52 protein-coding genes and 1 rRNA gene are annotated in these 55,609 nt (G+C 70.4%); 20 read left to right on the forward strand and 33 right to left on the reverse strand.

What is annotated here, in order from left to right:
• Positions 1-91, forward strand: a 5S ribosomal RNA gene (gene rrf / locus ACIPTO_RS05725); the annotation flags it as partial.
• Between the two features lie 71 nt (positions 92-162).
• Positions 163-708: a GNAT family N-acetyltransferase gene (locus ACIPTO_RS05730; protein ID WP_401189726.1), complete on the forward strand. Its 546-nt coding sequence runs from the start codon at positions 163-165 to the stop codon at positions 706-708.
• 25 nt (positions 709-733) lie between these two features.
• On the opposite strand, the gene ACIPTO_RS05735 is transcribed toward ACIPTO_RS05730, so the two are convergent.
• The 9 genes from ACIPTO_RS05735 to ACIPTO_RS05775 form a co-directional block, all read right to left on the reverse strand.
• A complete protein-coding gene (locus tag ACIPTO_RS05735; RefSeq protein WP_366323699.1) occupies positions 734-2,218 on the reverse strand; it encodes a type IV secretory system conjugative DNA transfer family protein in 1,485 nt (494 codons plus the stop codon).
• A 16-nt stretch (positions 2,219-2,234) separates the two neighbouring features.
• Entirely contained in the window at positions 2,235-3,668 is a 1,434-nt protein-coding gene (locus ACIPTO_RS05740; RefSeq protein WP_366323701.1) for an ATP-binding protein, read from the reverse strand.
• 7 nt (positions 3,669-3,675) lie between these two features.
• Positions 3,676-5,235, reverse strand: a complete 1,560-nt coding sequence (locus tag ACIPTO_RS05745; protein ID WP_366323703.1) for an SCO6880 family protein — start codon at positions 5,233-5,235, stop codon at positions 3,676-3,678.
• On the reverse strand, positions 5,232-6,557 hold the full coding sequence (locus ACIPTO_RS05750; protein ID WP_366323705.1) for a hypothetical protein: 1,326 nt from the start codon (positions 6,555-6,557) through the stop codon (positions 5,232-5,234). The genes ACIPTO_RS05745 and ACIPTO_RS05750 overlap by 4 nt, the downstream gene beginning before the upstream one ends.
• Positions 6,547-7,386, reverse strand: a complete 840-nt coding sequence (locus ACIPTO_RS05755; protein WP_401189729.1) for a hypothetical protein — start codon at positions 7,384-7,386, stop codon at positions 6,547-6,549. The genes ACIPTO_RS05750 and ACIPTO_RS05755 overlap by 11 nt, the downstream gene beginning before the upstream one ends.
• 168 nt (positions 7,387-7,554) lie before the next feature.
• Positions 7,555-7,863 (reverse strand): hypothetical protein, encoded by a 309-nt coding sequence (locus ACIPTO_RS05760; RefSeq protein ID WP_014673544.1) that lies wholly within the window; start codon positions 7,861-7,863, stop codon positions 7,555-7,557.
• A 370-nt stretch (positions 7,864-8,233) separates the two neighbouring features.
• Positions 8,234-9,550 (reverse strand): S53 family peptidase, encoded by a 1,317-nt coding sequence (locus tag ACIPTO_RS05765; protein ID WP_366323709.1) that lies wholly within the window; start codon positions 9,548-9,550, stop codon positions 8,234-8,236.
• Positions 9,551-9,941: 391 nt separating this feature from the next.
• Positions 9,942-11,303 (reverse strand): peptidase S8, encoded by a 1,362-nt coding sequence (locus ACIPTO_RS05770; protein ID WP_401189731.1) that lies wholly within the window; start codon positions 11,301-11,303, stop codon positions 9,942-9,944.
• A gap of 369 nt (positions 11,304-11,672) precedes the next feature.
• Positions 11,673-12,287 carry a TetR/AcrR family transcriptional regulator gene (locus tag ACIPTO_RS05775; protein ID WP_401189732.1) on the reverse strand — a complete coding sequence of 205 codons (615 nt, stop codon included), beginning with the start codon at positions 12,285-12,287 and terminating at the stop codon, positions 11,673-11,675.
• Between the two features lie 90 nt (positions 12,288-12,377).
• Here ACIPTO_RS05775 and ACIPTO_RS05780 point away from each other — a divergent pair, with 90 nt between their 5' ends.
• Positions 12,378-13,322 (forward strand): oxidoreductase, encoded by a 945-nt coding sequence (locus ACIPTO_RS05780; protein WP_401189734.1) that lies wholly within the window; start codon positions 12,378-12,380, stop codon positions 13,320-13,322.
• Here the strand turns inward: ACIPTO_RS05780 and ACIPTO_RS05785 are convergent.
• A complete protein-coding gene (locus ACIPTO_RS05785) occupies positions 13,319-13,702 on the reverse strand; it encodes a VOC family protein (protein WP_401189735.1) in 384 nt (127 codons plus the stop codon). The genes ACIPTO_RS05780 and ACIPTO_RS05785 overlap by 4 nt on opposite strands.
• Positions 13,703-13,978: 276 nt before the next feature.
• Here ACIPTO_RS05785 and ACIPTO_RS05790 point away from each other — a divergent pair, with 276 nt between their 5' ends.
• The 3 genes from ACIPTO_RS05790 (at position 13,979) to ACIPTO_RS05800 (ending at position 16,842) form a co-directional block, all read left to right on the forward strand.
• Positions 13,979-14,767 carry a trypsin-like peptidase domain-containing protein gene (locus ACIPTO_RS05790; RefSeq protein ID WP_366323717.1) on the forward strand — a complete coding sequence of 263 codons (789 nt, stop codon included), beginning with the start codon at positions 13,979-13,981 and terminating at the stop codon, positions 14,765-14,767.
• Positions 14,768-15,035: 268 nt separating this feature from the next.
• Complete coding sequence (locus ACIPTO_RS05795) at positions 15,036-15,980, forward strand: NlpC/P60 family protein (RefSeq protein ID WP_401190807.1); 945 nt, start codon at positions 15,036-15,038, stop codon at positions 15,978-15,980.
• 166 nt (positions 15,981-16,146) lie between these two features.
• Positions 16,147-16,842 (forward strand): phosphatase PAP2 family protein, encoded by a 696-nt coding sequence (locus ACIPTO_RS05800; protein ID WP_401189737.1) that lies wholly within the window; start codon positions 16,147-16,149, stop codon positions 16,840-16,842.
• A gap of 45 nt (positions 16,843-16,887) precedes the next feature.
• Here the strand turns inward: ACIPTO_RS05800 and ACIPTO_RS05805 are convergent, their stop codons facing one another.
• The gene (locus ACIPTO_RS05805; RefSeq protein WP_401189739.1) at positions 16,888-18,459 is read right to left on the reverse strand and encodes an FAD-binding oxidoreductase; all 1,572 of its coding nucleotides are present in this window, start codon (positions 18,457-18,459) and stop codon (positions 16,888-16,890) included.
• 65 nt (positions 18,460-18,524) lie between these two features.
• Positions 18,525-18,704, reverse strand: a complete 180-nt coding sequence (locus ACIPTO_RS05810) for a hypothetical protein (protein WP_366323725.1) — start codon at positions 18,702-18,704, stop codon at positions 18,525-18,527.
• A gap of 149 nt (positions 18,705-18,853) precedes the next feature.
• On the opposite strand from ACIPTO_RS05810, the gene ACIPTO_RS05815 reads away from it, so the two are divergent.
• Both ACIPTO_RS05815 and ACIPTO_RS05820 read left to right on the forward strand, forming a co-directional pair.
• On the forward strand, positions 18,854-19,729 hold the full coding sequence (locus ACIPTO_RS05815) for a hypothetical protein (protein WP_401189740.1): 876 nt from the start codon (positions 18,854-18,856) through the stop codon (positions 19,727-19,729).
• A 107-nt stretch (positions 19,730-19,836) separates the two neighbouring features.
• Positions 19,837-20,019, forward strand: a complete 183-nt coding sequence (locus ACIPTO_RS05820) for a hypothetical protein (protein WP_366323729.1) — start codon at positions 19,837-19,839, stop codon at positions 20,017-20,019.
• Positions 20,020-20,073: 54 nt separating this feature from the next.
• Here ACIPTO_RS05820 and ACIPTO_RS05825 read toward each other — a convergent pair whose 3' ends face one another.
• Positions 20,074-20,439: a metal-sensitive transcriptional regulator gene (locus tag ACIPTO_RS05825; RefSeq protein ID WP_366324062.1), complete on the reverse strand. Its 366-nt coding sequence runs from the start codon at positions 20,437-20,439 to the stop codon at positions 20,074-20,076.
• Positions 20,440-20,636: 197 nt separating this feature from the next.
• On the opposite strand from ACIPTO_RS05825, the gene ACIPTO_RS05830 reads away from it, so the two are divergent.
• Both ACIPTO_RS05830 and ACIPTO_RS05835 read left to right on the forward strand, forming a co-directional pair.
• Entirely contained in the window at positions 20,637-21,257 is a 621-nt protein-coding gene (locus ACIPTO_RS05830; RefSeq protein ID WP_266770821.1) for a DUF47 domain-containing protein, read from the forward strand.
• Between the two features lie 7 nt (positions 21,258-21,264).
• Positions 21,265-22,263, forward strand: coding sequence for an inorganic phosphate transporter (locus ACIPTO_RS05835; RefSeq protein ID WP_366323731.1), 999 nt, complete (start codon positions 21,265-21,267; stop codon positions 22,261-22,263).
• A gap of 223 nt (positions 22,264-22,486) precedes the next feature.
• Here the strand turns inward: ACIPTO_RS05835 and pstB are convergent, their stop codons facing one another.
• The 11 genes from pstB to ACIPTO_RS05890 form a co-directional block, all read right to left on the reverse strand.
• The gene (gene pstB / locus ACIPTO_RS05840; RefSeq protein ID WP_328830174.1) at positions 22,487-23,263 is read right to left on the reverse strand and encodes a phosphate ABC transporter ATP-binding protein PstB; all 777 of its coding nucleotides are present in this window, start codon (positions 23,261-23,263) and stop codon (positions 22,487-22,489) included.
• A gap of 71 nt (positions 23,264-23,334) precedes the next feature.
• A complete protein-coding gene (gene pstA / locus ACIPTO_RS05845; protein WP_366323734.1) occupies positions 23,335-24,396 on the reverse strand; it encodes a phosphate ABC transporter permease PstA in 1,062 nt (353 codons plus the stop codon).
• Positions 24,393-25,403, reverse strand: coding sequence for a phosphate ABC transporter permease subunit PstC (pstC, locus tag ACIPTO_RS05850; RefSeq protein ID WP_366323736.1), 1,011 nt, complete (start codon positions 25,401-25,403; stop codon positions 24,393-24,395). The genes pstA and pstC overlap by 4 nt, the downstream gene beginning before the upstream one ends.
• Positions 25,404-25,511: 108 nt before the next feature.
• The gene (pstS, locus tag ACIPTO_RS05855; protein ID WP_366323738.1) at positions 25,512-26,645 is read right to left on the reverse strand and encodes a phosphate ABC transporter substrate-binding protein PstS; all 1,134 of its coding nucleotides are present in this window, start codon (positions 26,643-26,645) and stop codon (positions 25,512-25,514) included.
• Positions 26,646-26,972: 327 nt separating this feature from the next.
• Positions 26,973-27,413 (reverse strand): NUDIX hydrolase, encoded by a 441-nt coding sequence (locus ACIPTO_RS05860; RefSeq protein WP_366323740.1) that lies wholly within the window; start codon positions 27,411-27,413, stop codon positions 26,973-26,975.
• Positions 27,414-27,524: 111 nt separating this feature from the next.
• Positions 27,525-28,676, reverse strand: coding sequence for a CHAD domain-containing protein (locus ACIPTO_RS05865; protein WP_401189744.1), 1,152 nt, complete (start codon positions 28,674-28,676; stop codon positions 27,525-27,527).
• Entirely contained in the window at positions 28,657-31,026 is a 2,370-nt protein-coding gene (locus ACIPTO_RS05870) for an RNA degradosome polyphosphate kinase (protein WP_366323744.1), read from the reverse strand. Before ACIPTO_RS05870 ends, ACIPTO_RS05865 begins: the two co-directional genes overlap by 20 nt.
• 139 nt (positions 31,027-31,165) lie before the next feature.
• Positions 31,166-32,116, reverse strand: coding sequence for a hypothetical protein (locus tag ACIPTO_RS05875; RefSeq protein WP_401189746.1), 951 nt, complete (start codon positions 32,114-32,116; stop codon positions 31,166-31,168).
• The gene (locus tag ACIPTO_RS05880; protein ID WP_401189747.1) at positions 32,113-33,129 is read right to left on the reverse strand and encodes an ABC transporter permease; all 1,017 of its coding nucleotides are present in this window, start codon (positions 33,127-33,129) and stop codon (positions 32,113-32,115) included. The genes ACIPTO_RS05875 and ACIPTO_RS05880 overlap by 4 nt, the downstream gene beginning before the upstream one ends.
• Positions 33,126-34,013: an ABC transporter ATP-binding protein gene (locus ACIPTO_RS05885; RefSeq protein ID WP_401189749.1), complete on the reverse strand. Its 888-nt coding sequence runs from the start codon at positions 34,011-34,013 to the stop codon at positions 33,126-33,128. Before ACIPTO_RS05885 ends, ACIPTO_RS05880 begins: the two co-directional genes overlap by 4 nt.
• Positions 34,010-34,396, reverse strand: coding sequence for a GntR family transcriptional regulator (locus ACIPTO_RS05890; protein WP_266770841.1), 387 nt, complete (start codon positions 34,394-34,396; stop codon positions 34,010-34,012). The genes ACIPTO_RS05885 and ACIPTO_RS05890 overlap by 4 nt, the downstream gene beginning before the upstream one ends.
• Positions 34,397-34,528: 132 nt before the next feature.
• Here ACIPTO_RS05890 and ACIPTO_RS05895 point away from each other — a divergent pair, with 132 nt between their 5' ends.
• The 5 genes from ACIPTO_RS05895 to ACIPTO_RS05915 all read left to right on the forward strand — a co-directional run bounded on the left by ACIPTO_RS05895 (position 34,529) and on the right by ACIPTO_RS05915 (position 39,188).
• Positions 34,529-35,080, forward strand: a complete 552-nt coding sequence (locus tag ACIPTO_RS05895) for an RNA polymerase sigma factor (RefSeq protein WP_366323753.1) — start codon at positions 34,529-34,531, stop codon at positions 35,078-35,080.
• Entirely contained in the window at positions 35,077-35,913 is an 837-nt protein-coding gene (locus tag ACIPTO_RS05900; RefSeq protein WP_401189751.1) for a zf-HC2 domain-containing protein, read from the forward strand. Before ACIPTO_RS05895 ends, ACIPTO_RS05900 begins: the two co-directional genes overlap by 4 nt.
• A gap of 121 nt (positions 35,914-36,034) precedes the next feature.
• On the forward strand, positions 36,035-36,895 hold the full coding sequence (locus ACIPTO_RS05905) for an ABC transporter ATP-binding protein (RefSeq protein WP_401189753.1): 861 nt from the start codon (positions 36,035-36,037) through the stop codon (positions 36,893-36,895).
• Entirely contained in the window at positions 36,892-38,418 is a 1,527-nt protein-coding gene (locus tag ACIPTO_RS05910) for an ABC transporter permease (protein WP_401189755.1), read from the forward strand. Before ACIPTO_RS05905 ends, ACIPTO_RS05910 begins: the two co-directional genes overlap by 4 nt.
• Positions 38,419-38,495: 77 nt before the next feature.
• Entirely contained in the window at positions 38,496-39,188 is a 693-nt protein-coding gene (locus ACIPTO_RS05915) for an ABC transporter (RefSeq protein WP_401189757.1), read from the forward strand.
• A 108-nt stretch (positions 39,189-39,296) separates the two neighbouring features.
• On the opposite strand, the gene mshD is transcribed toward ACIPTO_RS05915, so the two are convergent.
• Positions 39,297-40,226, reverse strand: a complete 930-nt coding sequence (gene mshD / locus ACIPTO_RS05920; protein ID WP_366323763.1) for a mycothiol synthase — start codon at positions 40,224-40,226, stop codon at positions 39,297-39,299.
• Between the two features lie 145 nt (positions 40,227-40,371).
• Between mshD and ACIPTO_RS05925 the strand changes: the two genes are divergently transcribed.
• The 3 genes from ACIPTO_RS05925 (at position 40,372) to ACIPTO_RS05935 (ending at position 44,890) form a co-directional block, all read left to right on the forward strand.
• Complete coding sequence (locus tag ACIPTO_RS05925) at positions 40,372-42,189, forward strand: bifunctional metallophosphatase/5'-nucleotidase (RefSeq protein ID WP_401189759.1); 1,818 nt, start codon at positions 40,372-40,374, stop codon at positions 42,187-42,189.
• A gap of 656 nt (positions 42,190-42,845) precedes the next feature.
• Positions 42,846-42,983 carry a hypothetical protein gene (locus tag ACIPTO_RS05930; RefSeq protein WP_366323767.1) on the forward strand — a complete coding sequence of 46 codons (138 nt, stop codon included), beginning with the start codon at positions 42,846-42,848 and terminating at the stop codon, positions 42,981-42,983.
• Positions 42,984-43,084: 101 nt separating this feature from the next.
• Complete coding sequence (locus ACIPTO_RS05935) at positions 43,085-44,890, forward strand: ABC transporter ATP-binding protein (protein WP_401189761.1); 1,806 nt, start codon at positions 43,085-43,087, stop codon at positions 44,888-44,890.
• Positions 44,891-44,911: 21 nt separating this feature from the next.
• Here the strand turns inward: ACIPTO_RS05935 and ACIPTO_RS05940 are convergent, their stop codons facing one another.
• Positions 44,912-45,640 (reverse strand): response regulator transcription factor, encoded by a 729-nt coding sequence (locus ACIPTO_RS05940; protein ID WP_401189763.1) that lies wholly within the window; start codon positions 45,638-45,640, stop codon positions 44,912-44,914.
• 82 nt (positions 45,641-45,722) lie between these two features.
• Positions 45,723-46,262, reverse strand: a complete 540-nt coding sequence (locus ACIPTO_RS05945; protein ID WP_401189765.1) for a CGNR zinc finger domain-containing protein — start codon at positions 46,260-46,262, stop codon at positions 45,723-45,725.
• A gap of 76 nt (positions 46,263-46,338) precedes the next feature.
• On the opposite strand from ACIPTO_RS05945, the gene ACIPTO_RS05950 reads away from it, so the two are divergent.
• Complete coding sequence (locus tag ACIPTO_RS05950; RefSeq protein WP_401189767.1) at positions 46,339-47,493, forward strand: epoxide hydrolase family protein; 1,155 nt, start codon at positions 46,339-46,341, stop codon at positions 47,491-47,493.
• Between the two features lie 10 nt (positions 47,494-47,503).
• On the opposite strand, the gene ACIPTO_RS05955 is transcribed toward ACIPTO_RS05950, so the two are convergent.
• From ACIPTO_RS05955 to ACIPTO_RS05970, 4 genes are all read right to left on the reverse strand, one after another.
• Positions 47,504-48,940, reverse strand: a complete 1,437-nt coding sequence (locus tag ACIPTO_RS05955; RefSeq protein WP_401190809.1) for a sensor histidine kinase — start codon at positions 48,938-48,940, stop codon at positions 47,504-47,506.
• Positions 48,941-48,990: 50 nt separating this feature from the next.
• Positions 48,991-49,728: a response regulator transcription factor gene (locus tag ACIPTO_RS05960; RefSeq protein WP_366323779.1), complete on the reverse strand. Its 738-nt coding sequence runs from the start codon at positions 49,726-49,728 to the stop codon at positions 48,991-48,993.
• Positions 49,729-49,874: 146 nt separating this feature from the next.
• Complete coding sequence (locus ACIPTO_RS05965; RefSeq protein ID WP_366323781.1) at positions 49,875-50,081, reverse strand: hypothetical protein; 207 nt, start codon at positions 50,079-50,081, stop codon at positions 49,875-49,877.
• A gap of 35 nt (positions 50,082-50,116) precedes the next feature.
• On the reverse strand, positions 50,117-51,370 hold the full coding sequence (locus tag ACIPTO_RS05970) for a S1C family serine protease (protein WP_401189769.1): 1,254 nt from the start codon (positions 51,368-51,370) through the stop codon (positions 50,117-50,119).
• Positions 51,371-51,712: 342 nt separating this feature from the next.
• On the opposite strand from ACIPTO_RS05970, the gene ACIPTO_RS05975 reads away from it, so the two are divergent.
• On the forward strand, positions 51,713-53,464 hold the full coding sequence (locus ACIPTO_RS05975; protein ID WP_401189771.1) for a trypsin-like serine protease: 1,752 nt from the start codon (positions 51,713-51,715) through the stop codon (positions 53,462-53,464).
• A gap of 28 nt (positions 53,465-53,492) precedes the next feature.
• Here ACIPTO_RS05975 and ACIPTO_RS05980 read toward each other — a convergent pair whose 3' ends face one another.
• Both ACIPTO_RS05980 and ACIPTO_RS05985 read right to left on the reverse strand, forming a co-directional pair.
• Positions 53,493-54,518 carry a LacI family DNA-binding transcriptional regulator gene (locus tag ACIPTO_RS05980; RefSeq protein WP_078652459.1) on the reverse strand — a complete coding sequence of 342 codons (1,026 nt, stop codon included), beginning with the start codon at positions 54,516-54,518 and terminating at the stop codon, positions 53,493-53,495.
• Positions 54,519-54,677: 159 nt separating this feature from the next.
• Positions 54,678-55,496, reverse strand: coding sequence for a response regulator transcription factor (locus ACIPTO_RS05985; RefSeq protein WP_366323788.1), 819 nt, complete (start codon positions 55,494-55,496; stop codon positions 54,678-54,680).
• Positions 55,497-55,609 lie beyond the last annotated feature (113 nt).

Consider the following 55,609-nt stretch of genomic DNA (forward strand, 5'->3'; position numbering starts at 1 on the left):
GCCCGGTTACATTCCGAACCCGGAAGCTAAGCCTTACAGCGCCGATGGTACTGCAGGGGGGACCCTGTGGGAGAGTAGGACGCCGCCGAACAAATTGTGTGAGAACCCCTGTACCGTTTATTCGGTACAGGGGTTTTCTGCGTTTCGGCTACCGTGGCTGGCATGAACTACAAGATCCGGTCGATACGCGCCGACGAGTGGGCCTCGGCGAGGGAGCTGCGGCTCGTCGCTCTGCAGGACCCCGTCGCGCACCTGGCCTTCCTGGAGACCTACGACGCCGCGCTGGCCCGGCCGGACTCCTTCTACCAGGAGCGGGCCGTAGGGGCCGCTGAAGGCGCTGACGGGGCTCAGCAGGTCATTGCCGAGGGGCCGGACGGCGAGTGGGTCGGGACGGTGACCGTGCTGCTTGAGGAAGCCGGGACCGTCGACTGGGCCGGCTTCACGGTCGAGCAGAAGCAGGGGCATCTCGTCGGGGTGTTCGTGCGGCCCGAGGTGCGGGGCATCGGTCTCACCGAGGTGCTCTTCGACGCCGCCCTCGATTGGGCCTGGGGGCGCGGGGTCGAGCGGGTGCGGCTCATCGTGCACGAGGACAACGAGCGGGCCCGGCGGTTCTACGGCAAGGTCGGCTTCGTGGCCACGGGCGTCACCGTGCCGATGGCCGGCAGGCCGGACGAGCGGGAGCTGGAGATGGTGGTCGAGCGGCCGTAGGCGCGCGGTGCCGTACGTGCTGTGGCTACACCGGTAGTTCGTGGTGGGGCCAGCGGGCTCTGGCCTGTTCTCTGGAGCGGAGGAGGGCCAGGGTCGGCAGGCCTCGGTCGGCTCCGGTGGCCAGGAGGTCCGGGAGCTGGGGGAGTGGGGCGACCGCCGCGATGTCGTCCAGGACAAGCGTCATTGGTGGGTCGAGGCGACCGGCCGATGACCGTTCGGCCATGTGCCGGCCGCGCTCGACCACGCTTGATGCGAGGGCGGTGAGGAGAGGCATCGCGCCCGGGCTGGTCCGGGGGTCCTCGATGGATTCACCGACCAGATAAAGCGTGCCCCCTTCGTTCGCAAAGGAATCCAAGGAGAGCGCGTCAGTTCTGTTGGGTGTGCATGCCTCGCGGATGTTGACCGTGGAGAGGGCGGACAGGGCGCGGCTCGTCAACTCCTGCGCGATGTCCCGGCGTTCGGGGTGTGACGTGAGGGCCGCTTCGAGTTCTCCCGCGGCGCCGGGGGCTGCCTTCGGGTTCGTGCGGAGGGTTCGTACCGCGTCCTGGACCTGGGTGCCCTGGGACCAGCGGTGGACGTGGCGGATGGTGCGGCCGTCGATGGCGGCGGCGTGCAGGTAGCTGCGGAGGAGTGTCTCGGCGGTGTCCGCCACCGCCTGGTCGATCCTGGCGGTGGGCCTGACCGGGGCGAGGAGGGCGGCGGCCCGGTGCACCGCGGTCTGCTTGTCCTCGCAGCCGGCTGTGGGGGACCAGTGGAGGCGGGCCGGGGTGTCGCAGAGGTGGGTGGGGTCGTAGAGGAGGACCGGACCCAGTTTGGCTCTGGCGTCCTTGGTGTCCTGCCAGATCGTCTTGTTCGACGTGACCACCAGGGCGGGGCCTGCTGCGTCCTGTACGGCCTGGGTGGCTGTGGACCGGCGGCTTTCCGCCGTCGCCAGGAAGATTCGTTCCCACCGGGCCATCGGTTCACCGTTGGCCAGAGACGTTGTCGAGGCGACGACGGGTGCGGGTGCCGCCTGTTCCAGGACGGCCGTGGGCTGCAACTGCGGTTGAGGTTCCGGGTGTTGAGGTGCCACTTCCTGCGGCTCCGGGCGCTGTATCGGTACCTCGTGGGGTTCCGGTGGCGGCGGGGCGGCCAGGGTCTTCGCCCGCGTTCTCGCGCGTACCGCTCGCCAGCGTGCCAGCGTGCCCATCACGAAGACCGTCAGGACGACCAGGATCATCAGCTGGCCGATGAACAGGCCCCAGAAGAGGCCGTAGCCGGAGAACTCGGCGGGTGGGGACTGGGGCCAGGCGCCGGTGATGTCGTGGGGCTGGGCGATGAGGTGGCGCATGGCCATGGGGGTGCGGGTGAAGGTGACGCCGGTCGGCCAGGTGCCCTTGGAGAACAGGGCGGCCAGGCCGGTCGCGGACCACACCAGCAGTGTCATGCCGATGAGGAACGCGAGCAGGCCCACCAACAGGCCGTCGGGGATGCCCCCTTGGCGCTCGCGTCCACCGTCGTCCGGTCTCATGTCATGCCACCGCCGTTCACGCCACCGTGGACTCGGAGGAGCCGTCGAGATCGTTCAGGTGCTGTTCCATGAAGGCGGCCGCGCGTTCCTCCGCCTCCAACTCGGCGGCGCGCAGGGCGTCGTCGGTCAGTTCCTGGTCGTGGTCGCGGGAGGACTGGGTCATCGCGCGGTCGGTGAAGACCAGGGGGCGTTCCGTCTCGGTGATCAGGTGTTTGACCACCTGGACATTGCCGTTGACGTCCCAGACCGCGATGCCGGGGGTGAGGGTGGGGATGATCTCCACCGCCCAGCGTGGCAGCCCCAACACCCTTCCTGTGGCGCGTGCTTCGTCGGCTTTCTGGGCGTAGATCGTTCGGGTCGACGCCATTTTGAGGATCGCCGCCGCTTCCTTCGCGGCTGCCCCGTCGACGACGTCCGAGAGGTGGTGGACCACCGCCACGAACGACAGGCCCAGTCGGCGGCCGAACTTCAGCAGGCGCTGGAAGAGCTGGGCCACGAAGGGGCTGTTGATGATGTGCCAGGCCTCCTCGACCAGGAAGATGCGCTTCTTCCGGTCGGGGCGGATCCAGGTGTGTTCCAGCCAGACGCCGACGATCGCCATCAGGATGGGCATGGCGATGGAGTTGCGGTCGATGTGGGACAGGTCGAAGACGATCAGGGGGGCGTCGAGGTCGATGCCCACCGTGGTCGGGCCGTCGAACATGCCGCGGAGGTCGCCGTCGACCAAGCGGTCGATGACGAGCGCCACGTCCAGACCCCAGGCGCGTACGTCGTCTATGGCGACGTTCATCGCCTCGGCCGACTCCGGTTCCGGGTGCCGGAGTTGCTCGACGATGTCCATCAGGACGGGCTGGCGTTCGACGATCGTCTCGTTGACGTAGGCATGCGCCACCTTCAGCGCGAAGCCGGAGCGTTCGTCGAGGCCGTGGCCCATCGCCACCTCGATGATCGTGCGGAGCAGGGCGAGTTGGCCCGTGGTGGTGATCGCCGGGTCCAGGGGATTGAGGCGGATTCCCATGTCCAGGGCGGCCGTCGGGTCCAGGCGGATGGGGGTTATCCCCAACTCCTCCGCGATCAGGTTCCATTCGCCCACGCCGTCCTCGCCCTGCGCGTCCAGGACGACCACTTGGCGGTCGCGGAAGCGCAGCTGGCGCAGGACGTACGTCTTCTCCAGGGCCGACTTGCCGTTGCCGGACTCCCCGAGCACCAGCCAGTGCGGGGCGGGGAGTTGCTGGCCGTAGAGCTGGAAGGGGTCGTAGATGTAGCCCTTGCCGGAGTAGACCTCGCGGCCGATGATGACGCCCGAGTCGCCCAACCCGGGGGCGGCCGTGGGCAGATAGACCGCCTGGGCCTGGCCGGTCGAGGTGCGGACCGGGAGTCGGGTGGACTCGATCTTCCCGAAGAGGAAGGACGTGAAGGCGTCGGTGAGGACGGACAGCGGATCCCGCATCTGACCCCTACCTCCGGATGCCGGTGGCGAACGGCAGTGTGTTCACAAACGCGCGGTGGTGCTCGCGGTCGCACCACTCCAGCTTCAGATACGACTTGCCGGCGGACGCCCTTATCGTGCGCTTGTCGCGCGCGAGGGCCTCGGGGTTGCGGGAGGAGACGGTGATGTAGCCGACGAGGTTCACCCCGGCCGCGCCGCTCGCGAGGTCCTCGCCGCGCTGGTCCATCCGGCCGTGCGCGGCGACGTCGCGGGGGTCGACGGTGCGGTTCATCTTGGCGGCGCGGGAGGCGTCGGCCTCGTCGTTGGTCTTCTCGGTCAGCATGCGCTCGATGGCGACCTCGGTGGGTTCGAGGTCCATCGTGACGGCGACCGTGCGGATCACGTCCGGGGTGTGGACGAGGAGCGGGGCGAGGAAGTTGACGCCCACGGGAGTCATCGGCCACTCCTTCACCCAGGCCGTGGCGTGGCACCACGGGTCGCGGGTCGACGACTCGCGGGTCTTCGCCTGGAGGAACGTCGGTTCCATGGCGTCGAGTTCGGCCGGCCAGGCGTTGCGCTTCGTCATCGCCTGGAGATGGTCGATGGGGTGGTCCGGGTCGTACATGGAGTGGATCAGCGAGGCGAGCCGGCCCTGGCCGAGCGGCTGCCGTACGCGGATGTCCGCCTCCTGCAACCGCGAGCAGATGTCGGTGAGTTCACGTGCCATGACGACGGCGAGACCGGCGTCGCGGTCCAGCTTGCGGCCCGCGTGGGGGCGGGACGCGCGGGCCATCGCGTGGGCCTCGGCGGAGAGTTCGCGGGTGAAGTGCATGCAGGCGACGAGGTAGGCGCGGTGCTGCTCGCTGCTGGTGGACACCATCGACTGCAGCTGGTCGTACGACTGCTGGAGCCATGTCAGGGACTTCTCGTCGCCGCGCTGGGCGACGTCCTTGGCGTGTGCGTCCGGGTCGGCGGGCAGGGTGCGGGCGAGCATCTGGAGGCGGGTGACGAAGCCGTCGCCGTTGGCCACGTGCTTGAGGAGGGTGCCGAAGCGGTCGACGAGGGCCTCCTGGTCCTCGCTGTCGCGCAGGCCGACGCCCGGGCCCTCGATCTCGATCGCCGCGGTGACCGTACGGCGGTCCGCGTGCAGCAGTACGGCGATCTCGTCCGGGCCGAACGGGGCGGCCAGCCAGTTGATGCGGCCGATCCCGGGCGGCGGGCCGATCTCCACCTCGCGCCCGTCGAGGTGCACGCCGGCCTCCATGACGGAGGAACGGTAGGTCGTGCCCTGGCGCAGGGTGCGCTTGTAACTGCGGTTGATCTCGAACCACTTGTAGAACGTACGGCGCTTGTACGGCACGTAGACCGCCATCAGCGCCAGCATCGGGAAGCCGGTCAGCAGCACGATGCGCAGGGACAGGACCGGGACGAGGAGCCCGCACATCATGCCGAGGAACGCGCCCACGATGATGAGCGCGATCTCGCCGGTCTCACGATTCTTGCCGACGATCGCGTTCGGCCGGGCACGGCCGATGAGATAAGTCCGGCGAGGCGTGATCGGATGGGACAGATGGGACTCTGTCGTCAACGCCCTTCACCTCCCGTGCGGTTGTTGCGGGCGTTGCTTGCGTGCGGGGTGTTCGCCGGGCTCTGGCGGGGCGCGGGCGCGGCGGAGGGGACGGCTCCGCCGCCGCCGGAGGGGCGGCTGCTGTGCGCGGCCACGCCGCCGGAGACCGGGTTGGACGGGCGGGCGCCGGACGAGGACTGGCCGCCGCCTCCGCCGTCGTTGGTGCGGGCGCTGTGAGTCTTGATGCCCTGGGCGACCATGGTGGCCGGGGAGCTGATGACCGCGGCGGCCTTGCCCTCGGCGCCCTGCATGATGCGGTTGTTGCGGCCGCTGGCGATCTCGTCGCCGAAGCCGGGGACGAAGCGGTAGATCATCGCGCTGGCGAAGATGGCGAGCAGGATGATGGCGAGGCCGGAGACGACGGCGGAGAACGAGTCCGGGCCGTCGGCGGAGGAGAGCGCGCCGGCCAGGCCGAGCACGATCACGATCACCGGTTTCACCAGGATCACCGCGATCATGATGCCGGCCCAGCGGCGGACGTGGCCCCACAGGTTCTTGTCGACGAGGCCCGCGTAGACGACGGTGCCGAGGAGGGCGCCGACGTAGAGGAGGGCGGCGCGGATGACGAGCTCCAGCCAGAGGACGCCGGCGGCGAGGATCGACACCAGGGAGACCACGATCAGCATGATCGGGCCGCCGCCGATGTTGTTGCCCTTGGCGAGGGCGCCGGAGAAGGTGCCGAAGAACGTGTCGGTCTGGTCGCCGGTGGTCTTCGCGAGGACCTGGGTGATGCCGTCGGTGGCGGAGACGACGGTGTAGAGGATCAGGGGGGTGAACGCGGAGGCGATGACCGTGAGCCAGAGGAAGCCGACGGCTTCGGAGATCGCGGTGGTGAGGGGGACGCCGCGGACCGCGCGCTTCGCTACCGCGAGGAGCCACAGGAGGAGCGTGAGGATCGTGGACGCGGCGAAGACGACGGCGTACTGCTGAAGGAACCTGGGGTTCGTGAAGTCGACGTTCGCCGTCTCCTTGACGGCGTCGCTGAGCTTGTCGATGGTCCAGGAGGCGGCTTCGGCACAGCCCTTGCCGAGGGAGGAGAGGGGGTCGAGGGTGTCGGTGACCCCCGGATTGGTGGTGGTGCTCTTCTGGTTGCCGCGCTCGCAGTACTTCTTCGCTTCGCCGACGATGAGCTTGCAGTCGTCGGTGGTCTTGGACGCCGAGGGCGAGGGCGAGGGGCTGGGGCTGGGTGCGGCGACGGCATGGGTGGCCAGCAGTACGAGCGAGGTCTGTACGGCGGTCACAACTCCGGCGAGCCGGAGCACGCGTTGCGGGTTACCGGGCATACGTGAACCCTCCGTACTCGTCGATGGCCTTGCTGATCTCGTCCGAGGTGGCGGCCGTGTCGTCGCCGGGGACCGGGGCGGGGCCGTCCTTCTGGGAGTCCGCGACGATCTTCCAGTCGCCGTCGGACCACTGGAGGTCGTACGTCCAGGTCTTCCACGAGGTGGTGACGGGGTCGGTCGAGGCCTGCCCGGACATGCCGATCAGTCCCACGTACCAGACCGCGACCTTCGCGTCGTTGTCGCTGTACTGCTGGACGGTCGTCCCGACCGGGATCACGCGCGAGACGAAGGTGCTGCCGGTCGGTGCGTTGCCGTTGGCGTCGAGGCCCAGCTTGCCGAGGAAGTCGGCGGAGTAGGCCTGATCCATCGGACCCGTCAGTTTGGCCGCCGCGCTGGACGTGTAGAGCGAGTTCACGAGCGAGTGGCGGATGTCCTTCTGGAACATCCCGGTCGAGCCCAGGGACACGGAGTAGTTGGCCGCCGCCGACTGCGCTCCTTGCTGGGTGCGCGCGAATCCCGAGGGGATCCCCCCGGTCTTCGTCCGCACCGGCTGGGTCCCGCTCGCCGCCGTCGCGGCGCTGTCCGGTTTCGAGCCGTTCGACGTGGTGGTCTCGTTCGAGGACGAGGTGCCGTCGCCGCGGTTGGCGAACGCGATGGCGGCGATGAGGAGTACGACGACTCCGACGACCGTCACCAGGCTTCTGGACGAGGAGCGGCCGCTTCTGCGGGCGCCGCCGTAGATGTCGGTGCCGCTCTGGGGGAGGCGGGTGCGGGTCTGGCCGGTGCCGCCGTAACCGCCGGAGGTCTCGTGCTCGTCTCCGGGACTCATGCCGGGTACGCCCCTTCGCCGTCGTCCAGAAACATCTGGAAGTACGACGGTAGCCGTGCTGGTTCCCGCGCGGGCGCGGTGTGGTGACTCGACATCAGGGAAACGCAACCTCAGCCGGTGGGCACGACGGGCGGGTGGGGTGGGGCGGGGGGTTCCGGTCGGGACCGGCTACACGGCCATGCCGTACACGATCGTGAAGAGGGTGCCGAGGGAGCCGATGATGAAGACGCCGGTCAGACCGGCGATGATGAGGCCCTTGCCCTGCTCCGCGCTGAACGTGTCGCGGAGCGCCGTCGCGCCGATGCGCTGTTTGGCCGCACCCCATACGGCGATCCCGAGGCACAGCAGGATGGCGACCGCCATCACCACCTCGATCATCACCTTCGCCTCGTTGCCCAGGCTGCCGAAGGGCCCCCAGTCCGGAGCGATCCCGCCGATGATGGTGTTGATGTCGCCCTTGTCGGCCGCAAAGAGCATGTAAGTCACCGCCCCTGGTGGGTAGTTCCGCATCCCCTGCAGGTGCGCAGAGGTCAGGCATCATTGTCGCCGACAAAGACGCTGTCGGATGTCGACTTGGCGTCATTGATTGGCGGGTTTCGTACGAATACCCCGTACGGTCACTCTGTGTATCACGGTAGGTAACGCCGGGCAACGATTCCGCAGCGGAACCTGTCCGTGGTTTGGTCGTTAGCCCCTGATTACTCGATTTCGTTCGCCTTGATGTTCTCATGATGAACGGGCCGCGGCTGGATGCCGCGGCCCGTTCTCTCATGCCACGTGTGGCCCCCACGACCCACGGCGGCATGACATGTGACTGGTGATCAGTTCGTGTGGGGCGGGGAGTGCGTCAGCCGGTGAAGGCGGAGACGCCCTCCGGGGTGCCCCAGCCGGTCGGGCCGTCGTAGCCCGTGGTGGCGGTGCAGAAGTACGACGTGCTGCAGGTGCCGTTGTTGCCGCTGGTCACGTCGTTGAGGGCGGAGGTGCCGGCCTTGGCGTAGGGGAAGGACGCCGGGTAGGAGCTGGTGGACGGGGTGCCGGCCAGGGCGTAGACGCTCGCGATGATCGGGGCCGAGACGCTGGTGCCGCCGAAGGTGTACCAGCCGGCGGTGACGCCGTAGGAGTCGTAGACCGAGACGCCGGTGGCGGGGTCGGCGACGGCGGAGACGTCGGAGATCATGCGCTTGGTGCAACCGGTGTCGGTCTGCCAGGTGGGCTTGGCGTCGTAGGCGGAGCAGCCGGAGCCGGTGCCCTCGGTGCTGCTCGTCTTCCACACCGTCTCGGTCCAGCCGCGGGTGGTGGAGGAGGTGGAGAGCTTGGTGCCGCCGACCGACGTCACGTACTTCGACGCCGCCGGGTACTCGGCGCCGTAGCCCTCGTCGCCGGCGGAGACGGTGATGGCGACGCCCGCGTGGTTGAAGTACGAGGTGTCGTACGAGGTGTCCGAGGAGGACTCGGAGCCGCCGTAGGAGTTGGAGACGAACTTCGCGCCGAGGGTGACCGCGCGGTTCACCGCGGTGCCGAGGTTGGCCATCGTGGCCGAAGTGGCCTCGACCAGGAGGATGTTGCAGTTCGGGCAGACCGCGCTCGCCATGTCGAGGTCGAGGGAGATCTCCTCGGACCAGCCGGCGTCGCTGGTGGGCAGCGAGGTGGTGGAGCCGGTCTGACTGACCTTCTTGAAGCAGCCGTTGGCCGTCGTGCAGGCCGAGAGGCCGTAGTACGAGCGGTAGGTGGCGAGGTCGGACTCGGCGTTCGGGTCGTTGTACGCGTCGACGATCGCGATCGTCTCGCCGGCGCCGTTGGAGGCTGCGGCGGAGGTCAGGCCGTAGGCGGCCCGGATGTTGGTGGGGCTGTAGCCCGAGGGGGTCGAGGCGTCGGCGGCCTTCGGGGTGATGCCCGTCCGCTTGGCCTGCGCCTGCTGGTACGCGGTGAGTCCGCCGGTCACCCGGTAGGAGTTACAGGCGAGTTCGCCGGCCTTCTTGGGGGTCGCGCAAGGGGTCGCGGCGTAGGTCACCTTGGTGGAGGTGGTGGCGGCGCTCTGTGCGGCGTCGGCCTGTACGGCGGTGCCGAAGCCGGTGAAGACCAACGCGGCGGTGGCGATGGCGGTGGATCCGATGCGGCGCCATCTACCGTGCGTGTGGGGGGAGTTGGGCGTGGTGGTACGCAAGGTGCAGCCTCCTGAGTCGATGGAACAGGGGCAGTGCGGGTGCGTGTCGCCGGTACGGGTTCCCCGGCGGTGGGGGGCGGCCCGCGATGACGATCCCTTGTTGAGTACGCGACAACAAGAGGCTTCCGGAATCCTGACCCCCGTCTTACCGAACCGGGGCGGCGCCTTACTTTTCGATGGCCGTCCGATGGCCATCGAGTGGCGCCCACTTGACCCAACTCACAGTATTTCCATGGTGTTTCCACTGGTCACGCCGGTGCTTAGCACATGGCGAACGGGCCGCGGCTGGTTGCCGCGGCCCGTTGCCACTTGCTCCGCCGAGGGGACCCCACGTCCCCCTCTGTCCGGCGGCTTCCCCGTGACCCGACGGGGAGGTTCTGTGCCGAGTGCGTCAGCCGGTGAAGGCGGAGACGCCCTCCGGGGTGCCCCACCCGGTCGGGCCGTCGTAGCCCGACTTGGCGGTGCAGAAGTAACTCGTCGAGCAGGAGCCGTTGTTGCCGCTCGTCACGTCGTTCAGCGCGGAGGTGCCGGCCGCGGCGTACGGGTAGGAGGCCGGGTAGTCGCTGCTGCCCGGGGTGCCGGCCAGGGCGTAGACGCTCGCGATGATCGGGGACGAGGCGCTGGTGCCGCCGTAGGTGCCCCAGCCGGTGCCGTCGTCGCCGTAGGTGTCGTAGACCGAGACGCCGGTGGCCGGGTCGGCGACCGCGGAGACGTCGGAGATCATGCGCTTGGTGCAGCCGGTGTCGGTCTGCCAGGTGGGCTTGGCGTCGTAGGCGGAGCAGCCGGAGCCGGTGCCCTCGGTGCTCGACGTCTTCCACACGGACTCGGTCCAGCCGCGGGAGGTGGAGGACGCGGACAGCTTGGTGCCGCCGACCGAGGTGACGTACCGCGAACCGGCCGGGTACTCGGCGCCGTAGGCCTCGTCGCCCGCGCTCGCGGTGATGGCGACGCCCGGGTGCTTGTAGTACGAGGTGTCGTACGACGTGTCGGAGGAGGACTCGGAGCCGCCGTAGGAGTTCGAGACGAACTTGGCGCCCAGCTTCACGGCCTCGTTCACCGCGGTGCCGAGGTTGGCGTCGCTCGCCGACTTGGCCTCGACCAGGAGGATGCTGCAGTTCGGGCAGGCGGCGCTGACCATGTCGACGTCGAGGGACTCCTCACCGGCCCAGCCGCTGTCGGCGGTCGGCAGTGAACTCGTCGAACCGGTCTGACTGACCTTCTTGAAGCAGCCGTTGGCCGTCGTGCAGGCCGAGAGGCCGTAGTACGAGCGGTAGGTGGCGAGGTCGGACTCGGCGTTCGGGTCGTCGTAGGCGTCGACGATCGCGACGGTCTCGCCCGAGCCGCTGGAGGACGCGGCGTCGGCCAGGCCGTAGGCGGACTGGATGTCCGACGGGCCGTAGCCGGTGGGGTCGTCGGAGGCGGCCTTCGGGGAGATGGTCTTCGGCGTGACGCCCTTCAGGGCCGCCTGCTTCTCCATGAAGGCGGTGGTGCCGCCGGTGACGCGGAGGGCGTTGCACGCGGCGTAGCCCTTCTTCGGGGTGGCGGCGCAGCCGATCTTCGCGTACTGCACGTGGGCCTTGGCGACCTGTGCGGCGATCGTCTTGGCGGTCGCCTTGTGGGGCGTGGTGGCGGCGCTCGCGTGGGCCGCGGTGCCGAGTCCTGCTAGCAGGAGGGCGGCGGTCGCGGTGGCGGCGGTGCCGAGTCTGCGCCAGTTGCCGCGTATGTGGGGGGAGTTGGGGGGTGACGTACGCAACGTACAGCCTCCAGTGAGAGGTTGGCAGAGGCCTGCGGGTGGGGGGTCCACCGGTGAGGTTCTCGGTGGGGGCGGCGGCCCGCGACGACCATCTCTTGTTGAGTACGTGACAACAAGGTGGGTTCCGGAGTTCTGACTTCCGCGTTACTCAAGGGGGTTGGGGGATTGCTGATCACTGGCGGCGGGATGGGGCGGGGATGGCTCGGGCTTGACCCTCTCCACGGGAACTTCACAGCGGGACGCGCGTTGACAAGGGCCGAGCAGGGGGTGGGCGGCTCAGGTCGTCCGCGGGCCGCGGGCCGCGGGCCGCTGTGGGGCTGGTCGCGCAGTTCCCCGCGCCCCTGAGAGGCGCTCCCGCGGCTGGTGACGTCAGGGTTCGCGGGGCGTCAGGCCCGTCAGCAGGTGGTGGATCAGGGTGGGGACGTCGGCGATGGCCGCCTCCGGGGTGAGGGTGCCCTGGGCGGCGAAGGAGGCCGTGCCGTGGAGGGCGGCGCCGATGACCAGGGCGATGGTCCAGGGCGGGCCGGGGATCACCTCGCCGCGCTCCTGGGCGTCGACGACGATCTGGACGAACTGGGTGGTCGTGCCGTCCACCGCCGCCCTGAGCTGCTCGGAGATGTCCGCGTCGTGCTTGCGCGCGTACATGACCTCCAGCAGTTCGGCGTTGGTGACCGCGAAACGGACGTAGGTCGTGGCCAGTTCGGTGAGGCGCGCCTGCAGCGGCAGCTCGGGGTGGTCCGCGGCGGTCAGTTCCCTGGCCATGCGCTCGAAGCCGGTCAGGGCGAGCGCGTCGACCAGGGCCTGCTTGTCCTTGAAGTGGCGGCCGGGCGCCGCGTGACTGACGCCGGTGTCGCGGGCCAGCTCGCGCAGGGACAGGGCCGCGACCCCCTTCTCCAGCAGCGTGCGCTCCGCGCTCGCGAGCAGGGCGGAGCGCAGGTCTCCGTGGTGATAGGGGCGTACAGGGCGTACAGACATGCGAGCCATCGTATCGCGATGTTGGCAGCGACAGCATTGTTGGCGGTGTCTTCATTGTTGTCATTGACAGCATTGTTGGCGTTGCCTACATTGGGAGGCATGGACACCACGGGCAAGGCCATCAGCAGCAAGGACAAGGACGGGACCAAGGACACGTGGGACGCCGGGCGGATCCCCGACCTCTCCGGACGCACCGCCGTCGTCACCGGCGCCAACAGCGGGATCGGCTTCGCCGCCGCCGTCGAACTGGCCCGGGCGGGCGCGCACGTCGTGTTCGCCGTACGGGACCTGGAGCGCGGGCGGGCCGCGGCGGCGAAGATGAGCGGCAGCACGGAGGTGCGGCGGCTCGACCTCGCGGATCTGGCGTCCGTGCGGGAGTTCGCCGAGGGGTGGGACGGACCGATCGACCTGCTGATCAACAACGCGGGCGTGATGCTGCTCCCCGAGGGCCGCACACGCGACGGGTTCGAGACGCAGTTCGGCACGAACCACCTGGGCCACTTCGCGCTCACGAACCTGCTGCTGCCGTACGTCACCGACCGCGTGGTGACCGTCTCCTCCGGCGCGCACCGGATGGGCGACCGCCGCATCCACTTCGAGAACCTGAACCTGGACGGCATCTACGCCCCGCAGCGCGCCTACTCCCAGTCGAAGCTCGCCAACCTGCTCTTCACGCTCGAACTGCAGCACAGGCTCACGGAGTCGGGCTCCCGCGTCCGCTCCCTCGCGGCGCACCCCGGCTGGGCGGCGACCAACCTCCAGAGCCATACGGCGAACCCGGTCACCCGCTTCCTGATGACCATGGGCAACAAGGTCGTGGCCCAGGACGACAAGGGCGGCGCCCTCCCGACCCTCTTCGCGGCGACGGAGGACCTCCCGGGCGGAAGCTTCGCCGGCCCGAGCGGCCTGGGCGGGATGCGCGGCGAACCGACCCTGGTCGGGCGGAGCGCGGCGGCGAGCGACGTCGTGGCGGCACGGCGGCTGTGGGAGGCGTCGGAGGAGCTCACGGGAGCGGTGTTCCCGCTGGCGGTCGCCGCGCGCTAGCTCCAGTCGCGGGCCTGGGCGTCGAAGACCTCTGGGGCGCTGTGCACGGGCAGGACGCACAGCAGATGGCCGCCGGGGGCGCGCAGGATCCGGCACTCGAGCCAGCGGGCGATCTGCGTCGCGCCGAGGGTGAGCAGACGGGCTGTCTCCGCTTCCACGTCGTCGGTCTCGATGTCGATGTGGAAGCGCGGGTTGGGGTCGTCGATCGACTGAACGGCCGTGACCAGGCCGGGAATTGCCCCGTGGAGCGTCGTGAACTGCTCCTCGCCGGGGACGGGGCCGGCGGGGGCGCCGAGCGCGGCCGACCAGAAGGCGGCTGCTGCGGCGGCCTCCGGGCCGGGGGTGTCGATCAGGAGGGCGAAGACGCGGCTTCTGTGCATGGGGCTCGCTCCCGGGTGAGGTCGGAGGGGATTCGGGGGGAATCCGGAGAGTGTGTCCGAGGCGGTCTCGGAGGGGATGCGGGTCCGGGGGTTTTCTTCGTCGGGTGCCGGGGAGACGTGAGGGTGGCGCGCAGGAGAGGCGGGCGGGGCGGGTGGACAGTACGGTGGACTGACCGCCGGACCGAGCGTCGACCGTCGTACGAACGCGCTGTTCACAGCGAAATCTCAGTAAACGTCGACGTCCTTTCTCACCTTTGTGGGACAGAGTGGGGCCCGATGAAGCGCAGCTCACGCATCTCCCGTTCCGCTCGCCTCGCGGGCAACCGCAGGTACGCGCTGTTCGTCGCCGTGGTCACGCTGGCACTGACCTCGGCGTCCGTGGCGACCGCCGACGACGGTCCCGGGCCCTTCGGGGTGACCACCGTGACCGAGGTGAGCAAGCAGAGCGTCCGGATCGGCGCCCTGTTCGGGGCGGCCCATGCCACCAGTCTCGCCGGCGGCCACCACTGCACCGCGTCCGTCGTGCACAGCGCGGGGCACGACCTCATCGTCAGCGCGGCCCACTGCCTGGACGGTGACCCCGGTGACGTGTTCGTGCCCGGCTACCGGGACGGCAGGGCGCCGTACGGGGTGTGGAAGATCAAGCAGCGGTTCCTGCCGGACGGCTGGTCCAAGGGGCAGGCCGAGGACAGCGACATCGGCTTCGCCACGGTCGTGAAGGTCGGCGGCAAGAACATCGAGGACGTGGTCGGCGCCGACCGGTTCACGACCGGGATGGCGACCGGCGCCACGGCGGTCACCGTCACCGGGTACCCCTCGGCCACCGATCAGCCCATCAGCTGCACGAACAAGCCCACCCAGCACAGCGGCACCCAGCAGCGCATCGACTGCCCCGGCTTCACCGGCGGCACCAGCGGGAGCCCCTGGGTCAACGGGGACGAGCAGGTCGTGGGAGTCATCGGCGGGCACGAGCAGGGCGGGCTGACGCCCGACATCTCGTACAGCGTCGTGTTCGGGAAAGAGGCGGCCGAGCTGTACAAGGACGCGACGGCGGACCCGTCGTAGGACGGCTGACCCGTCTCGGAGCGGTTGATCCGTCTCGGGGGGGCGATGGTCCGGAGTCGTGCTGATCGTCCGTAATGGGGTGCTGTAAGGCACGGTATGGGGTGGGTGTGACGCGCTGAATACGCGTCAGATGTGGTGGAAGCACGGCGAAATGCCGCCACCCTCCCCGGAAATGGCCTTGAACAGGGCCGACATGGGGGAGGGTTGAGCCGTGCGAAAAGTATGGGTGGCCAGTGGGGTCGCGGCTGGGCTGGGGCTCAGCTTCGTGATGCTGCTCGTCGTCGGGGTCTACCTCGTCGCCGGGAACCTCGTGAACGGGGCCGGCGGCGGGAGCGTCGCGCTCGCCAAGGGCTCGGTGCCGACGGCGTATTCGGCGCTCGTGCAGAAGTGGGGCAACCTCTGCCCCGCCCTCAACCCCGCACTGCTCGCCGCCCAGCTCTACCAGGAGAGCGGGTTCAACCCGAACGCGAAGAGCCCCGCGAAGGCCGAGGGCATAGCGCAGTTCATCCCCGGCACCTGGGCCACGCACGGAATCGACGGCAACGGCGACGGCGTGCGCAACGTATGGGATCCGAATGACGCGATCCCGTCGGCCGCGAGCTACGACTGCGAGCTCGCCAAGTACGTCAAGGACGTGCCGGGGAACCAGACCGCGAACATGCTCGCCTCGTACAACGCGGGGGCGTACGCGGTCATCAAGTACGGGGGCGTGCCGCCGTACTCGGAGACCCAGAACTACGTGAAGACGATCACGACGCTGGCGCAGAGCTTCGCCGCGCCCGTCAGCCGGGTCGATCCCTCCGAGCAGGCCGCCACCGCGATCACCTACGCGCAGAGCAAGCTCGGCACGCCGTATCTGTGGGGCGGCAACGGTACGGCCGACCAGGGCGGACGGTTCGACTGCTCGGGGCTGACCAAGGCCGCGTTCGAGGCGGCCGGGATCACCCTGCCGCGCGTCGCGAACGACCAGTACAACGCGGGGCCGCATCCGCAGCGGGCCGAATTGCTGCCGGGCGATCTGGTGTTCTTCTCGGACGACCTCACCAATTCCCGGGCCATCCGGCATGTGGGGATTTATGTCGGTGGCGGGTACATGATCGACGCGCCCCGCACAGGTGCTGTGATCCGGTTCGACCCCATTGACACCCCCGATTACTTCGGCGCCACCCGGGTCACCGAAGATGGCGCGAAAGCACTCCCCACGACGGTGTGAACCGAGCGTGAACCCACCCCCTGAGCTGCGGCGATGAGTCTCTCTTCGATAACGTCTGAGTGATCATTCGGTGGATGGTGGAACGTAAGAAGAGGGACCGTGCGTTCCTGTTGAGTAATGCGCACGAGAGCTGCGCCCGGAACTACGACGAAGGAGCCGCAGCACCATGGCTGTACTCGCCGAATCCGGGTCGAACCCCGACGTCGATCTGCTCTACGACATCAATGGACTCGCGAAGGACGCGCCGCACTGGTTCGACCGCGTCGTCGGGTTCGTCGGTGAGTACGGACTGCTGCTCGCGATGGTGCTGCTGGGGATGTGGTGCTGGTGGTCCGTGCGCCGGCGGGGCGGCGAGGACTCGGCGGCGTCCGTCGCCGCGCTGGTGTGGGCGCCGCTGGCCGCCGCGCTCGCCGTCCTCGTCAACGTGCCCATACGCGGGTTCGTGGAGCGGCCGCGGCCCTTCCTCGACCACACCGGGCTCGACGTCCTCATCTCCGGGAAGACCGACTACTCGTTCGTGAGTGATCACGCCACGATCACCATGGCGATGGGGGTCGCCCTGTTCGTGGCGGATCGGCGGTTCGGGGTGGCGGGGATCGGGCTCGCCCTGCTCGAAGGGTTCTGCCGGGTCTACATGGGCGTGCACTATCCGACCGACGTGATCGGCGGGTTCGCGCTCGGCACGGCTGTCGCCCTGCTGCTGTCCCCGCTGGCCATGGCCCTGCTCACGCCGGTACTGAAGGCGGTCGAGGGGTCGGCTTGGGGCGGGTGGATCGTTTCCTCGGGCGGGGTGCGGGGGGTCGTGATTCCGGGGGCGCGGACGGAAGCGGCGGATGCGGAGGAGCGGGACCTCGCGGCTTGATCCGTTGGGCCGGGCCGACTGGCTCGGCCCCCCCATCAAGGCCCCCTACAACCCCTGCGGGTACGTGAAGAAGCGGGTCGGGTCGTACTGCTTCTTCAGCGTCGCCAGACGGGTCGCCGCGTCGCCGTAGTACGCCTTGCGCCAGTCGGTGAGGGTGGGGTCCGTGTAGTTCTGGTAGGCCGCGCCGGAGGCGTACGGCTTCATCGCGGTGTGGAACGACGTCAGCCAGGACTGGGCCGAGGTGCCGGCCGTGCCGGCGGGCCAGGAGACTATGTACTGGGCCAGCATCCGGGAGCGGCGGTGGACGAAGGCCGTCGCCGTGGGGGAGACGCGGTTGACCGCGCCGCCGAGGGCCGTCAGGGCGATGTCGCCGGAGTTGCCGCGGACCGCCTTCAGCTGGTTGAGCATCGTCTGGATGCCCGTGGCCGAGATCGAGCGGTCGAAGAAGTCGGAGCGGCCCACGTAGGTCTCCCGCCCCAGCGCGCCCTGCGGGGAGCGGCCCGGGGTCGAACCCGGCAGATGGCACTGGGCGTCCGTCGAGAAGGACGTGCAGCCCGCGTACGCCTCCATCGACTCCTCGTACGTGTGCCGCTTCAGCGAGACGCTCGACGCGTTGCCGCCGGCCAGGTGGGCCAGCTTGTCGACGGCGTTCTGGAGTTCGGTGTAGGAGCCGAGGGAGAAGCAGGCCACTGAGACCCTGGGTGTGCCGCCGGGGGTGTTCGTGAGGTGGCAGGACGACCAGATCTCGTCGGGCTGGCCGGGGCCCCACTCCTGCCAGGCCTTCACCACGGCCGCCGCCATCGACGACGGCCAGGTCAGATAGCCCGACACGGCCTGGGGCGCCGGGTGGGTCCTGAACTGCAGCTCGGTCACCACGCCGAAGTTGCCGTTGCCCGCGCCGCGCAGCGCCCAGAACAGGTCCTTGTTCTCCGTGGCGTTGGCGACCACCTGCTTGCCGTCCGCGGTGATCAGCGTGGCCTGCGTGAGGCTGTCGCAGGTCAGGCCGTACGCCCGGGAGACCACGCCGTGGCCGCCGCCCAGGGTGAGGCCGGAGACGCCGACCGTCGGGCAGGAGCCCGCGGGGATGGTGACGCCCTTCGCGGCGAGCGCCCGGTACACGTCGATGAGTTTCGAACCGGCGCCGACGACCGCGCTGGAGCCGCTCGCCCGGATCTTGTTCAGCTTCGACACGTCGAGGACGAGGCGGCCGTCGCCGGAGGAGTAGCCGGCGTAGGAGTGGCCGCCGTTGCGGATCGAGACGCGGATGCTGTGGGCGCGCGCGTAGGAGAGGACCGAGCGGATGTCGTCGGTGTTCGCGACGTACGCTACCGCGGCCGGCTTCAGGGAGTCGAAGCGGGTGTTGTACAGCTGGTGGGCCGTCTTCCAGGAGGCGTCACCGGGGCGGACGAGGGTGCCGTCCAGTTCGTGGGCCAGGGCGGACCAGTTGGCCGCGGCGGCCGAGGTGGTGGTGCGCAGGCCCGGTGTGCTCGCCGAGGCGGAGGCGTCGGCCGCCGTCGCGGACGAGTCACCGCCGCCGGTGTTCTTGCCGTTGCACGCGGTGGCGGCGGCCACCGCTATCGCGGCCACGCCGCCGCCTATGAACGAACGCCGTTGCATGTCGCCTCCTGTGGGGTTCCGTCAAGTGAGATACGGGCCGGACCCCACAAGTTCTCCTGCTCATGTCACAGGTTCGGAACAGGCAGATGCCCGGTGGCATCCGTCCTGGCCTGGCTTCTCGCGCGTCTCGCCGGTCCCCGCCAGCCGCAGACGCAGCGGGCGAAGCAGAAGGGGCCCTGCTCGACCGTCGTCGTGCGGTGTTCGGGATGTGCGGGGGGAGCCTGTCCGTCGTCCTGCTGCGCCACGTCGACCACGGTACCGAGGTTGTGCAAAGGATTCGTATGGCGGGCGTATCCCCTCGGCCCGGCACCGGGTCCGCGTGACGGGGTCATCCACCCGTCGTTAAGCGGAACGACGGGGTTCCCGTGACGACGTACCGGGGGTACGGCAGGCTATGGAGCGGCAGCAGGTGGGGGTCACCCCGGTCGAGCGGAGCCGGGACCGGGGGCGGGCGGGCGGGGCGGTCGTCGCCGCGGGGCTCATGGTCGGGGTCTGTGTCGGTGCCGTCGGGTGCAGCGGTGACGGAGTGGCGAGCGCGGACGCGCGCGGCGCCGGGGACCCGGTCGCGGTGGTGCGACGGGCGGCCGACTCCCTTACGGCGGCGGGGAGTTCACAGGCCCGTACGTCCATGGAGATGGCGACCGGCGGCACCCGCGTGACCATCCGCGGCGAGGGCGTCTACGACTTCCGGCGCCGGCTCGGCCGGCTGAAGGTGCAGCTGCCGCAGGACCCGGCGGGCGCCAGCGAACACCCGCCGATCACCGAACTCCTCGCGCCGGGCGCCCTGTTCATGAAGAACCGGGGTGCGGGGGTGCCCGCGGACAAATGGGTACGGGTCGACACCGGGACGCTGTCCGACGGGAACCTCGTGACAGGTGGGGCCACCGATCCGTACGCCGCCGCCGAGGTGCTGCGCGGGGCGACTGCGGCGACGTATCTCGGGAAGACGGAGGTGGCAGGGGCCTCGGTGCGTCACTATCGGGGGGTCGCCGATCTCGCCGCCGCGGCGCGCAGCGCGTCGGCGGGGAACCAGGCGGCTCTGAGGTCGGCGGCGAAAGGGTTCGCCACCGCGCGGGTACCCTTCGACGTCTACCTCGACGACCAGGGCCGCGTCCGCAAGCTCGGGCAGCGGTTCAGCTTCGTCAACGGGCAGCGCCACAGCACGGTGGCGGTCACCTCGACGACGTTGCTGTACGGCTTCGGGGCCGCCGTGGACGTACGACTTCCGGCGTCGGAAAACATCTATGCCGGGCAGATCGCCGAGAAGTGACCGGAACCGATCGGTGTGAGTCCGGGTGCGGACTAGCCCGTCCGTGCCATGCGCGTTGTGTAGACCGCTCCCTACTCTAGGAAGTCGGTGACGGCAGAGAAGAGGTGATGCACGTGGCTCCGGTCGGCGGTACGGCAGTTCAGGACCACGTGGCCCTCGCCGAGATCGAGCTGTGCGGAGACCTGATCATCGCGGCCTCGGCCGCCGAGGACCGGCTCAGCCTGGAGAGCATCGACGAGGTGCTGAAGGTCGCCGAGGAACGGGACACCTCCGGCGCGGCCGGACGCTGAAGGGGCCCGAGGGCCGGGAACCGGCGACCGCGGGTCGAGGAGCGGGGACCGGGATCAGGTGCGGAGCAGGCGGGCGATCGCCTTCGTCGCTTCCTCGACCTTCGCGTCGATCTCCTCGCCGCCCTTGACGGCCGCGTCGGCGACGCAGTGCCTCAGGTGTTCCTCCAGGAGCTGCAGGGCGAACGACTGCAGGGCCTTCGTGGAGGCGGACACCTGGGTGAGTATGTCGATGCAGTAGACGTCCTCGTCGACCATGCGCTGCAGACCGCGGATCTGGCCCTCGATCCGGCGCAGGCGCTTGAGGTGCTCGTCCTTCTGCTTGTGGTAACCGTGCGTCACCGGCTCGTGCGCCGGTTCGGTCGCCGGTCCCGTCGCCGGTCCGGAGGGCGCCGCCGCCGCGCCGGCCTCGGTGGTCGTCATCGCGTCCATCGCGTCCTCCAGACATATACCCCTAGTGGGTATATCGTAACGAACTTTGCTGGGTATAGGGCCCTTGGTACGCCCCCGTGCGGATCACTGTGCCTGATGGGCGACACTGGGGGACGGCCCATTAGCCGTGGCCGGATGATGCACTTAGCATCAGCCTGACCGAAACCGATGCATCCCGAGGACCCCTTGTGCGCTTTCGTCTGACCCCCAGGGAGACGAGCTTCTACGACATGTTCGCCGCGTCCGCGGACAACATCGTCACGGGCTCGAAACTCCTCATGGAACTGCTCGGCGCGGACACCGCCGGCCGGGCCGAGATCGCAGAGCGTATGCGGGCCGCTGAACACGCCGGTGACGATGCCACGCACGCGATCTTCCATCAGCTGAACTCCTCCTTCATCACGCCCTTCGACCGCGAGGACATCTACAACCTCGCCTCCTGCCTCGACGACATCATGGACTTCATGGAGGAGGCCGTCGACCTGGTCGTCCTCTACAACGTGGAGGAACTCCCCAAGGGCGTCGAGCAGCAGATCGAGGTGCTGGCGCGGGCGGCCGAGCTGACCGCCGAGGCCATGCCCAACCTGCGCACGATGGACAACCTCACCGAGTACTGGATCGAGGTCAACCGCCTGGAGAACCAGGCCGACCAGATCCACCGCAAGCTGCTCGCCCAGCTCTTCAACGGCAAGTACGACGCCATCGAGGTCCTGAAGCTCAAGCAGATCGTGGATGTGCTGGAGGAGGCGGCGGACGCGTTCGAGCACGTGGCGAACACGGTGGAGACCATCGCCGTCAAGGAGTCCTGACCTCTTCATGGACACCTTCGCTCTGGTCGTGACCATTCTGGTCGCGCTCTTCTTCACGTACACGAACGGTTTTCACGACTCCGCGAACGCCATCGCCACGTCCGTCTCCACGCGGGCGCTGACCCCGCGGGCGGCGCTCGCGATGGCTGCCGTGATGAACCTCGCCGGCGCGTTTCTCGGTTCCGGGGTCGCCAAGACCGTCAGCGAGGGGCTGATCGAGACGCCCGAGGGGTCGAAGGGGATGGGGATCCTCTTCGCCGCGCTGATCGGTGCGATCACCTGGAACCTGATCACCTGGTACTTCGGGCTGCCGTCGTCGTCCTCGCACGCGTTGTTCGGTGGGATGGTGGGGGCCGCGCTGGCCGGCGGTACGGACGTCATCTGGCACGGGGTCGTCGACAAGATCATCGTGCCGATGTTCGTGTCGCCGGTCGTCGGGCTCATCGCCGGTTATCTGGTCATGACCGCGATCATGTGGATCTTCCGGAAGGCCAATCCGCACAAGGCCAAGCGGGGGTTCCGGATCGCGCAGACCGTGTCGGCGGCCGGGATGGCGCTCGGGCACGGGCTCCAGGACGCGCAGAAGACCATGGGTGTCGTGGTGATGGCACTGGTGATTTCCGGCCACTCCAGCTACAAGGATCCGATCCCGGTCTGGGTGAAGATCGTCTGCGCGCTGATGCTGTCGCTGGGGACGTACGCCGGTGGGTGGCGGATCATGCGGACGCTGGGGCGGAAGATCATCGAGCTGGATCCGCCGCAGGGGTTCGCCGCGGAGACCACGGGGGCGGCGATCATGTTCACCACGGCGTACCTCTTCAAGGCGCCGGTTTCCACGACCCATGTGATCACCTCGGCGATCATGGGTGTGGGGGCGACGAAGCGGGTGAATGCCGTGCGGTGGGGTGTCGCCAAGAACATCGTGCTCGGGTGGTTCATCACGATGCCGGCGGCGGCGGTCGTCGCGGCCGTGGCGTTCTGGCTCGTGAACCTGGCGTTCCTGTAGACCGGAGGCGGTAAGCCGGGGGCTGCGCCCCCTGGCCCCCCGGTTTCCCACCCACCCACCCACCCGTTTGCTGTCGGCCAAGACGCTGCCGTAGAAGCGCCGGGTGGGAACCCCCGTAACCGAACGGGCCCGCCCCCGGGAGCCAGGGGCGGGCCCTTTTCGTCCTCGCGGTGGCACCGCCATGCAGCACCGCGAGGGGTTTCAGGAGAGGAACGGGCTCGGTTCAGCCGAAGCGGCCCGAGATGTAGTCCTCCGTGGCCTGGACCGACGGGTTGGAGAAGATCCGCTCCGTGTCGTCGATCTCGATGAGCTTGCCGGGCTGGCCGACCGCCGCGAGGTTGAAGAAGGCCGTACGGTCCGAGACGCGTGCCGCCTGCTGCATGTTGTGCGTCACGATGACGATCGTGAAGCGTTCCTTCAGCTCGCCGATCAGGTCCTCGATCGCGAGGGTGGAGATCGGGTCCAGGGCCGAGCACGGCTCGTCCATCAACAGGACCTTCGGCTCCACCGCGATCGCCCGCGCGATGCACAGCCGCTGCTGCTGGCCACCCGACAGACCCGAACCGGGCTTGTTCAGGCGGTCCTTGACCTCGTTCCAGAGGTTCGCGCCCTTGAGGGACTTCTCGACCACGTCCGACAGCTCGCTCTTCTTGTAGCTGCCGTTCAGGCGCAGGCCCGCCGCCACGTTGTCGAAGATCGACATCGTGGGGAACGGGTTCGGGCGCTGGAAGACCATGCCGATCTCGCGCCGCACGGACACCGGGTCGATCGCGTGGCCGTAGAGGTCCTCGTCGTCCAGGAGGACCTTGCCCTCGACCCGGCCGCCGGGGGTGACCTCGTGCATGCGGTTGAGGGTGCGCAGGAAGGTCGACTTGCCGCAGCCGGAGGGGCCGATGAAGGCCGTCACCGTGCGGGGCTCGACCGTCATCGAGATGTCGTCGATCGCCTTGTGGGAGCCGTAGTAGGCCGTCAGCCCACTTACGTCGATTCGCTTCGCCATGACTGCTTCACTTCCAAAAGTCTGTGTGTCGCTGGAGGGGCCCCGTGCGGCGGTAGCCGCGTGGTGTTACGTCAGCGAGCGGTCTTGGGGGCCTTCCAGCGGGCGATGCCGCGGGCCACCAGGTTGAGGATCATCACGAAGGCGATCAGGGTGAGGGACGCGGCCCAGGCACGGTCGTAGGCCGCACCGGAGCCCGCGCTCTGCGCGAACTGCTGGTAGATGTACAGCGGCAGCGACGCCTGTGCCCCGTGGAACGGGTCGTTGTTGATGAACGGGTTGCCGAACACCAGCAGCAGGACGGGCGCGGTCTCACCGGCGATACGCGCCACCGACAGCATGATGCCGGTGGTGATGCCGCCGATCGCGGTCGGAAGGACGACCTTGAGGATCGTGCGCCACTTCGGGATGCCGAGGGCGAGCGATGCCTCGCGCAGCTCGTTCGGTACAAGCTTGAGCATTTCCTCGGTGGAGCGGACCACGACCGGCATCATCAGGATGGCCAGGGCGCAGGAACCCGCGAAGCCGAAGGGCTGCATGTCCCACATGAGCATCAGGGACAGGATGAACAGACCCGCGACGATCGACGGGATGCCCGTCATGACGTCGACGAAGAACGTGACCGCCTTGGAGAGCTTGCCCTGTCCGTACTCGACCAGGTAGATCGCGGTGAGCACCCCGATGGGGGCGCCGATCAGGGTGGCGAGGCCGACCTGCTCCAGGCTGCCGATGATGGCGTGGTAGATGCCGCCGCCGGGCTCGCTGTCGGCGACCACGCCCATCGAGTGGGTGAGGAAGTAGATGTCGAGGACCTTCACGCCGCGCGAGATCGTCGTCCACAGGAGGGAGACGAGCGGGACGACGGCGAGGAGGAAGGCGACCCAGACGAGGCTGGTCGCGATGCGGTCCTTGGCCTGGCGGCTGCCCTCGACGCGCGCGGCGATGACGTAGGTGCCGAGGACGAAGAGGACGGCTGCGATCAGGCCCCACTGGACCTTGCTGTCGAGGCCGGCGACCAGGCCGACGAGGACGGCCAGGACGATGGAGCCGCCGGCGATCGCGTACGGCGACCACTTCGGCAGGGAGGCGCCCCGCAGGGTGCTCACGGGCTTCTCGGCTACGGCTGCGTTGCTCATGCGTTGGCCCCCGAGTACTCCGCGCGGCGGGCGATGATGAGCCGGGCCGCGCCGTTGACCAGCAGGGTGATGACGAACAGGACGAGACCGGAGGCGATGAGCGCGTCCCGGCCGTCCGCCGTCGCCTCGCTGAACTTGCTGGCGATGTTCTGGGCGAAGGTTCCGCCGCCCGGGTTGAGCAGGCTGGCGTGGATGAGGAAGTCGGGGGAGAGCACGGTGGCGACGGCCATCGTCTCGCCGAGGGCGCGGCCGAGGCCGAGCATCGAGGCGGAGATCACACCGGAGCGGCCGAAGGGGAGCACCGCCATGCGGATGACCTCCCAGCGGGTGGCGCCGAGCGCGAGGGCGGCCTCTTCGATCATCTGCGGGGCCTGGCGGAAGACCTCGCGGCTCACGTTGGTGATGATCGGCAGGATCATGATCGCCAGCAGGATGCCGACGGTGAGCATCGAGCGCGGGGCGCCTTCGTCCCAGGAGAAGATCCCGGTCCAGCCGAAGTAGTCGTTGAGCCACCCGAAGAGCCCGACCATGTGCGGGACGAGGATCAGGGCGCCCCACAGGCCGTACACGATGGACGGTACGGCGGCCAGCAGGTCGATCACGTAGGAGACCGGGCCGCGGAGCCTGCGCGGGGCGTAGTGGGTGGTGAAGAGGGCGATGGCGACCGCGACCGGGACCGCGATGACCATGGCGATGATCGAGGACACCACGGTGCCGAACGCCAGGACGGCGATGCCGAACTTCGGCGGCACGAGGTTGGTGTTCCACTCGAAGGTGGTGAGGAAGTTCGCGTGGTCCCTGCTGATCGCGAGGGAGGCGCGGTAGGTGAGGAAGACCGCGATGGCGGCCATGATCACCAACAGGAAGATGCCCGATCCGCGGGAGAGACCGAGGAAGATCCGGTCGCCGGGTCGGGTGGCGCCGCGGGCCGCGCGCTTCTGCTTCGCGGGCGAGGGTGCGGGGACGGGGGGTGGTGCTTCTTCGGGGTTCTTCGTGGATATATCCATCAGGGTTCTCCGGTCTGCGGGTCCACACGTGCGGTGTGCGGTCCGTGGCGGCGGTGCACCGGACGGTGCGGCCGGGCCCCTGGTCCGGGGCCCGGCCGCACACTCGGACTAGCTGATGCTCGCGATGGTGCTGCGAACCTTGGTGATGATCGCGTCGGGGATCGGCGCGTAGTCGATCGTGGAGAGGACCTTCTGGCCCTCCTCGCTGGCGATGTAGGTGAGGAACGCCTTCGTCGCGGGCAGCGTGTCGGCCTTGTTGCCCTTGTCGCAGACGATCTCGTAGGTCACCAGGGTGATCGGGTACGCCCCCTCGGCCTTGGTGTTGTAGTTCAGCTTGAGCGACAGGTCGGAGCCGGTGCCGACGACCTTGGCGTCGGCGATGTCCTTGGTCGCGCTGTCGGTGCTCGGGGCGACCGGGGCGGAGGCGCCGGTGTTGATGCTGACGGCCTTGACGCCGTCACCGACGTAGGAGAGCTCGAAGTAGCCGATGGCACCCGAGGTCGCCTTGACCTGCTGGGCCACGCCCGCGGAGCCGGCGGCGGACTGGCCGCCCTTGGCCTGCCACGCCTTGCCGCCGGAGTACTTCCAGTTGTCCGGGGTGGTGGCGATCAGGTACTTGGTGAAGTTGTCCGTGGTGCCGGACTCGTCCGAGCGGTGGAACGCCTGGATCTTGAGGTCGGGCAGCGTGGCGGACGGGTTCAGCTTCTTGATCGCCGCGTCGTTCCACTTGGTGATCTTGCTGTCGAAGATCTTGGCGAGCGTCGGGGCGTCCAGGACCAGGTTGTCGACACCCGGGACGTTGTAGCCGAGCGCGATCGGGCCGCCGACCATCGGGAGGTCGATGCCCTGGCCGCCGGAGCAGACCTGCTTCGAGGCGGTGACCTCTTCGGGCTTCAGCGCCGAGTCGGAGCCGGCGAAGGCCAGCTGACCCTGGTTGAAGGAGGTGACACCGGCGCCGGAGCCGCCGCCCTTGTAGTTGATCTGGACGCCACAGGCCTGGCTGAACGCCTTGACCCACGCGTCGATCGCGTTCTTCTGCGCGGACGAGCCGTCGGCGAGGAGCTGCTGGCCCTTCTTCGCGGTGCCGCAGTTGGCGGAGCTGGCGTTGGCCGACGAGGAGGAGCTGCTGCTGCTCGACGAGCCGCCGTTGTCGTCCGAGCCGCACGCCGTGAGGGCCAGGGCGCCGGAGACGGCGAGAGCACCGAGGGTGAGGGCCCGCCGGTTCATGCGCTGAAGCTTCACTTGAAAGAGTTCCTTCCGAGAGCCGCCGTCCTGAATTACGGCGGCGTGCGAAGACGGGGTGACGCGGGTGGCGACCCCCAGGTCGCAGCTCGCATCGCGTAAGGCCGAAATTAGGCAGAACAGGTGAAGGCGCCTATGGGCATAAGTGAACGGAGGGTGAACCCCTGTGGGCGGTGCGGTTAGGTCACGGAACGCTCACGTCGAGGACACGGGCTGATTCCGGACTATGCCAGGTGGCGAGCGGTCCGGGGCGCGTCCACGAGGGCGCGTTCCCCCGGCCGGGTGAGGCGCTCGCGGGCGGTCCGCCGGGGGAATCGCGTGCGCTCCTCACCGCCGCGGACCGTCCTGGTCCGTGCCGATGGCGATGAGGGCGAGCGAGATCAGGTCCCGGTCCCGTTCGTAGGAGAGCCGTTCGTGGGCCTCGTCGGGACTCAGCCAGCGCAGGGCGTTGACCTCGTCGTTCGGTGCGAAGAACCCGCCGGTCGCCTCCGCCGCCCAGTAGCGGACCTCCTTGGGCCGCCCGTGGTGGTCGAGGTACCGGGCCGAGGGGAGCCGCGTCCCCAGCCGGCAGGTGTAGCCGGTCTCCTCCAGCACCTCGCGGCGGGCCGCCTCCTCGAACGTCTCCCCGCGCTTGAGCTTGCCCTTGGGCCACGACCAGTCGGCCCACTTGGGCCGGTGGACCAGCGCCAGTTCGAGATCCCCGGCGGCCGGGCGGCGCCACAGGACGCAGCCGGCCGCCTGGACGGTGGTGTCGTTCGTGGAAGTCACTGGTCGTTCACCGTCTCCTCCGCGCGGGTTGGTGCAGGGCGTCCCGGGTGCCCGTCGGAGTCAGGGATTCCCCGGATCCAGCAGGTCCCCGGAATCGACGGGTCCCCGGTGTCAGGGGGTGCCCACCGCCTGTTTCTGCCACGACTGCTGGAAGGCGAAGCGGGCCGCCTCCACCTCGTGGCGCTGGTCGGCGTGGAGCACACCGAGCGCGTACGCGGTCGCCGGGGCGATCCGCGGGGTGCGGGCCGCCGACGCGGCGGCAGCGGCGGCCTCCGAGGCGTCCCGGTGCAGATTGAGGGCCTGGCCGGCCGCCAGCAGGCGTACGTCCGTCGGCGCGTCGTCCCCGTGCAGCACCTCACCGGCGTAGCGGTGCAGCCGCAGCAGCAGCCGGACCTGGTGCCAGGGGCCGTCCTGGGGGTGCGGGGCCGGGTCGGGGGAGAGGCCGTGGACGAGGGCCTCCGCGTTGTACGGGTGCCCGGCGGTGACCAGCGGCAGCGCGGTGACCGCGTCGGTGAGGCGCTCCCCGGCGGCGGCGGCCAGCGGACGCAGGTCGGTGCTGGCCGCGGCCGGGGTCAGCGGGACCTCGCTGGCCAGTACGGCGACCTTGTCGGCGACCGCGTGGAAGCGGGACGAGCCGAGGGCCTGGAGCGCGGTGGAGTGGGCCCGGGTCCTGGCCAGGGTGAGCTGCCGCTCCAGCAGGGCGCCCGCCTTGGCCGCGCCCACGGTGAGGTTGCCGCGTTCGACGGTGACCGTGGGGGTGGCGGGTCCGGTGCCGGGGGCTCGGGCAGTCGCGGGGGCGGGGATGCCCCGGCCCGCGCCGGTGATCCGGCCGCCCACCGCGGAGGCCGCCGACTGGGTGGGGAAGGCCGCCGAGCCGGAGAGCCGGTGCAGGGCGAGCAGCAGCCGCTCCAGCCGGGCCGCGCAGGCGTGTTCCAGGGCCAGCGTGCCCGAGAGCCAGGCCAGTTCGGGGCGCATCTCCTCGGACCAGTCGGTGTCGAGGAGAGGCCGGAAGGTGTGCAGGCTGCCGCTGATACGGCGGGCCGAGCGGCGCAGGGCGCGCGCCGCGTCGACGGACTCCTCCGTGCCGTTCTGCCCGCTGCCGGTCTCCCGGTGCAGCCGCAGGGCACGGAGGAATTCCGTGGCCTGGGCCCTCAGGTAGCCCGCGAGGGCGTCACCTGTGGCGGCCCCGCCCGCCCGGCCGGGGTCGGGTGGGGAGGGCCTGGCCGTGGCCGGGTCCGTCGGGTCAAGGTGTTGCTGTGCCACGCCGGCGCCTCCGGGCGTCTATGAGCATCTCCTGGACGTTGCGCAGGGGTTGGCCTTCCGCGTCGGTCGCGTGCCGGGTCCACTCGCCGTCCGGGCCCAGGTGCCAGGACGAGGTGGTGTCCGACATGCCGGTTTCCAGCATCCGGTTGAGCGCTGCGCGGTGGGCCGGGTCGGTGACCCTGACGAGGGCCTCGATCCGACGGTCGAGGTTGCGGTGCATCATGTCGGCGCTGCCGATCCACACCTCGGGTTCGCCTCCGTTGCCGAAGCCGAAGACGCGGGAGTGTTCGAGGAAGCGGCCGAGGATGGACCGTACGCGGATGTTCTCGGACAGGCCGGGGACGCCGGGCCGTACGGCGCAGATGCCCCGCACCCACACGTCGACCTGGACGCCCGCCTGGGACGCGCGGTAGAGCGCGTCGATGATCGCCTCGTCGACCATCGAGTTGACCTTGATGCGGATGAACGCGGGGCGTCCGGCACGGTGGTGCTGGACCTCCTTGTTGATCCGGGCGATCAGGCCGTCGCGCAGGGACTTGGGGGCGACCAGCAGGCGGCGGTAGGTCTCGCGGCGCGAGTAGCCGGACAGCCGGTTGAAGAGGTCCGAGAGGTCGGCGCCGACCTGCGGGTCCGCGGTCAGCAGGCCGAGGTCCTCGTAGAGGCGGGCCGTCTTCGGGTGGTAGTTGCCGGTGCCGACGTGGCTGTAGCGGCGGAGGGTGTCGCCTTCCTGGCGGACCACGAGCGACAGCTTGCAGTGGGTCTTGAGACCGACCAGGCCGTAGACGACGTGGCAGCCCGCCTCCTCCAGCTTGCGCGCCCACTTGATGTTGGCGTGCTCGTCGAAGCGGGCCTTGATCTCGACCAGGACGAGGACCTGCTTGCCGGCCTCGGCCGCCTCTATGAGCGCGTCGACGATCGGGGAGTCGCCGGAGGTGCGGTACAGGGTCTGCTTGATCGCGAGGACGTCGTCGTCGTTGGCCGCCTGCTCCAGGAACCGCTGGACGGAGGTGGAGAACGAGTCGTACGGGTGGTGCAGCAGCACGTCGCGGTTGCGCAGGGCGGCGAAGATGTCGGGCGCGGAGGCCGACTCGACCTCGGCGAGGTCGCGGTGGGTGCCCGCGATGAACTTGGGGTACTTCAGCTCGGGCCGGTCCAGGCCGCCGATGCGGAACAGGCCGGTGAGGTCGAGCGGACCAGGCAGCGGGTACACCTCGGCCTCGCTGATCTTCAGCTCGCGCACCAGCAGGTCGAGCACCTCGCGGTCGATGGACTCCTCGACCTCCAGTCGCACCGGCGGCCCGAAGCGGCGCCGCATGAGTTCCTTCTCCAGGGCCTGGAGGAGGTTCTCGGCGTCGTCCTCCTCGACCTCTAGGTCCTCGTTGCGGGTGAGCCGGAACGCGTGGTGCTCCAGGATCTCCATGCCCGGGAAGAGTTCTTCCAGATGGGCGGCGATGACGTCCTCCAGCGGGACGTACCGGCCCGGCGAGGCCTCCAGGAAGCGGGAGAGCAGCGGCGGCACCTTGACGCGCGCGAAGTGGCGGTGTCCGGTGACCGGGTTGCGGACGACGACCGCGAGGTTCAGCGAGAGACCCGAGATGTACGGGAAGGGGTGCGCGGGGTCGACGGCCAGCGGGGTCAGCACGGGGAAGATCTGGTGCCGGAAGAGCGTGAAGAGGCGGGCCTGCTCCTTCTCGGTCAGCTCGTTCCAGCGGACCAGGTGGATGCCTTCCTCGGCCAGCGCGGGGGCGATGTCCTCGTGGTAGCAGGCGGCATGCCGGGCCATCAGCTCGCGTGAGCGGGCCCAGATCATCTCCAGCACCTCGCGCGGCTGCAGCCCGGACGCGGAGCGGGTGGCGACGCCGGTGGCGATACGGCGCTTGAGGCCCGCCACCCGGACCATGAAGAACTCGTCGAGGTTGCTGGCGAAGATGGCGAGGAAGTTCGCCCGTTCGAGCAGCGGGGTGTTCGGGTCCTCGGCGAGTTCCAGGACCCGTTCGTTGAACGCAAGCCAGCTGCGTTCCCGGTCGAGGAAGCGGCCCTGCGGCAGCTGGGGCCCGTCGTACGGCGACTCCTCGTACTCGTCGAGGTCGGCGTCGATGTCGGGTTCCAGATCGGAGACCGCCGCCGACACCGTGTGCGGGCGGTGCGCGGCTATGGAGCCCACGGAGGGCTGCGCGTGCTGGACCTGTGCCTGGGCGTTGGGCTGGCTGCTCATGTGCCCATTGTTCCGCGCCACCGGCGATACGGGCGCGTCGGAGAGAGCCGGGGGGAGCGTGAGCGCGGTGGGAGCGTCCCCGTTCCTCCCGTTCACCTCGGGAGGTGGCGAAGGCTCTGGCACGACGGGCTTCATTCGCCGAGCCTCGCAAGCCTGTCTGAACCATTGGTTACGGCGACATGGCGTGCGGGATATCGGGGAGCGGCTCCCGGACGTCTACGGCACGGAAACGAACGTAACGGATGCCTGGGAGCCGCGGTGAGGGGGGATCCGGTCAGGCCGTGCGGCGGCGGAGCAGGGTGAAGGCGGCGCCGAGGGCCAGGGCGGTGAGGGCCAGCGCGATGCCGGTCTCCACGAGCTGGAGGGGCCAGAAGTGCGAGGCGGGGTGGTACTGGACGTAGTACCCGGTGATGTCGGACGAGGTGAGGCACCTGGTCTGCTCGAAGCACGCGTCGGAGACATGGCCGCCGCCGGAGGTGAGGGCGCCCCGGTCGCCGACGAGGACGTCGCGCGGGGTGTCGTAGCCGGTGTGCAGGGGGCTGGTGCGGGTCACCCAGGGCCACAGGTGCGGGCGGGCGTGGGTGAGGGCGGTGCGGGTGAGGCCCAGGACGGCGATCGAGAGGCCGACCGCGGACGGCGCGCGGCGCGTGAGCAGGCCCGCGAGGGTGCCCACGGCGAGACCGAGCAGCGGGTGGACGATCGCGAGGGTGCCGTTGGCGGTGAAGGTCTCGTCGGTCCACCAGTGCCGGCTGTCCGGTACGGGGTGGGCGCCGGACAGCAGCCGGTGCAGCAGGACCAGCAGGGTGGCGCCCGCGGTGACCAGCGCGGCCGGTACGGCGAGGGTGGTGGCCAGCCAGCGGGTGGGGGAGACGCTCTGGGTCCAGGCGAGGCGGGCGGTGCCGCGCTCCAGTTCGCGGGCGAGGAGGGCGCCGGCGAAGATCGCGGCGAGGTAGGGGGCCCAGCCGATCGCGGACTCGGCGACGGCGCGGGCCGCGTGGTAGAGGCTGACCGCGCCGCTCCAGTCGCAGCCGTGCGCGGTGCACGTGCGCCGCCGGTCGGCCCGCGCGGCGCTCCCGCCGGGGCCGTAGGCCCACAGCAGCAGTCCGGAGACGACGGCGACGAACACGCCCCACACGATCAGGGCGCCCCGCTGCAGCCGCAGCACGGCACGCCAGGCGCGGGCCGGTCGCGGGCGGACCGCCGGGTTCGCGGCGAGTGCGGTCATGCGGCGGCTCCCTTGAGGGTCGTCCGACGGCCGAGCAGCGCGTACGCGGCGGCGAGGGCGAGTCCGGCGAGGGCGAGGAGGATCGCGGTCGCGGTCAACTGGAGTGGCCAGTAGTGGGATGCGGGGTGGTAGTCGTTGAAGTAGCCGACGGCGTCGAGCTGTTGGTAGACGGCCCGGCACCGCGGGTCGCTGACGGGACCGCACTGCGGGTCCGCGATGTGCGCGCCGGTCGAGGTGACCAGGCCCTGGCTGACGACGATGCCGGAGCCCGCCGGGCGGCTGTGGTCGAGGCCGCTGATCCTCGTGACCGTGGGCCAGAGGTACGGCGTCGCGACGGCCAGCGCGCCCCAGGTGAGCGCGGTGGCGCACAGCGCGCCGATGAGCGAGACGAGGGACTCGCGCCTGAGCAGGCCGACGAGGGCGCCGCAGGCCAGGCCCACCAGGGCGAGGGCGGTGGTGGCCGGGCCGTTCGCGGCGTAGGTGCCGACGTCGTACCAGGTCTTGGCGGTGTCGATGCGGCCCTGGCCCGCCGCCCAGGCCCAGTGGTGCAGGCCGGCCAGGAGGCCGGAGCCCGCGGTGATCACGACGGCGGGAGCGGCGAGCTTGACGGCGAGCCAGCGGGCCGGGGAGACCGACTGGGTCCACGCCAACTGCGCGGTGCCCCGCTCCAGTTCACGGCTGACCAGGGCGGCCCCCGACCAGGCGGCGACCAGGAACGGGACGGCGAGGACGGCGAGGGTCGTGTAGGTGTACCAGTCCTTGTAGCGGCCGATCGCCTTCATGTCGTAGACGCAGGGGGCGGACGACGAGCAGGCGTCGTACGCCTTCCATCCGGCGGCCGACGCGTCGGTCAGCGGGCCGCCGAGCCACAGCAGCAGGGCGCCGAGGACGACCACGAAGCCGAGCCAGACCAGCAGGGCGGGGCGGTGCAGCCGGAGCAGCCAGCGGAGCAGGTGCGGGCGCGCGGGGCGGCCGGCCGCGGCCGGGGGCGCGGGGGTGGCGAGCGCGGTCACGCGGCGGTCTCCTCGGTCTTGACGGCGGCGGGGGCCGCGGGGTTGCGCAGGTAGGCGAGGACGAGTTCCTCCAGCGAGGGCGGGCCGGCCTGCCAGGCGGCGGCCAGTGGCGCAGCCGGGCAGATCAGCGCGGTGAGCTGACGGCCGGTGGTGCGGGACTCGACGACCGTGTGCGCGCCGAGGTCGACGGCGTCGGCGGGACCGGAGACCAGGGTGTGGGCGGCCCGCAGGTCGTCGATGTCCCCGGCGAGGCGGACCTGTCCGTCGCCGATCAGGAGCAGGTGGTCGCAGGAGTTCTCCAGTTCGGCGACCACGTGCGAGGACATCACGATGGTGGTGCCGGACTCGGCGGCCCGCGCCATGAGGAGGCCCATCAACTCGTGCCGGGCCAGCGGGTCCAGGTCGGCCATCGGCTCGTCCAGGAGCAGCAGTTCGGGCCGCTTGGCCAGCGCGAGGGCGAGGGCGACCCGGGTGCGCTGGCCGCCGGAGAGCGAGCGGATCCCGGACTTCGGGTCCAGATCCCCGTCGGCGACGACGCGTTCGGCGACGGAGGCGTCCCAGCGGTCGGTGTTGAGGTCGGCGCCCATGCGGAGCGTCTCGGCGACCGTGAGCTGGGTGTAGAGGGGCTTGTCCTGTGCGACGTAGGCGACCCGTTCGCGGACGGCGCCGGGGTGTTCGCCGAGGACGGCCAGCGAACCCTCGGTGGGGGCCAGCAGTCCGGCGGTCAGGGCGAGGAGCGTGGACTTGCCGGCGCCGTTCGGGCCGACGAGCGCGCAGACCCGCCCCGCGGGCAGCCGGAAGGCGCAGTCCCGCAGCGCCCACCCGCCCCGCCGGCCGAACCGCTTGCCGAGCGCGGCGGCCTCTATCGCGGCGGTGCCTGTCATGAGGGTTCTCCTTGGAAGTGCTTGTCGAGTACGGCGGTGAAGAGCGCGGCGACGTCGTCGCGCCCCAGCCCGGCGGCCCGGGCGCGGTCGGCCCAGTCGTCGAGTTCGGTGCGCAGGGGCGAGTCGGCGGGCGTGGTGCTCAGACCGCGGCGGACGAAGGTGCCCAGACCCCGGCGCGCTTCGACCAGGCCTTCGCGCTCCAGCTCGCGGTAGGCCTTGAGGACGGTGTTCGGGTTGATGGCGGTGGCCTCGACGACCTCGCGGGCCGTGGGCAGCTTGTCGCCGGGCTCCAGCATGCCCAGGCGCAGGGCCTGCTTGGTCTGCTGGACGATCTGTACGTAGGTGGCCACGCCGCTGTGCCGGTCGATGCGGTACTCGACCACTGGGGTTCCACCACCCTTTCACTAATTGAGTAGTGAAAGGGTGGTGGAGTGCCCCTGAGAAAGTCAAGGCGGGACATGAGATTCATGAGCCCGTCCGTGAACCGATCGGCGGGGCTCGTCCGATGAGGAGACGTGAGCGATACGAAAAGCGACGGGGAGCTGCTGCGGGCCATCGCGGCGGACGGCGACCGGCGCGCGTTCGAGGAGCTGTACCGGCGGTACGCGCCCTGGCTGACCGCCAGGCTGCGCAGCCGGTGCGCCGACGCCGGGATGGTCGACGACGTCGTACAGGAGACGTTTCTCGCGGTGTGGCGGGGGAGTGCCCGCTACCGGGAGGACGGGTCCTCGGAGGACGCGGCCGGGTGGCTGTGGCGGATCGGGTCGCGCCGGCTGATCGACGTGCTGCGCGGCGACGGGGCACGCGGCCGGCTGCGGCAGGCCCTGACGCGGCTGCGGCACCGGGACGAGGCCTCGGCGGAGGAACGCGTGCTCGCGGGGGTTGAGCACGGGGACCTCGCCGGGGCCCTGGTCCGGCTCTCACCGGAGCTGCGGGCGGTCCTCCAGGCCACCGTGATCGACGGGCTGACCACCCGGGAGGCCTCCGTGCTGCTGGGCATCCCGGCCGGCACGGTCAAGACGCGGGCCATGCGGGCCCGTAAGCAACTGCGGGAGGAGCTGGCATGACCTGGCATGTGGCCGAAGACGACGTACGCGCCTATGCGCGGGGCGAGTTGGCACCGCCCATGCTCTGGTCCGCCGACACCCACCTCGCCCGGTGCGCGGACTGCCGGGCCCTGCTGGCGTCGGTCACCGACCCGGTGGCGCTCGACGCGGGCTGGGACCGTCTGGACGCCGAACTCGACGCACCCAGGCCGGGGTTGCTCGAATCCCTGCTGGTCAGGTTCGGCGTGGCCGACCACACGGCACGGCTGCTGTCGGCGACACCGGTGCTGCGCAGGTCGTGGCTCGCCGCGGTCGTCGCGCTGCTCGTGACCACCGTGCTCGTCACCAACGCCCAGCAGGCCTCGGCCTCGCCCACCCTCTTCCTGATCCTCGCCCCCCTGCTGCCGCTCGGCGGAGTGGCCCTCTCCTACGGCCCGAGGTTCGACCCCACCTACGAGATGGCCGTCGTCGCTCCGCTGCACGGCTTCCGGCTCCTCATGATCCGCACGGTCGCCGTCCTCGTCGCCTGCCTCGGCCTCAACGGCCTGGCGACCCTGGCCCTGCCCGGGTACGGCCTGCGCGCCCTGGGCTGGCTGCTGCCCGCGCTCGCCCTCACCGCCACCGGCCTCGCCCTCGTCCCCCGCCTCGGCCCGGTCCTCGCACCGTCCCTGGTCGGCGGCGGCTGGACCCTGTCCCTGTTCGCCGCCTACGAGATCCACGGCGGCACGCTCGCACCCTTCACCCCGGCGGGCCAGGGGGTGGCCGCGCTGGTGGCCGCGCTCGCCGTCGGACTCCTCTACCTCCTGCGGGACCGCTTCGACACCCGGCCGGGGGCGTTCCCGGGACTGGCCTGACCCCGGCCCCGCTCCACCGGCCCGACCGGCGCCCCCGCCCTCAACCCACCATGCGCGACAGGGCACTTCGGCCTGCCCGCATGAACCCACCACCTCCGAACCTCTGACTGGAGTGCCGTACATGACCACCACCGTCTCCGCGGCCGGGCTCAGCCTGCGCTACGGCTCGACGCAGGCCCTCGACGGCGTGTCGCTGCGCCTCGGTGAAGGCGTCACCGGCCTGCTCGGCCCCAACGGGGCCGGAAAGACCACCCTGTTGAGGGTGCTGGCCACCGCCGCACCCGCCGACTCGGGCAGCTTCACCGTCCTCGGCCACGACCCGGGCACGACCGCCGGACGCCAGGAGGTGCGGCGCGTGCTCGGCTACCTCCCGCAGACACCCGGCTTCCACCCGGACTTCACCGCCTTCGAGTTCGTCGACTACGTCGCGATCCTCAAGGAGCTGACCGACCGCGCCGGACGCCACCAGGAGGTGCGGCGCGTGCTCGACGAGGTCGACCTGTCGGACGTGCGCGCCAAGCGCATCAAGAAGCTGTCGGGCGGCATGCGGCAGCGGGTCGCGCTCGCGGCGGCGCTCGTCGGCGACCCGGGCTTCCTGGTCCTGGACGAACCGACGGTCGGACTCGACCCCGAACAGCGCATGCGCTTCCGGGAGTTGATCGCCAGGGCGGGCGAGGGCCGGACGGTCCTGCTCTCCACCCACCAGACCGAGGACGTGGCGATGCTCTGCAACCGCGTCGTCGTCATGGCCGCCGGTGTCATCCGCTTCGACGGCACCCCGGCCGAACTCACCGCACGGGCCGCGGGCCGCGTGTGGAGCAGCGCGGAACGCGACCCCGGCGCGATGGCGGGCTGGCGCACCGGCCTCGGCGTCTACCGCAACGTCGGCGACCCGCCCGCCCGCGCCGACCTCGTCGAACCCACCCTGGAGGACGGCTACTTGATCACCCTCGACGGTATGGTCGCGGAGGTGGCGGCATGAGCGCGGTACTGGTCAGCACACCTCTCTCCGCCCGCGCCGAGGGCCAACGGCACTCATGGGCGGCGGTGTTGCAGCTGGCCCGCTTCGAGGCACGCAAACTCCTGCTGCGCGGACCGGTGCTGGCCATGTTCGCGCTCTACGTCGGCTGGATCGTGTGGCGCATGCCGAGCAACGGCAACGGCTTCCCGGCGCTCCAGGACGTCGACCGCGCGACCCAGACCGGGCCGCTGCTGCCCGCCCTGGCCGTCCTGCTCTGCGCGAACCAGGCCGTCCTGCGCTCCCTGCGCCAGGACACCGACCGGCACTTCGGCGTCCTGGTCCTCGAACCCTGGCGCCGTACGGTCGCCCACGCGCTGTCCGTCGTACCGGTCGCCGCGCTCACCGCGCTGCTCGTGGCGGCGCAGTTCACCTGGGCGGTGCTCGAACCCGGTTCCGTCGGGCACGGCTCGGTCGGCGAGCTTCTCGTCGGCCCGCTCACGGTCCTGCTGGCCGGCGCGGTCGGTGTGCTGCTGGCGCGCGTGGTGCGCTCACCGTTCGCGGCACCGATGCTTCTGGTGCTGGCCTTCTTCTCCACCGTGTTCCTCGGTACGGCGTCGACCGGCGACGACGGCAGCGCGACGCGCTGGCTGGTCCCGGTGGTCGGCGGTTCGAGCAGCGTGTCCCTCCCGTCCGACCTGCTGGGCCGCCCGGCGGCCTGGCACGCGCTGTACCTGCTGGGCCTGGCGCTGACCGCGGCCCTCGCGGCGGTCCTGGTCAATGGCGGCCGTACGAAGACGGTGGCGGCGCTGCTGGTGGTGGCGGTCGGCGCCGGCACCTGGGGTGCGGTGGGCCAGGCGGGCAAGGTGCCGACGGCGACGGTCACCGCCCGCGAGGTGGCCAGCGTCACCCCGGAGAAGGTTCAGTCCTGCGAACGGCACGGCCGTGCGACGTACTGCGCGTACCCGGAGTGGATGCCCCGCGCGACGACCTGGGCGAACGTGACGGACCACGTCCAGTCCCTCACCGGCGGCACCGCGGCCCGGGAACACCTGCTGGTACGCCAGCGCGTCGACGCCCGCTACGGCGTGGACGGCGACAGCGCGATCCAGCCGTCCCCGGTCCCGTACCAGGTCACGGTCGGCACGGGATGGGGCGGCCCGCGGGTGCCGGAGTTCGCCGCGGCGGTCTCCTCCGTCCTGGTCCTGCGCAGCGAGAAGGCCGCCGAGCAGATGTGCGACGGCCGCATGGTCACCATCATGTGGCTCGCCCTGAGCTGGCAGTCGGACCCCGTCGCCGAGTTGAGCAGGGTCCGCCTCGACGACAGCGTCACCGGCTCGGCCCTGGTCCTCTCCCCGACCGACCCGATGTCCATGACGGCCGGACAGACCGCGGTCGTCAGGGAGTTGTTCACAGCGGGCAGCACGTCGGTCGCCCCGAAGGTGAAGGCCCACTGGGCCGAACTGACGGCCCCGAAGGTGACGACGGCCCGGGTGGCGGACCTGCTGGGAGTCAAGGCGCCGGCGGAGGCGGACAAGTGCGACTGAGGGAAGGGACGTTGGGCCGGGATCCAGGCGGTTCGCCGGGTGTGACGGGTGGGCCGGGTGCGCCGGGCGGGCCGGCCATGGCAGGCACGACAGGGCAGTTGGCGCTGCTGGCGCAGCTGGTGCGGCCCGTCGTCCGTGGGCTGCCGTGGCGGGCGCTCGGGGCCGGGGCCGTCGCCGGGCTGGTGCTGGCCGCGCTGCCGCGCGTCACGTCGTCGGACCCGAACCCGTGGGTGGCGTTGCTGCTGCTGCGCGGTGCCGCGCTCGCCTTCGCGCTGGGGCTGACGTTCCTGCTGGACGACCCGGCCCGGCAGGTCACCGTCGCGGTACCGACCCGGCGCATGGTGCGCGGCGCCCTGCGGACCGCGCTGGCCGTGCCGCTCGCCGTGCTGTGGTGGACGGCGGCCGTGCTGCTGATCCCGGCGAAGGTGCGGCCCCCGGTCGGTGACATCACGCTGGAGGCCGCCGCCGCCGCGGTCGTCGCCCTCGCCGCGTCGGCGGCGGCGGTCCGCCTCACCGACGAGCCCGAACCGGGCCAGCGTGTCGCCGTCGCCCTGCTGGCTGCCTCCATGGGAGCGGCTCTGTTCCTGCCCACCGGCTGGGGTCTGTTCGCCACTCCGGACATGAAGAACTGGGCCCCGGGACACGACCGTTGGGTGGTCGTCCTCGTGGTCGCCGCCCTGACATGGGCCGCCTGCGGTCCGGAACCGGTCCGCCGCCGACGCCTGATCCCGACCCGCAGGACACCACGTTCGGGTCTGCCGGGGGCGTGAGGGAACCGCCTCGCGTTCGAGGGGGAGGACGGACGGGGCGACGCACACCACCCCGTCCACTCTCCGGCCGGGCCCGCACGCGGGGGCCCGGGGAGACACCGCCGCGGCTCAGGACTCCGAGCGGTACATCAGGTCCGTCTCGTACGTCGTGAACCCCAGCCGCTCGTACACGGTCACCGCCGCCTTGTTGTCCGCGTCGACGTACAACATCGCCGTGGGAAGCCCTCGCAGGGCCAGGTGACGCAGCCCGATCGTCGTCAGCGCCTTGCCGAGCCCACCGCCCTGCACCCCGGGCGCCACCCCGACCACGTACACCTCACCGAGTCCCTCCTCCGCGTGGACCTTGGTCCAGTGGAAGCCGACCAGTTCGCCGTCCCGTTCGGCGAGGAAGAACCCCTCGGGATCGAACCACGCCTCAGACGTGCGGTCGTCCAGGTCCCGCTGGGTGAGGGACCCCTGCTCGGGGTGGTGGGCGAAGGCCGCCGCGTTGACGGCGAGCCAGGCCGCGTCGTCCTGCCCGGGGACGAAGGTCCGTACGCTCACGCCCTCGGCGAGCACCGGCTCGGGCAGTTCGAGCCCGGTCAACGGCCGCCGCAGCTGCCGGAGTTCACGGAACATCGTGAGCCCCAGGACCTGCGCGAGATGACGCGCCGCGGAGTGTCCCCCGTGCGCCCACACCCGCAGCCGCTTCCCGGACGCCGTGAGCAGCGCGGAGCCCAGCGCCCGACCGTGCCCGTGCCCCCGGTACGAGGGATGCACGACGAGTTCCGCGGCCGGCGCCTCCACCGGATCCGTGTCCTCCAGCTGCGCGTAGCCCACGAGTTCGTCGCCCAGGGTCAGCAGCAGATGGGAGACCCCGGCCCGCTCACCTCCGCGGATCCGCAGCCGCCCCTGCTCGGACACCGCCTGCTGCCCGTCGACACGGGCGGCCTCGGCGATCAGTGCGAGGACGGCCGCGCCCTGGTCCGGGGAGAGCGCGGAGCAGGTCTCGATGGAGCGGGCGGAGGGCGCGGGCCGTGCGGTGTCGTCGCTGGTCATGGGCATCAGGGTAAGCGGATCCCGCAGCAAAGTGGCGGCAAAGAAGAAACCAGGATGTAACCAAGAACCCCCTGCCGTGCTACGCGCGTTGACCCTAGGCTGCGCCGGAAAGTGGTGACTTCTCAGCCGACACACAGGGGGGCTCATGCCAGCCACGATCCAGCCGCACCGCCCGCGCAGACGCCGTATCGCCGCACTCCTCGCGACCACCGTGAGCCTCGCCACGGCGGCAGCGCTGGCCTCCGCGCTGCCCGCCGACGCCCACGGCAATCCGGGCGGCCACGGGCACGGCCACCACCCGAAGCCCGGCCGCTACCAGGACGTACAGCTGCTGTCCTTCAACGACCTGCACGGCAACCTGGAGCCCCCGACCGGTTCCTCCGGCCGGGTCACCGAACTCCAGCCGGACGGCACGACGAAGACGATCGACGCGGGCGGTGTCGAGTACCTCGCCACGCATCTGCGCGACGCCCGCGAGGGCAACCCGTACTCGATCACCGCGGCCGGCGGTGACATGGTCGGCGCGTCCCCGCTGATCTCGGGCCTGTTCCACGACGAGCCCACCATCGAGGCGCTCAACAAGCTGGACCTGGACGTCACTTCGGTCGGCAACCACGAGTTCGACGAGGGCGCCAAGGAACTGGCCCGGCTGCAGAACGGCGGCTGCCACCCCACCGACGGCTGCTACACGGACAAGAAGTTCAAGGGCGCCGACTTCCCCTACCTCGCGGCCAACGTCCTCGACGAGAAGACCAAAAAGCCGATCCTCAAGCCGTACTGGGTCTGGAAGAAGAAGGACGTCAAGGTCGGCTTCATCGGCGTCACCCTGGAGGGCACCCCGGGCATCGTCTCGGCGGACGGCGTCAAGGGCCTCCAGTTCAAGGACGAGGTCGAGACGATCAACAAGTACGCCAAGGAGCTGCAGAAGCAGGGCGTCCAGTCGATCGTCGCGCTGATCCACGAGGGCGGCTTCCCGGCCTCCGCGTCCTACAACTACGACTGCGACGCGTCCGGCGGCGGCTCCGGCATCTCCGGCCCGATCGTCGACATCGCGAAGAACGTCACCCCGGCCGTCGACGCCCTCGTCACCGGCCACACCCACAACGCGTACGTCTGCACGATCAACGACCCGAGCGGCAAGCCCCGTATGGTCACTTCGGCGTCCAGCTTCGGCCGCCTCTACACGGACACCACGCTCACCTACGACCGCAGGACGGGCGACATCGCGCGTACGGCGGTGAAGTCCGCGAACCACGTGGTCACCCGTGACGTGCCCAAGGCCGCCGACCTGACCAGCCTGATCGGCAAGTGGAACACCCTCGCGGCGCCCATCGGCAACCGCCCGATCGGCTACATCTCCGGCGACGTCAACAACACCGGCACCGAATCCCCGATGGGCGACCTCATCGCCGACGCCCAGCTCGCCTACGGCAAGAAGCTGGCCCCGGAGACCGACCTCGCGCTGATGAACCCGGGCGGGGTGCGCGCGGGACTGACGTACAAGGCCAGTGGCGCCGAGGGCGACGGCGTGGTGACCTACGCCGAGGGGTTCACCGTGCAGCCCTTCGCCAACACGGTGAACCTCCAGGACTTCACCGGCGCGCAGGTGGTGCAGGCGCTCAAGGAGCAGGTGAGCGGGGCGAACGCGGCGGCGCCGAAGGTGCTTCAGGTGTCGTCCGGGCTGACGTACACGCTGGACCTGACGAAGACGGGCGCGGACCGGGTGGTCACCGACTCCATCCGCCTCGACGGCGCGGCGATCGACCCGGCGGCCACGTACCGCGTCGCGACGAACAGCTTCCTCGCGGGCGGCGGCGACGGCTTCACGACGCTGGGGCAGGGCACCGGTGACCTGGTCGGTACGGACGACCTGACCGCGCTCGCGGACTATCTGACGGCGAACTCGTCGGCCGCGGCTCCGCTGGCGCCTCCGGCGGCGAACCGGATCACGATCGTGCAGTAGCCGTCAGCAGCTCTTCCCCGTTCAGGGGCCCGGTGCCGGGTGATCGGCACCGGGCCCCTGCTGTTTTCCCGTCCTAAATTCTGTGTAAGGGCCGGTTCAGTTCCGCGAATTCCATAAGAGTCTTCCACAGGAACTGCTCAGGAAGGTCTCAGCGGAAAAGGCTTTTTCCGCGCCGGGAGTCCAGTAATGTTTTCCATGTCGAAAGCGAACAGCGCAAACGACAGAGCAGAGGAGAACGCGATGAGCTTCCACAAGATCCACCCCGTCAAGCAGGCCCGCAAGCCCGCTCCGGCGCCCAAGAAGCCGGTCGCGAAGAAGCCCGCGCCGAAGCGTCGCCCGGTCGCCCATAAGGGCTGACAAATAATTTACAGACGTAATTCAGAGCTAAATCAAAGGCCATTGCAGCAGATCGGTAGAGGGACTGTTGCAGAACCGCAGCAGAGAGGGAAACAGACATGAGCTTCCACAAGATCGCCCCGGTGAAGAAGACCCGCAAGCCGGCTCCGGCGCCGAAGAAGCCCGCGCCCAAGAAGCCGGCGCAGGCGCCGAAGCGGCGTCCGGTGGGCCACAAGTAGGCCGTCCGCCGAGCCGCAGAAGACCCGCAGCACCACTCCGTATCCGGCCTCAGCGCCGAACCCCCAGGGAGGGACCCCGTCATGAGCTTCCACAAGATCGCCCCCGTCAAGCACCGCAAGCCGATCGGGCCGAAGCCGAAGGGCGCCCCCAAGGACGCGCCCAAGGGCAAGGCGCCGCAGAAGCCGGCGGCCAAGCGTCCCGTCGCCCGCCAGGGCTGAGCAGTCACCCCGTGAGGCGGGGTCACCGGTCGGCGAGCCGACTCGCCCGGTGGCCCCGCCTCGGCCATGTCCGACCCATGTTCTGAAGGGAGTTGCCGACCATGAGGGAAGCCCGTGAGGCCTTCCGCCGCTTCTGGCCGCTGACCCGCGGTGACCGCAAGTGGCTCGCGGTGATCATCGCGTGTGTCGTGGTGTCGGCGCTCTCGGAGACCGCCGCGATCCTGCTGTTCGCGGACCTCACCGACAACGCCCTCAAGGCCGGTTCGCTGTCCGACTTCTGGGGCCCGGCCGCCGCCTGGCTCGGCGTCGCCGCCCTGGGCGCGCTCGTCGGCTACTTCGGCAACTCCCTCGCCACCTGGACCGCGGAGAGATTCGTCCTGCGCCTGCGCGCGAACGTCTTCCGCCACGTCCAGGACCTCCCGCCCCACTTCTTCCAGAAGCACCGCCAGGGCGACCTGGTCGAACGCCTCACCGGGGACGTCGAGGCCATCGAGCAGATGGTCGTGTCCGGAGTCGTAGGGACCGTCTCGGCGGCCTTCTCCGCCGTGTTCTACGCCTGCGCCGCCCTCTACCTCCGCTGGGACCTGGCCCTCGCGACCTTCGTCCTGGCCCCGCTCTTCCTCCTCGCCGCCCGCCGCTTCTCCGGCCGTATCAAGCAGGCCTCGCAGGACGAACGGGTCGCGGACGGCGCGATCACCTCGGTCGTCGAGGAGTCCCTCGGCAACGTCGTCCTCACCCAGGCCTACAACCGCCGCCGCGACGAGGAGGAACGCCTCGACGTGGAGGCCCGCGCATGGATGCGCGCGTCCGTCCGAGGCGCCCGACTCAGCGAGATGTACGAGCAGTTCGTGGAGGTCGTCGAGACGCTCTGCGTCCTCGCGGTGATCGGCCTCGGCGTCTGGGAGATCTCCGCGGGCCGCATGACCCTGGGCGCACTCCTCGCCTTCGCCGCCTTCATCGGCTACCTCTACCCACCGGTCCGCAACCTCGGCCAGCTCGGCCTCACCCTCACCGCCGCCACGGCCGGCGCCGCCCGCATCAACGAGATCCTGGACGCCACCCCCTCCGTCGGCGACCCCCGCGAGCCCGTCCCCGCCTGGCCCGTCCACGGCTGGGTCAGCTTCCACGGCGTGACCTTCGCCTACCCCGGCGCGCCCCGGAACTCGGTCGCCGACGTCACCTTCCGCGCAGACCCCGGCGAGCTGGTGATCATCACGGGCGAGAGCGGCGCGGGCAAGTCCACCCTGTCCAAACTCCTCACCCGCTTCTACGACCCCTCGGCCGGCGTGATCTGCCTGGACGGCGTCCCTCTCCGCGACGTACCGCTCGAATTCCTGCGGGAGAACGTCGCGTTGCTCCCCCAGCAGACCCTCATCCTCAACGGCACGGTCCGCGAGAACATCGAGTGCGGACGCCCCGGCGCGACGGACGAGGACATCGAACGGGCCGCGCACGCGGCGGCGGCCCACGACTTCATCACCGCGCTCCCCGACGGCTACGACACCCGACTCGCCCCCGGCACGGCGGCGTTGTCCGGCGGACAGCTCCAACGCATCGCGATCGCACGGGCGATGCTCCGCGAGGCCCCGGTCCTGGTCCTGGACGAACCGACGGCCGGCCTCGACTCGGTGGCCGCCCGCCAGGTGATCCAGCCGCTGCGCCGCCTGATGTCCGGCCGTACGACCATCATGATCACCCATGACCTGAGCCTCGCCCCGGACGCGGACCGCATCCTGGTGGTCGAGGGCGGACACCTGGTCGAGTCCGGCACGCACGCGGAGCTGGTGGCACGGCGCGGCGCGTACGCCCGACTCGCGGGCCCGTTGCCCGAGACGGCGCTCACGGGCACGGGCACGGGACGGCACCGCGCGGACGACACGATGATCCTGAGACTGCCGCTCAAGTAGCGCCCCAACCAGCCCTGTCGGTCATCTGTGGGGAGTCGCCCGAAGGGTGTACCCGAGTCCCCGCACGGTGTGGATGAGCCGCGGTCCGCCGCGGCTCTCCAGTTTCCGCCGCAGGTACATCACATACACGTCAAGGGTGTTGGACGCGGGCTCGAAGTCGAAGCCCCACACATGCCGGTGGATACGGGACCGGGTGAGCGCGGTCCCCGGATGGTGCAGCAGGTACTCCAGCAGCGTGAACTCGGTCCGCGTGAGATCCAGCGGCCGGCCGTCCCGGGTGACGTCACGCGTACGCAGGTCCATGACGAGATCCTGGAAGACCAGGCGCTCCGGCTCGGGCAACACCTCCGCCCCGGCGGCGGGTTGGGCACCGCGTCGCAGCAACGCCCTGATCCGGGCGAGCAGTTCCTCGACGGCGAACGGCTTGCTGAGGTAGTCGTCGGCACCGTTGTCCAGTGCGACGATCCGGTCCCCGACCGCGTCCCGCCCGGTGAGCATCAGGATCGGCACGGTGGACCCGGACGCCCGGATCCGCCGGGTGGCGGCGAGACCGTCCAGCTCGGGCATGGTCACGTCCATCAGCACGAGATCGGGCGCGGCGCCGGCGTCGGACGGCCCGAGCAGTTCAAGGGCGGTACGCCCGTCCCCCGCGAGAACGGTCTCGTACCCCTCGAACCGGAGCAACCGCCCGAGCCCTTCCCGTACGTCCGCGTCGTCATCGGCCAGCAGGATCTTCCGCACCTCCGCCATCCGAACACGGTGGGACGGACGGCTGTGCTGGGGCTGGCAGGGAGGTGTGCGGGGGCTGAGGGCCCGGGGGCCGGGGTGTCGTTCAGTCCGCGTGACGGCGGCGGTAGGCGCGGGTCTTGTTCCGGTTCCCGCAGACCTCCATCGAGCACCAGCGTCCGCCGCCGTTGCGCGAGGTGTCGTAGAACGCCCAGCGGCAGTCCGCCGAGGCGCACAGCTTGAGGCGGCTCCAGCCGCCGCCGGCGACGCTCGCCGCGACCGCCTCGACGAGGGCGTCGAGCCCCGGCGTACCGCTGTGGGCGACGAGCCGCAGCCCGCCGCCGTCCGCGTCCGGGGCCAGGGTCAGGGGGAATGGGGCGAGGGCCTCGGCGGTCCCGGCGCGGTCGTCGCCGCCGAGCGCGTCCCGCAGTCCGGCCCGGAGTGCGCGGGCGGCGGCCAGGTCGGAGGCGCGCGGCTCCCGCCCCGCGCCGGCCAGGCCGTGCGCCTCGAGCCAGGCCGACAGGTCCTCGACGGAGGTCAGTCCGTCGCTGCCGGTGTGCCGCTCCCCGTGCCAGGTGAAGGCTCTTTCGTCGAGCGTGTTGAGGAACTGCTCGACCACCACGAGATCTACGACGCCATCACTCACGACACCACCGTACCGCGAAGCCGGTGTTGACGAGATGCGACACCGGCTATAGCTTTCAATGGTGTCGAAAACAGAGATGACCTCAACGAAGAACACCGCCTCCGGCCCCTTGCTGGAGGTGCCGGAAGCAGCCCTCGACGACCTCCGGGCCCGTCTGCGCGGGACGAGGTGGGCGACACCGTGGCCCCTGGTCGGGTGGCAGGCGGGCACCGACGCCGGGGAGCTGAGGCGGCTGGCCGAGTACTGGGCCGACGGCTACGACTGGCGCGCGCACGAGACCGCGATCAACGCGCTGCCGTCCCGCTTCGCGTCCATCGACGGCACGACCGTCCACTACCTGCGCTTCGACGCCGAACGCGAGGGCGCCCTGCCCCTCGTCCTGACCAACGGCTGGCCGAGCACGTTCTATGAACTGGTGGAACTGGCCCGCCGGCTCTCGACGCCGTCGCGCCACGGCGGTGATCCGCGGGACGCGTTCACGGTGATCGTGCCGTCCCTCCCGGGCTTCACGTTCTCGTCCCCGCCCGCGAGCCTGGACCGGTCGACGCCCACCCACGAACTGTGGCACCGCCTGATGCACGACGAACTGGGCTTCGAGCGCTACGGCGCACACGGCGGCGACCTGGGCTCGGGGATCACGGCCCGGCTCGGCCAGGCCCACCCCGAGAGCGTGGTCGGCATCCACGTGCTGGACATCCTGAGCACCCCGCCGGACGCCACCGCGGCTCAACTGACCGACGAGGAACGGGAGTACCTGTCCGTCTTCGCCGCCTGGTCCCAGGAGGAGGGCGCGTACGCCCACCAGCAGCGCACCCGCCCCCTCACCCTGGCGCAGGGCCTGAGCGACTCCCCGACGGGACTGCTCGGCTGGATGCTGGAGAAGTACCGGTCCTGGAGCGACTGCGGCGGCGACGTCTCCACCCGCTTCACGGACGACTTCCTGCTCACCCAGGCGTCGCTGTACTGGTTCACGAACACGATCGGGACGTCGTTCATCCCCTACTACACGTCCGGCCAGGGCCTCATCCCGAACGTGGAACGGGTGGAGGTACCGACCGCCCTCGCCCTGTTCCCCGCCAACCTCGGCGCCCCCGCCCCGCGCGACTTCGTGGAACGCAGGTACCACCTCACCCGGTACACGACGATGCCCCGAGGCGGCCACTTCCCGGCCCACGAGGAACCGGAACTGCTGGCCGACGACATCACCGCGTTCTTCGGCCCCCTGAACTGAGGGCCGTGCTCTACGGCTTCGACGGGGGCTCCGCGTCGCCCGGGTACTCCGATGTCTCCGGCGGCGGAGCCGTCGGCGTGCCCGGCAGTCGTACCGTCGCCACCGTGCCGCCGCCCGGCGCGTGGGCCAGCGTCACCTCGCCGCCCGCCTGTTGGACCGTGCGGGCGACGATCGACAGGCCCAGGCCGGAACCGGGGAGGGCGCGGGCCGAGGGCGAGCGCCAGAAGCGGTCGAAGACGTGCGGGAGTTCGTCGGCGGGGATGCCGGGGCCGTGGTCGCGGACGGTGAGGACGCCGTGGGTGAGCTGGACCTCGATGGTGCCGCCCTCGGGGCTGAACTTCACCGCGTTGTCGAGGATGTTGACGACCGCGCGCTCCAGGGCGGACGGCTCGGACTGCACGAACCAGGGCTGGACGTCCGCGGTGATCGTCAGCTCCGGTCCGCGCAGGCGTGCGCGGCGCAGGGCCGCCTCGACGGTGTCCTGGAGCGAGACCACCTGCACGCGCTCACCCCGCTGGCCCTCCGAGCGGGACAGCTCCTGCAAGTCGCCGATCAGGGAGGCCAGTTCGGTCATCTGGGCCTTCACCGAGGCGAGCAGCGCCTTGCGGTCGGCCGGGGGGATCGGGCGGCCCGTCTCCTCGCTGCGGGTGAGGAGTTCGACGTTGGTGCGCAGGGAGGTGAGGGGGGTGCGGAGCTCGTGGCCGGCGTCCGCGATGAGCTGTTGCTGCAGCTCGCGGGAGTTGGCGAGGGAGGTGGTCATGGAGTTGAAGGAGCGGGAGAGGCGGGCCACCTCGTCGTCTCGGTCGTCCTCGACCGGGATCCGGATGGTCAAGTCCTCGGTGCGGGCGACGTGTTCGACGGCTTCGGTGAGCTTGTCGACGGGGCGCAGCCCGGCACGGGCGACCGCCAGACCCGCGGCTCCTGCGCCTACGACTCCGATGCCGGAGACCAGGAGGAGGATCAGGGCGAGGTCCTTGAGAGTCTTCTCCGTGCTCGACAGGGGCAGGGCGATCAGGACGGCCGCCTTGGAGGTGGCGCCTGTGGTCTGGTTGGTGATGGTGAATCCCGGCAGGGCAAGCACGCGGACGTCGTTGCCGTCCGCGTCGGTGCTGTTGTGGAACACCCCCTCGTGGGTCTCACCCTTCTTGATCAGTTCTTTGTCGGTCCGGGTGACCTTCACCGCGCCGACGGAGAACGGCATGACACAGGTCTTCCCGTCCTCCGAGACCACCTGGAAGTACGTGTTCCGCGGGCCGTTGCCGGAGTCCTGCGAGACCTTGGTGGTGCAGTTGTTGACCGCGGCCTCGGCCTGATCGCTGAGCTGCCGCATGACCAGTTGTTTCCGCAGGTCGTTCTCCACCTGCTCGTACAGCTTCCCCTGCACGATGAACCAACAGGTGACCGAGACCGCCGCCACCGCGAAAGCCACCGCCGCAGCGACGAGCATCGCCAGCCGTGACCGGATCGGCAGGGCGCGGAACCGATGGACGAGCCTGCTCACTCCGCTCCACCCTGTCGCAGTACATAGCCCACGCCCCGGACGGTGTGCACGAGCCGCGGCTCGCCCCCGGCCTCCGTCTTGCGGCGGAGGTACATCACGTAGACGTCGAGGGAGTTCGAGGACGGCTCGAAGTCGAAGCCCCAGACGGCCTTGAGGATCTGCTCGCGGGTGAGGACCTGGCGCGGGTGCGCGAGGAACATCTCCAGGAGGGTGAACTCCGTGCGGGTCAGTTCGACCTGGCGCCCGCCGCGGGTGACCTCGCGGGTCGCGAGGTCCATCCGGAGGTCGGCGAAGGTGAGGGAGTCGTCCTCGGGTCCTGTGCCGGCCGCTGCCGCCGCCGCGTAGGAGCTGCGGCGCAGCAACGCCCGTACGCGGGCGAAGAGTTCGTCGAGTTCGAAGGGCTTGACCAGGTAGTCGTCCGCCCCCGCGTCGAGCCCGGTGACGCGGTCGCCGACGGTGTCGCGCGCGGTGAGCATCAGGATCGGGGTGGTCGTGCCCGCGCCGCGCATCCGGCGGGCCGCGGTCAGGCCGTCCATGCGCGGCATCTGGATGTCGAGGACGACCAGGTCGGGCTGGTAGGCGGTCGCCTTCTCCAGCGCGTCGGCGCCGTCGACGGCCACCTCGGTGTCGTACCCCTCGAAGGCCAGGCTGCGCTGGAGTGCTTCGCGTACCGCCGGCTCGTCGTCGACGATCAGGATGCGCTGGATGTCACGGTCGCCTTCGGCGGGGCTCATGGGCGGGATTCCTCGGGTGCGGTGGGACGGGGGCAACGAACGGCTGGTCGCCTTCAGCCTCGCATGTTTCCCGCCCGGTGCGTAAAGAGGAGAAGAGGGGATGAGACGGGACGGGTCGGGGCGAGGGGCTTGGCCGGAGGCCGGTCTCAGCCGCGCATCGTCTGGAGGCGGTTGAGCGGGACCTTGCGGTGGTGCGGGCGGGCCGAGCCGGTGCGCAGGCCCATCAGTTCCGGGACGGGTGCCACTTCCGGTGCCCGCACCTGCGGCGCGTGCAGTTCGTACGCCACCCCGAGGGCCAGGCCGAGACCGGCCGCTCCGGTGTCGGTCACCTGGTGCGAAACCTGCTTGATCATGACGTACTCCCTACGTTGGTTCGTGTGCGCGGTGCCTAGTTGTCGGAGCCGCCCGCCCGCAGCGACGCGAGGTCCGCCTTGACGGTGTTGATCGGGATGGCGAAGCCGAGGCCGACGCTGCCGGCGTCGGACGACGAGGATGAGGAGTCCGAACTCGCCGAGTACATCGCGGAGTTGATGCCGATGATGTTGCCGCTGGCGTCGATGAGGGCGCCGCCGGAGTTGCCGGGGTTGAGGGACGCGTCCGTCTGGAGCGCCTTGTACGTGGTGGTGGACGTACCGGTGTCGCCGTTGAACTCCCGGCCGCCGAACTGGAACGGCCACTGGCCGTCGCCGCCGCCGGAGTTCTGGCCCTGGTTCTCGTCGGTGGAGACGGTCACGTCACGGGAGAGGGAGGAGATGATCCCGCTGGTGACGGTGCCGGTCAGGCCCTCGGGGGAGCCGATGGCGACGACGGTGTCGCCGACCTGGACGCCCGCGGAGTTGCCGAGGGTGGCCGCCTTGAGGCCGGAGGCGTTCTCCAGCTTGAGGAGCGCGAGGTCCTTCTTGCTGTCGGTGCCGACGACCTTCGCGGTGTACGACTTGCCGTCGCTCGTCTTGACCTTGATGGACGAGGCGCCGGAGATCACGTGGTTGTTGGTGATGATCTGGCCGTCGCTGGTGAGGATGACCCCGGAACCGGTCGACGAGCCGTTGCTGAGCGTCGCGTTGACCTCGACCACGCTGGGGCTGACGCTCGCGGCGATGGCGGCGACGTCGCCCTTCTTGCTGGAGGGCACGACGGCCGTGGTGGTGCTGGAGGTGGCGACGGTGTCCTTGCCGGTCAGCTCCTGGAAGGCGTAGGCCGTGCCGCCGCCGACGGCCGCGGCGACGATCGCCACCGCCGCGAGCAGGGCGATCGGGCCGCGCCTGGTCTTCTTCGGCCGGGGCGCCTCGCCCTGGACGTGGGTGAGGAGAGCCGTGTCGCCGCCGCCGTGACCGCCGCCGTCCGCGGCGTGGGCCGCTCCGTCACCGCCGTACGCTCCGCCGTCGGCGCCGAAGGCGGCCTGCGGGGCGGGCGCGGGGGCGGGGGTGTGCGCCGGCCATCCGGACGCGGCCGGCTGCTGCGTCTGCGGGCCGGGCTGCGCGGGCTGCTGCACCGGCTGCTGGGCCTGCTGCGGCTGGTAGGCCGGCGGGGGCGGCCATTCCGGGTTCACGGGAGAAGAGGCGTGCTGCTGCTGGGGGTACGCCTGCGGCTGGTCGCCCTGGGGGGTCTCGTACTCGCCGCTGCGGCGGAAGCTCTCGGTCATGGAACAGAGCCTGTCGCGCGATCATGAGAGGTGCCTGAGTGCCCGCTGAGAAGCCCGACAGAACCTCGTATGCCCGATATAAAGACGCCGGAGCCCCGGAAACTCGGGGAAACGGGAGGTTGCGGGGGAGTGAGAGCACGGCGCGCGCCGGACGAATACTTGTGTGACCCCTGTGCGGCCCGTGTGTGAGGTGACGGCCGGGGCCTACGATCTCCGGGCCGGAGGGGGGCTCCGCGGACAGCGCCGGTACACGCGTCGCCAGAACAGCGTGTCGCCGGCTCTGCGTGGTCGCGTCGTAGGCCCTTCTCGGGCCCACCACGACACCCACACCAGGAGCCCTGAGTGATACGTGCCCTGCGCGGCCGGCTGAGACGCCCCACCCTGGCGTTCCCGGCCGCCGCCCTCGCGCTGGCCCTGAGCTGCGCCGGCGTTCTCGCGGCGCAGTCCGCCACCGCCGCCGACGGCCCGCCCGGACTGCCGTCCGCCACCGCCGCACCCGCCGCGGTCCCGGAGCACACCGCCTCCGACGACGTACTGCGCTCCCGCGTCACCGACGCCGCGCGGACCCAGGCGGCCGGGAGGAAGACGCCGAGCAGGACCCCGTTCATCATCGGCGGCACCGAGACCACCGTCTCCAGCGCGCCCTGGATGGTCCAGCTCGCCTACTACGACGACACCAGCGGCGACGGCTCCTTCTGCGGCGGCACCCTGGTCGCCCCGAACAAGGTCCTCACCGCGGCGCACTGCGTGGCGGGCCTGGACTGGACGAGGAACGGCGCGGTCCTGGCCGGCGCCACCGGCCTCTACGACGACACCACCGGCACGGTCGCGGGCGTCCTGCACCAGTGGAACCACCCGCGCTACAACGCCGAGACCACGCAGAACGACATCGCGGTGCTCACCCTGGACCGCCCGCTGGACCAGCAGTGGATGCGCCTGGCGTACCTGAACGACCTCGCGTACGTCACCCCGGGCAAGACCGCCACGGTCTACGGCTGGGGCCTGACCTCGGGCACCGGCACCGACCTCTCGGCGAACCTGCGCAAGGCCACCCTGCCGATCGTGCCCGACGCCACCTGCGACAGCGCGATGAAGTCGGTGCTGGGCGACGACGAGTTCATCGAGGGCTCGATGTTCTGCGCGGGCACCCCCGCCTCCGGCACCGACGAGGGCACCACCAGCCCCTGCAACGGTGACTCCGGCGGCCCGGTGATCGCCGACAACAAGATCATCGGCATCGTCTCCTGGGGCGTGGCCGGCTGCACCGCCAAGGGCGCCTACCCGGTCTTCACCAAGGTCGGTTCGTACGCGTGGGCGGCCCAGCCGCGCATCGACGACACCGACCTGTCCTACGACGGCCGCGCCGACCTGCTCGGCCGTACGCCGTCGGGCGGGCTGTTCCAGCAGGACAGCAAGGGCACCTCGCTCGCGCAGCGCGCCTACCAGGGCAACGGCTGGCAGACGGCCAGCTGGGCGCTCCAGGCCGACCTGGACCGGGACTACTACCAGGACCTGATCATCCGGGACGCGACGGACGGCCACCTGTACCGCGAGTACGTGGACCACGGCACGGGCGAGTACACCTGGAAGCAGATCACCTCGGTGTGGGGCGGCTACAAGTCCTACGCGATCCCCGGCGACCTGACCGGCGACGCCCGCCCCGACCTGGTCGCGGTGGACGCCGACGGCTCGGTCTACCTCTACCCGGGCAAGGGCGACGGCGAGTTCTACGGCAAGGTCAAGGTCGTCGACAAGTCCTGGAAGAACGTCAGGATCTTCGGCCACGGCGACCTGACCGGCGACGGCCGTGCCGACCTCCTGGTCCGCAACTCCTCCGGCGTGCTCTACCTCTACGCCGGCACCCAGGTCGAGCACACTCCGTGGAAGACCCGCGTCCAGGCCCGCACCGGCTGGAACTTCACGTCGTACGTCGCCAACGGTGACGTCACGGGAGACGGCGTCGCGGATGTGATCACCCGCGACTCGGGCGGCACGCTGTGGCTGTACCCGGGCACGAACAAGGCGACGACGGCGCTCTTCGGGACGCCGGTCAAGCTGGGCACCGGCTACAACCAGTACAACCTGCTGTTCTGAGCCCCACCGGGTGAGACGGCGGTCCTGCTCAGCCCTCGCAGCCGCAGGACTGCCGTATCACCAGCCGGGACGGGAACACCTTCAGCCGCTCGCGGCGGGAGCCCGCCACCCGCAGGCCGTCGTCCAGGACGAGGTCGACGGCCGCGCGGGCCATCGCCGGGCGGTCCGATGCGATCGTTGTCAGCTTCGGGTCCGCGAGGGCGGCTTCCTTGATGTCGTCGAAGCCGATGACCCCCAGCTCGCGCGGCACGTCGATGCGCAGCTCGCGCGCGGCCCGCAGCAGGCCGATCGCCTGGTCGTCGGTGGAGCAGAAGATCGCGGGCGGGCGCCGCGGGCCGGAGAGGATCCCGAGGGCGACCTGGTAGGCGTCGTAACGGTTGTACGGGGCTTCGAAGAGGCGTCCCTCGGTCGGCAGCCCGGCCTCGGTCATCGCCCGCCGCCAGCCCTCGACGTGGTCGGAGACGGGGTCGCCGACGGACGGCGTCTCCGCCGTACCGCCCATGCAGGCGACGTAGTCGTAGCCGTGCTCCAGGAGGTGGCGTACGGCGAGCTGGGCGCCGCCGAGGTCGTCCGTGACGACGGCCACGTCGTCGATCGCCTCGGGGCGTTCGTGCAGCAGGACGACCCGGGCGTCCCAGGCCTCGATCTCGGCGGCGGCGTTGTCGTTCAGCGCGTGGCTGACGAGGATCAGGCCGGAGACGCGCATCCCGAGGAACGCGCGGAGGTAGTGCACCTCGCGCTCGCCCACGTAGTCGGAGTTGCCGACCAGCACCATTTTCCCGCGCTCGGAGGCGGCCTGTTCCACCGCGTGCGCCATCTCCCCGAAGAAGGGCTGGCGCGCGTCCGGCACGATCAGGCCTATGAGGTCCGTGCGCCGCGAGGCCATGGCCTGGGCGACCCGGTCCGGCCGGTACCCCAGTTCCTTGATCGCGGCGAGGACACGCTCGCGCGTGGCCGGTGCGACCGGCCGGGGTCCGTTGTTGATGACATAGCTGACAACGGCGGTCGAAGTACCCGCCAGCCGCGCCACATCATCCCGAGTCACCTTGGCCACGCGCGGAGTCTACGCGGATGGACCCGCTCTGGGCAGGGCGTTTCGAAGCTTCTCCGTGCTTCTTCGTGCTTCTCTGTGCTTCTTCGTGCCGATCGGTGTCTCCGCGCACGCTCCGCGCGCGGAGACGAACCGATCAGTGACGCCCTGCCCGGATACGACTCACGCCTGGGCCGCGATCTCGGCCGCGTCCAGGGCGGTCGAGTCGGCCGTCCCGTCCGCGTTCTCCGGATTCTCCGGCTTCGCCCCGGCGAGAGCGGCGCTCGCCTTCCGCTTCGCCTCCTCGCCGCTCCGGTCGCCCCGCTCGCCTTTCTCCGGCGTGACGAATCGATAACCGACGTTCCGGACGGTCCCGATCAGCGACTCGTGCTCGGGGCCGAGCTTGGCGCGCAGGCGCCGGACGTGGACGTCGACCGTGCGCGTACCGCCGAAGTAGTCGTAGCCCCAGACCTCCTGGAGCAGCTGGGCGCGGGTGAAGACGCGGCCCGGGTGCTGGGCGAGGTACTTGAGGAGCTCGAACTCCTTGAAGGTCAGGTCGAGGACCCGGCCCTTGAGCTTGGCGGAGTACGTCGCCTCGTCCACGGAGAGGTCGCCGTTGCGGATCTCCATGGGGGAGTCGTCGTTGACGATCTGCTGGCGGCCCATGGCCAGGCGCAGCCGCGCCTCGACCTCGGCGGGGCCCGCCGTGTCGAGCAGGACGTCGTCGATGCCCCAGTCGGCGGTGACGGCGGCGAGGCCGCCCTCGGTGACGACGAGGATGAGCGGGCACCCCGGGCCGGTGGACCGGAGCAGCTGGCACAGGCTGCGCACCTGAGGCAGGTCGCGGCGGCCGTCGATCAGGATGACGTCGGCACCGGGGGTGTCGACGAGGGCGGGGCCTTCCGCCGGTGCCACGCGCACGTTGTGCAGCAGCAGGCCAAGGGCCGGAAGCACCTCCGTCGACGGCTGGAGGGCATTGGTCAGGAGCAGCAGAGAACTCATATGTCTGGTTCCTCCTCGGTCCCTGCGAGGACGTGTGTCGTGCGGCACAGCGTTTGCGGTCCCGGGGGCCCTGTATCACCGGCGTCCACCTGGGGTTTCCCGTGGTGCAGCGC

The organism is Streptomyces sp. NPDC090083, from assembly GCF_044747445.1.
Taxonomy (GTDB): domain Bacteria; phylum Actinomycetota; class Actinomycetes; order Streptomycetales; family Streptomycetaceae; genus Streptomyces.

Excerpts from the sequence above, each read along its gene's own strand:
- ACIPTO_RS05960 (WP_366323779.1), bottom strand. The coding sequence starts at position 49,728 with ATGAGCCCCGCCGAAGGCGACCGTGACATCCAGCGCATCCTGATCGTC.
- ACIPTO_RS05950 (WP_401189767.1), top strand. The coding sequence starts at position 46,339 with ATGACCTCAACGAAGAACACCGCCTCCGGCCCCTTGCTGGAGGTGCCG.
- ACIPTO_RS05965 (WP_366323781.1), bottom strand. The coding sequence starts at position 50,081 with ATGATCAAGCAGGTTTCGCACCAGGTGACCGACACCGGAGCGGCCGGT.
- ACIPTO_RS05795 (WP_401190807.1), top strand. The coding sequence starts at position 15,036 with ATGCTGCTCGTCGTCGGGGTCTACCTCGTCGCCGGGAACCTCGTGAAC.
- ACIPTO_RS05730 (WP_401189726.1), top strand. The coding sequence starts at position 163 with ATGAACTACAAGATCCGGTCGATACGCGCCGACGAGTGGGCCTCGGCG.
- ACIPTO_RS05800 (WP_401189737.1), top strand. The coding sequence starts at position 16,147 with ATGGCTGTACTCGCCGAATCCGGGTCGAACCCCGACGTCGATCTGCTC.
- ACIPTO_RS05755 (WP_401189729.1), bottom strand. The coding sequence starts at position 7,386 with ATGAGTCCCGGAGACGAGCACGAGACCTCCGGCGGTTACGGCGGCACC.
- ACIPTO_RS05925 (WP_401189759.1), top strand. The coding sequence starts at position 40,372 with ATGCCAGCCACGATCCAGCCGCACCGCCCGCGCAGACGCCGTATCGCC.
- ACIPTO_RS05835 (WP_366323731.1), top strand. The coding sequence starts at position 21,265 with ATGGACACCTTCGCTCTGGTCGTGACCATTCTGGTCGCGCTCTTCTTC.
- ACIPTO_RS05935 (WP_401189761.1), top strand. The coding sequence starts at position 43,085 with ATGAGGGAAGCCCGTGAGGCCTTCCGCCGCTTCTGGCCGCTGACCCGC.
- ACIPTO_RS05940 (WP_401189763.1), bottom strand. The coding sequence starts at position 45,640 with ATGGCGGAGGTGCGGAAGATCCTGCTGGCCGATGACGACGCGGACGTA.
- ACIPTO_RS05815 (WP_401189740.1), top strand. The coding sequence starts at position 18,854 with ATGGAGCGGCAGCAGGTGGGGGTCACCCCGGTCGAGCGGAGCCGGGAC.
- ACIPTO_RS05780 (WP_401189734.1), top strand. The coding sequence starts at position 12,378 with ATGGACACCACGGGCAAGGCCATCAGCAGCAAGGACAAGGACGGGACC.
- ACIPTO_RS05825 (WP_366324062.1), bottom strand. The coding sequence starts at position 20,439 with ATGACGACCACCGAGGCCGGCGCGGCGGCGGCGCCCTCCGGACCGGCG.
- pstB (WP_328830174.1), bottom strand. The coding sequence starts at position 23,263 with ATGGCGAAGCGAATCGACGTAAGTGGGCTGACGGCCTACTACGGCTCC.
- ACIPTO_RS05740 (WP_366323701.1), bottom strand. The coding sequence starts at position 3,668 with ATGCGGGATCCGCTGTCCGTCCTCACCGACGCCTTCACGTCCTTCCTC.
- ACIPTO_RS05775 (WP_401189732.1), bottom strand. The coding sequence starts at position 12,287 with ATGGCTCGCATGTCTGTACGCCCTGTACGCCCCTATCACCACGGAGAC.
- ACIPTO_RS05885 (WP_401189749.1), bottom strand. The coding sequence starts at position 34,013 with ATGACAGGCACCGCCGCGATAGAGGCCGCCGCGCTCGGCAAGCGGTTC.
- mshD (WP_366323763.1), bottom strand. The coding sequence starts at position 40,226 with ATGACCAGCGACGACACCGCACGGCCCGCGCCCTCCGCCCGCTCCATC.
- ACIPTO_RS05915 (WP_401189757.1), top strand. The coding sequence starts at position 38,496 with ATGGCAGGCACGACAGGGCAGTTGGCGCTGCTGGCGCAGCTGGTGCGG.
- ACIPTO_RS05930 (WP_366323767.1), top strand. The coding sequence starts at position 42,846 with ATGAGCTTCCACAAGATCGCCCCCGTCAAGCACCGCAAGCCGATCGGG.
- ACIPTO_RS05785 (WP_401189735.1), bottom strand. The coding sequence starts at position 13,702 with ATGCACAGAAGCCGCGTCTTCGCCCTCCTGATCGACACCCCCGGCCCG.
- ACIPTO_RS05760 (WP_014673544.1), bottom strand. The coding sequence starts at position 7,863 with ATGCTCTTTGCGGCCGACAAGGGCGACATCAACACCATCATCGGCGGG.
- ACIPTO_RS05805 (WP_401189739.1), bottom strand. The coding sequence starts at position 18,459 with ATGCAACGGCGTTCGTTCATAGGCGGCGGCGTGGCCGCGATAGCGGTG.
- ACIPTO_RS05790 (WP_366323717.1), top strand. The coding sequence starts at position 13,979 with ATGAAGCGCAGCTCACGCATCTCCCGTTCCGCTCGCCTCGCGGGCAAC.
- ACIPTO_RS05750 (WP_366323705.1), bottom strand. The coding sequence starts at position 6,557 with ATGCCCGGTAACCCGCAACGCGTGCTCCGGCTCGCCGGAGTTGTGACC.
- ACIPTO_RS05910 (WP_401189755.1), top strand. The coding sequence starts at position 36,892 with ATGAGCGCGGTACTGGTCAGCACACCTCTCTCCGCCCGCGCCGAGGGC.
- pstC (WP_366323736.1), bottom strand. The coding sequence starts at position 25,403 with ATGGATATATCCACGAAGAACCCCGAAGAAGCACCACCCCCCGTCCCC.
- ACIPTO_RS05875 (WP_401189746.1), bottom strand. The coding sequence starts at position 32,116 with ATGACCGCACTCGCCGCGAACCCGGCGGTCCGCCCGCGACCGGCCCGC.
- ACIPTO_RS05900 (WP_401189751.1), top strand. The coding sequence starts at position 35,077 with ATGACCTGGCATGTGGCCGAAGACGACGTACGCGCCTATGCGCGGGGC.
- ACIPTO_RS05870 (WP_366323744.1), bottom strand. The coding sequence starts at position 31,026 with ATGAAGCCCGTCGTGCCAGAGCCTTCGCCACCTCCCGAGGTGAACGGG.
- ACIPTO_RS05970 (WP_401189769.1), bottom strand. The coding sequence starts at position 51,370 with ATGACCGAGAGCTTCCGCCGCAGCGGCGAGTACGAGACCCCCCAGGGC.
- ACIPTO_RS05735 (WP_366323699.1), bottom strand. The coding sequence starts at position 2,218 with ATGAGACCGGACGACGGTGGACGCGAGCGCCAAGGGGGCATCCCCGAC.
- ACIPTO_RS05820 (WP_366323729.1), top strand. The coding sequence starts at position 19,837 with ATGCACGTGGCTCCGGTCGGCGGTACGGCAGTTCAGGACCACGTGGCC.
- pstA (WP_366323734.1), bottom strand. The coding sequence starts at position 24,396 with ATGAGCAACGCAGCCGTAGCCGAGAAGCCCGTGAGCACCCTGCGGGGC.
- ACIPTO_RS05985 (WP_366323788.1), bottom strand. The coding sequence starts at position 55,496 with ATGAGTTCTCTGCTGCTCCTGACCAATGCCCTCCAGCCGTCGACGGAG.
- ACIPTO_RS05955 (WP_401190809.1), bottom strand. The coding sequence starts at position 48,940 with ATGCTCGTCGCTGCGGCGGTGGCTTTCGCGGTGGCGGCGGTCTCGGTC.
- ACIPTO_RS05905 (WP_401189753.1), top strand. The coding sequence starts at position 36,035 with ATGACCACCACCGTCTCCGCGGCCGGGCTCAGCCTGCGCTACGGCTCG.